Raw genomic sequence first — 57,671 nt, forward strand, 5'->3', positions numbered from 1 at the left:
CCCCCTTATTCACCCGAACTCAACTTAATTGAAATCTTATGGAAGTTTATGAAATATGAATGGATAGAGATAGAGGCTTATCGGGACTGGAAAAGTTTAGTAAAGTATGTCAAAAATGTGCTAAAAAAAGTCGGAACCGAATATGTAATTAATTTTGCTTAAGCACTTACTTAAAATTCCTCATAAATCCGGGATGATTGGGGGGTTAGGGGAAACCTCCAGCATCGTGTTAAAAAAGAGTATTGTTATGATTCAGCGATAGTGTACGGAAGGGCTGTTCGCATGAAACGGTATGCCACAATGATTCTGTTTTTGGTTATTCCAGTTTTCGACACAGCCAAATTCAGCGTCTGAGACGAGGCGGAAGTGACACTCATCACAAACCTGGACAAAAGTTGTCACATTTGGGCAACCCTTTCATCACAAATCTCCATTAATCAATCGCTAATATTGGAGACATCCGCGATTTTTCAGCCAGTTATAAGTGAGGGGAAAGCTATGAAAATTATCTTAACAATTCGGTGGTTAGTTCAAATAATTGTTTTGCAATTTATTACTTTGTGCGTGGCATCCATACTGCTGCTTTGGTTTGCCAGATCCGGCTGGTAATCTGTATCCTGCTATAACTCTGTCAGCGAGTCTAGAATGGGCTTAGTAACGATTTCCTTTTGCCAAATATGGGCACCACTCTAGGCACACTTTTAGTTTTCTTTTTCGTTCTAGCAGCTTCTGGACTTAAACTAGATCGAGAATACGAACGCGGCGTCATCTTTCGACTGGGTAGAACAAAGGGCGTTATGGGGCCAGGGATGTATTGGATTATTCCCTGGATCGATCAAAAAATGCAGATCGATGTCCGTACCAAAACGGTAAATATTGAACCCCAAGAAACTGTTACGGCGGACAGCGTGACGATTAAAGTAAATGCTGTTCTTTATTACCGAATTCTTGACCCGTCAAAGGCTATCAACCGGGTTGAAGATTACAATATGGCGGTTTACCAAATCGCATTGACGACTTTACGGAATGTAGTAGGTCAAAATATCCTGGATGATGTCTTACAAAGCCGGGATAAAATTAATACTAAAGTCCAAGAAATAGTCGATGAAATCACAGAACCTTGGGGGATTGTGATTGAACGGGTGGAAATGAAAGACGTAGAAATTCCCCTGGCGATGCAGCGGGCAATGGCGAAAGAAGCGGAAGCAATTCGAGAAAAACGAGCCAGGCTCATTAAAGCAGCGGCAGAACAGGAAGCTTCAATTAAGCTAGCAGAAGCTTCGCAAATGATTATGAAGAACCCCGCTGTATTGGAGCTGCGACGCCTACAAATGCTGACAGAAATTGGGGCGGAAAATAACACGACGACAGTAATTATGATGCCGTCCGATATCATGCAAGCGGCAAAGAATTTGACTGCCGGGATCTCGAATGGCAATCAATCCGAGGTACGTCCTTTTCAACCGGAGGTAATTTTTACCGAGAAGCCAGTTCAGGATGACGCCCTCTAAGCCCTGTCATTAGCTGCAAAGCAAAGGTCTTAACAGGACGAATTCGCCGCAGCATCCATAAACCCAAGCGGCGAATTGCTACCACTGGCAACCAATTATTAGAAAACATCCGATCTAAGAAATCGGTAAAGCCTAAAATTGTTAGGTTTTCTTGTTTACGCCAGCGTTCGTAACGTTTAAGTACCTGTATATCCCCGATATCTTCCCCTAAATTATGGGCAGATTTTAAAACTTGGGCGATCGCTGCTGCGTCCCGAATCCCCAAATTCATGCCTTGTCCCGCCACTGGATGGCAACAATGGGCAGCATCACCAATCAAGGCGAGTCGAGGAAGCGTGTAGCGATCGCTTTGCATCAATTGCACCGGGAAAACATAGCGATCGCCTTCTAGTTCTAGACGCCCCAACAGTCCAGCAGTGCGTCGTTCCAGTTCCGCCAAAAACTCTTTTTCGTCAATTTCCTTCAAAGCTTTCGCTTCTGTATGCGGGGCAGTCCAAACAACCTGACAGCGGTTCCCCGGTAGCGGTAGAACCCCCATCGGGCCACTAGGCCAAAAGCGTTCGTAGGCGATATTCTGGTGGGGTTTTTCTGGTTTAATCGTTGCCACCACACAGGATTGCCAGTAATGCCATCCTTGGGTGCGGATACCAGCGGCTTCGCGGATGGGCGATCGCGCCCCATCCGCCGCTACCAGCAAGCGCGTTCTGATTTTGGATGTTTGCTTCCCCTGATCGCCCCCGCTGTTTGAGGGGGGATTGGGGGGGATCTCCGAGGTTTGGGAAGGTTGAATTTTAGAGTGGGGAACTTCCCCTGTGACGACAATCTCTATCTCTACCGCGTCAGCTTGATAGTCTGCACTTACCACTTCCGCCGGACACAACCAAGACACATTCGGGCAATCTCTCAAGCTATCCTGCAAAGCCGTCAGCAGCACCCGATGTTCCGCCCCATACCCTAGCCTTTCTGTCCCTAAATCTTGGGGAGAAAATTGCACGATGCCGGGATAATCGGCGTCAGATAAGCGAATTTGTTGAAATGCATTGATTTGAGGCAGTATTTTATCCCAAACACCCATTCCCTCGAAGATGCGGCCTGACATTAGGGATATGGCATAAGCGCGTCCGATGGCAACAGCAGCAGACTGGGGCGATCGCTCAATCAATGCTACCCGCAGCCCAGAATCTTTTAAGGCACAAGCGAGAGTTGCCCCAATAATTCCACCGCCCACAATCGCTAAGTCGTAGTCAAAGCCTTGCTGGGCTGCCGATGTCTGCGGCGACGAAATTGTTTGAACGGTCTGTTCCAGCGCCATTGTTAACAAAATTAGTCAAAACAATAAGAATATTTACTATTGTGACGCGAACAGAGGGAGCAATCAAGTTGAGAAGCGCGATGTCTAGTAAACAACCGAATCCCCAGGCTCTTTCCTTGCCCTTGGTGGCTGGGAATTCGGTTTTTGGACGCCAACAAGTATTGGGTTAGGGAGAGGACAACACACCGATGCTCTGGATGCAGTTTGGTAGAATAAAAAATTACCCCACTAATTGCTTTGCACTTAGTGGGGGATGCATAACGAGGAAGCTTGCTAAAGGTTAGGCATCTGAAGTAGCTTCCTCTTTCTTATTAGCGGTCTCTAGAAGAGATGTTTTGAAAATCGGTGCAATGTTTAAGACTGATTTCATACTCTCAAAGGGCACAACTTCAGACTACTTAGCACCCATTTCGATTACAGCACTGCGGGTGAAATTAATCCGCTCTTCAAAGTCCAGTTGCTTGATTTGAGCAACAAAATCGTTGGTTTCTTCGGGCAGTTGATAGTCAGAAGGCACCGTAATGATTTCACCTTTGTCCATGCCTTGTGCTAACCGGAGCCACACATCCAGCTTAGAGCTAGAACTTACAGCTTTATAGGCACGGCTAATATCAGTATCGGCTCGTGAAGCGATGTCGCGTTGCGCCTGTAGCTGTTCTTCCTTGGGCATTGCCAGGATTGCATGGTATAAGGCGGCAGCTTCTTCTTGGGCAGAAGTGGCATTTGCTGGTGTCAGTTGGTCTTTGATGTCGAGGTAGCCGAACCACAGGATGGCAAGCTGAGTATCTACATCAAAGCCCTGAAACTTTTGTAAGGCTTGTTTGCTGGTGTCGTTGGTAGTAAATGTCATTTATGAATCTCCGATTGTTTTGCTTTAATGACAGCTCAGGGAACTGAGCCGCTGAAACAAGTTCGTTTTGCCTCAATATTAAGATTTAATAAGCTGGCGACCGGAGATTAACCTCGCTTAAGACAGAGATAGCGATCGCGCCTGAAGACGGATGTAGAGACACGCGATCGCTCTTAAGGCAGGGAAAACAGAATTCCCATCAATTAGCCATTCACTAAACTCAGAGACATCAGCTCATCCGCCATCTCGAAGTTAGCGGTAACGTTTTGCACATCATCGAGTCCTTCTAGGGTGTCAATCAATTTGAGGAGCGATCGCGCCTGCTGTGAATCGCCAACTTCCACCGTATTGTTAGGAATCCAGCGCAGTTCCACCTCGGTGACTTTAAAGCCTTTCTCCTTTAAGGTTCGCTCTAGGTTCTCCAAATTTGCCACAGAGGTAAACACGTCGGCTCCCTCCGTATCCTCCTCCTGTGTCAGTTCGTAGGACTCAGCACCCCCTTCCAGGGACGTCTCCAATAGCTCCTCTTCGTCAACCACTCCTTGCAGGATACAGACACCTTTCTGCTCAAACATCCACGAGACGCAGCCGGTTTCACCGAGATTACCGCCATTTTTGCTAAAAGCCGCTCTCAAATCAGCGGCAGTACGATTGCGATTATCGGTGAGCGCTTCCACCAAAATTGCCACGCCGCCGGAACCATAACCTTCGTAGCGAATTTCTTCTAGCTGAGCGCCATCCGCTCCCCAAGTCCCCGCACCTTTTGCGATCGCTCGTTCAATATTCTCATTCGGAATCCCAGCCGCCTTCGCCTTATCAATCGCCGTGCGGAGTTGAAAATTACCTGCTGGGTCTGGTATACCACTGCGAGCTGCCACAATAATCGCGCGAGCTAGCTGAGTGAAGGTTTTGCCCTTCACTGCATCCACTCTCGCCTTCTGACGCTTAATATTTGCCCACTTACTATGTCCAGCCATAGACTGAAATTATTTATACGATCGTCCAAACATAGGATAAACAAAAATCAACCGTACTTCATACCAAGCCTATCCGCTTAGGAGGATGCCTGAAAAGTCATAATCGAGACGCTTAAACGGTAGAGATCCCCCTAAATCTCCCGATAAATTGGGGGTCTTTGAGAAACTTATCCCTTCTTTTTAAGGGGGACTGGGAGGATAAAATCAACTTTTGACACTTCTCAGACATCCTCTTAATCTTGTTTCTATACCCTGCGTAGCCAATAGCTAAAGCTTTACTTTAAATCAATCAAGCAGATGTTTTAGTTTAAGCAAGAAAATTATAAGTGTAAAAAATATTTGCAAAAACCAATTGTTTTTAAGCAAAAAGATGGCTTTTAGTCGCTGATGATGAGTATTTTAAAGCTGTTTCGGTTCAAAATTGGGCATTCAATTATGTCAGTTGGATTTAACGGGTCTAGTAATTTTTTCCAAAACCTGTGGAGTTTTTTGAGCCGGGGGTTGCTATTAAGCATTGTTCTGTTAGGATTGGCAGGATGTCAGCTACAGTCGGGGCGTTCGGAAGCCGCGGATGTCATCCGACTGACGTTGTGGCAAGGGGTGAATCCGCCGCCGAATCGGGATGTGTTGCAGTCGCTGGTGGACAAGTTCAATCAGGCGCATCCGAAGATTCAGGTGGAATCCCTTTATGTGGGACAAGCGGATCAGCAGTTACCGAAGATTTTGGCAGCGGTAGTGGGAAATGCGCCGCCGGATCTGTTGTGGTTTAACGCAACGCTGACGGGTCAGTTAGTAGAATTGGATGCGATCGCGCCTATGGAAAATTGGCTGGCGCAATCCCCCGTCCGCGACGAAATTGACCCCGCCTTGTTTGAATCAATGCAGTACGCGGGTCATACTTGGTCGGTGCCGTTTGGGACGAATAATGTCGGAGTTTTTTATCGTCCCAGTTTGTTTAAGGCAGCGGGAATCACCGAGTTGCCCAAAACTTGGGACGAATTGCGGCAAGTTGCTCGTACTTTAACCCGCGATACAAATGGCGACAAGCGCATCGACCAACACGGGATGTTTTTGCCCTTAGGAAAGGGAGAATTTGCAGTATTCCTTTGGTTGCCATTTATGTGGAGTGGCGGCGGTGAGTTGGGAAATGCTCAAGGGCAAGAAGCTTCTGCGATCGCTTTAGCTAACAATCAAGGCGCGATCGCTGCCCTTCAATTTTGGCGCAATTTAATTGAAGACGGCTCAACCATTCTGTCTCTACCAGAACGAGGCTATGAAACCGATAACTTCCTTGCCGGAAAGGTCGCAATGCAACTGACTGGCCCTTGGACGCTGGGGCAACTGAAAGCCACTGGCGTTGATTTTGGCGTTTTCCCCATCCCAGCACAAAAAGAACAAGCTACGGCGACGGGGGGCGAGAATCTGTTTATTTTAAAAACAACCCCAGACCGAGAAAAAGCGGCATGGACGTTTGCTGAATATGTTGCGGGAGAGGAATTTCAGACCGAATGGGCACTCGGTACCGGCTACCTACCCGTAAATCTGAAGGCGCGGCAAAGTGCCAAATATCAAGCCTTTGTCGCCGAACAACCGGCAGTGAAAGTGTTTTTAGAGCAAGCAAAGTTTGGGCGATCGCGTCCTATCTTCACGGGTTATAATCGGGTTTCCGAAAATGTCGGCAGAGCGCTGGAATCTGTCTTACTCGGCAAAAGTTCGCCCCAGGAAGCACTCAAAAACGCCCAGCAGCGGCTAGATTTGATTTTTAAGTAATTTAAACGCTTTCGGTACAGCAAATTTGTCAAGACGCCAAAGTATCCCCTCTTAGCAATCCGAAAGCGTTTCCCATTATTGACACTGCCTACAATCTAGCAGCACAGACGGCGGCTCCAATGAGTCCCACTCGCGGATTTAGCACAATATGCACCGGCATTCTTTCGAGTAACGGACTCACGCGACCTTTGTTCAGAAAGGCATGGAGGAAACTGCCTTCTTGAATCAACGGCAGAATTTTGGCGGCGATGCCACCAGCAACGTAAAAACCGCCATAAGGTAATAGTTTGATAGCGAGATTCCCGGCTTCGGCACCGTAAGCTTCCACAAAGATTTGCATCGTTTGTTCGCACAAGCGATCGCTCTTTTCCAAAGCAGCTTTACCAATAATCGCCGCAGGATCGATCGTCTTGTCTTTCTGCCCGATCTCTTGTTCCCAGTTTCTAATCATCTGCCCAATTTCTGACGATTCCTCAGCAATTTTCCGATCTCTTAGGAACTGGTAAATTGAGACGATGCCTAGACCGGAAACCACTCGCTCGACTGAAATTCGCTGAATATTGTGCTTATCGAGCAGATATTTCAACAGCTGAAATTCTAACTCCGAGCGAGGTGCAAAGTCAGCGTGTCCGCCTTCCGAGGGGAACACTTTATGGGCGTTGGATGCTAAGCGGATTAAAAACCCTTGTCCTAAGCCGGTACCCGCACCAATCACGCCAATCGGGGCGTCTTCCTGATGCTTGCCAGCTTGCAAAGTGTACAAGTCTGATCCAGTTAAACCCAAGACACCATAGCCAACGGCAGCGAAATCGTTGATTAAACCAACCGCAGCGATTCCCAATTGTTGCTCCAGCCGTTTGCTATCAAGCGACCAAGATAGATTGGTCAGGATAGAGGTGTTGTTGACAACAGGACCCGCGATCGCAAAACAAGCTTTTTCCGGTTTCGGTGTCTCGCCGAGTTGTCCAGCCGCTGCCGTCAAAAACTGCCGCACCATTGGCACCAAATCGGGAAAATTGCCACTAGGGAAAATCTCCTCATACAGAGTTTGCAATAATTCCCCAGAATCAGACGCTTCTACCAAGCGCAGAATCGTCTTAGTACCCCCGATATCCCCTGCTAATAACAATCCCATGACCTTAATTAAACCGGATGACTTTTTCAGTTTGACTCAAGTGAGAAACATCTCCATTGAGTTCCATCACCCATTCTTCACCATCGCGCACCAGCTTAACCAAACAACACAGCGCGGCGTTTACTTCAGTTTCGGCTGTACCCCCCCGGATACCGAGAGTTGCACCCAGCACTGATGCACCGTGACCCACCAATAAGATATCTTCGGAAAACTCAGATGCAAGGCGTCTTGCGACTTCCCCAGAGCGTTCCATTACTTCTTCCCCAGTTTCGGGATAATTCGCGATTACGCGAGAAGTGTAACTGAGGTCAATTTGGGGAAATTGCTCGTGCAATGCTTCCATTGACAATCTTTCAGGCATCGCTGGTATCCAGTGAGGATTTAACCATTCGCTTAAGCCAGACTCAAGTTTGATGGGTAAATTCAGCACTTGTGCAACTTGGTGCGCCGTTTGTACCGTTCGCAGGAAGGGCGAGGCAAAAATATGGGCAATCTTTTCTCCCTTCAGGCGCTGCGCGAGTTGTTTGGCTTGTTCCACGCCGTCCTCAGACAGGGGTGGATCGTAGGGACGTTCGGCGGTTAAGAACCAGTCGGGGTTCACGAAGTCGAGGCGGTTGGCGTGTCTTGCAATCCAGACGGTTTGGGTCATGGGTTTAGGGGATAATGAGCAAAGAGCAAGCCGGATACGATTTCACCTAAAGGTCGCCGCCAATCAATTGTTGGAAGTGGCAGCTGGCTCCAGACGCGAACTGACAAGTCAGCGCTTCGCTATCGCTAGCTCGTCTTCTATAATCTAAAATCCAAAATGGTAGAAAGCGATGGCGATCGCAGCCTCTTGAGCAAGCTGCCAATTTAATATACTCTGCAAAATCAATCTCAGTCGTTTCTCCCAAGTTTTCCAAGCGGAATAGACAGACCGGATTCTCCTCAAACTGCGATTACCAGGTTTTCTGGCACTTTGCGCCCAGAAAGTCATCCTTTTGCTTAAGAAAATCCCTATTTTTCGGCTTTTCGCTCTCAGACCTGGTGCAATAATGTAATACCGCGATCGCGTCCCTCACTGATGAGAGCAATTGCTCAATTGGAGTTGCTAACGCTTCGTAATACTTTTTCCTGGAGACCAAGGTGCCGCGAGCATCGTCCTACCCCCACCTATCAATGTCGCTGAGTGTCAGTAAGCATCTGCAAGATTTTTCTCATTTTGTTTCTCAAGATGCAATTATCCGATGGATTCGTGGGTACCCTTTTACTAGCTGATGTTGAAGGAAACGGCACGGGAACCCCCCTCTTGGGATAGACACAGCTCCTTTCAGAAAGGTTACAATAGTTTACAATTGCGATCGCTTTAAATTATCGCTCTGATTCAAGACTCAGCGCTATGAAAACTGCTCAGACCTCTACAGATACCGTCCGTGCTTACTTGCGAGAAATTGGGCGCGTTCCCCTGCTCACTCACGAGCAGGAAATCCTTTATGGGAAACAAGTACAGCGCTTAGCCACCTTGCAGGAAGTAAAAAATTCACTCTTGTTGCAGTTAGGACACGAGCCAACCGATGAGGCGTGGGCTTCTTCAACTGGGTTGTCAGAGAAAGAATTACAGCAGGCGATCGCAGTGGGTGAAATCGCCAAGCGCAAGATGGTCGAAGCCAACTTGCGGCTCGTTGTCTCGGTTGCCAAAAAGTACATCAAACGTAATGTAGACCTCTTGGACTTAATCCAGGAAGGTACAATGGGAATGCAGCGGGGCGTCGAAAAATTTGACCCCACCAAAGGCTACCGATTTTCCACTTATGCGTATTGGTGGATTCGGCAGGCGATTACTCGCGCGATCGCAGAAAAAGGACGCACCATTCGCCTCCCCATTCACATCACCGAAAAACTCAACAAAATTAAGAAAGCTCAGCGCCAACTTGCTCAAAACTTGGGACGAGCTGCTACAGTCGGCGAACTCGCCGCCGAACTAGAATTGACCCCCAAGCAAGTTCGGGAGTACCTAGAGCGGGCGCGTCAGCCCCTTTCTTTGGATCTGCGTGTCGGAGATAATCAGGATACAGAACTGGTAGAACTACTGGAAGACACCGGCCCTTCCCCAGAAGACTTCGCAACTCAATCTTCCCTCCAAGTTGACTTAGAAAAACTAATGTCAGACTTAACTCCTCAACAACGCGAGGTATTAGCGCTGCGGTTTGGTTTAGCCGATGGACAAGCCATGACGCTGGCAAAAATTGGCGAACTTCTCAACATCAGTCGGGAACGAGTACGGCAAATCGAACGGGAAGCCCTCTCCAAGCTTCGCAAGCGCAAAGCCGATATGCGGGAATATATTGCGGCTAGCTAATTGAGGAGTCAGGACTGAGGAGTTAGGACTGAGGACTGAGGGCTGAGGACTGAGGAGTCAGGGATTAGGAGTCAGGGCTGAGGAGTTAGGGCTGAGGACTGAGGACTGAGTAGCCAGTTTTAAGTTTTGAGTATGAACTTTCTCAGCACTTAATAAAGGTAAAAGAATCCGCCGTTTAAAGTTCGGTTCTGCCCACTGTGACCCCGGAAGGAGCCTGCTAAATTAAGGGTATTAGAAGGATTTACAACTCTCGGAACCCGTTTCCGAGTCGATCGATAGAACAAGTATTGAGCAGCGATCTACCCTGGTACAAGGATTTGAGAGTAGCTGCCTCTAGAAAGTACGGAGAAACAAAGTGAACAACCCGTCAAATCGAGTCTCAGAGTTCTTTGAAGGTGAGTCGGAAGGCGGCAACTTGCTTTGGCAATACGTCCAATCCATGAGTCCAGAGACGATTACTCAGCTTTCCAAACCCGCGTCTCAGGAAGTATTTCAGGTGATGGAACGCAATATTGTTGGGCTGTTGGGGCACCTACCACCAGAACATTTTGGTGTAACGATCACCACCAATCGTGAAAACTTAGGGCGTATGCTGGCTTCGGCGATGATTAGCGGCTATTTCTTGCGGAACGCCGAACAAAGAATGACCTTTGAAAATGCCTTGACAGGTGCTACTGAAGTCAATGTATCTGATGCTGAATAGGCAAATTGAGCGGCATCAGCGCCAGTTCCGATGATTGTACTGCAATTGCAGCAACAAAGCGGCTCGGCAGACTGGGAAGTCAGTCTGCCGAGTTCTGCTATTTTGGAGTTTAGGCGATCGCTTCTAGCCTGGTACTCCCAAAACGGTCGAGACCTCCCCTGGCGTCACCACCCCGACCCCTACGCCATCTGGGTATCGGAAATCATGCTCCAGCAGACCCAGGTAAAAACAGTTATTCCTTACTACCAGCGGTGGTTAGCCCAATTTCCCACAATTGAAACCCTCGCCGCTGCTGACTTGCAGCAAGTCCTCAAAGCTTGGCAGGGACTCGGTTACTACGCCCGTGCCCGTAATCTGCACAAAGCCTCTCAGGAAATTATCCAAAGTCACAACGGAATTTTTCCTACCCACCTATCAGACGTTTTAGCTTTATCCGGGATTGGACGCACCACCGCCGGGGGCATCCTCAGCGCCGCCTTCAATCAACCCGTGGCGATTCTAGATGGCAACGTCAAGCGGGTTTTAGCGCGGCTGGTAGCATTGCCAATGCCACCAACAAAAGCAACAAAACCACTCTGGCAGCTCTCAGAGAGCCTCCTCGACCCCGAACAGCCCAGAGATTTTAATCAGGCGCTGATGGATTTGGGAGCCACTATCTGCACTCCCCACAACCCAGCCTGCAACAGATGTCCCTGGATGTCCCACTGTCGCGCATACAATTTGAATATTCAGTCAACTTTACCCATGCGCGAAACCTCTTCCCCCATCCCCCACAAAAACATCGGCGTTGCCGTTATCTGGAACGAGCAGAAAGAAATTCTCATCGATCGCAGACCCCAGAACGGTCTTCTGGGAGGTCTTTGGGAATTCCCTGGCGGCAAATTAGAGCCTGGTGAAACCGTCGAGGAATGCATTAAAAGAGAAATTCAGGAGGAATTGGGCATTGAAATTGAAGTGGGAAAACATCTCATCACCATTGACCACACCTATACCCACTTCCGCGTCACCCTCAACGTCCATCACTGTCGCCACCTCACAGGCATTCCCCAACCGATCGAATCCGATGAAATCCGCTGGGTGACACTGGACGAAATCGATCAGTTTCCCTTTCCCAAAGCGAACATCCAAATTATCGATGCCCTGCGGCAGGCTTAGAATTTTCTAATTCGATTTACGAACCGCAAAAACGCAAAGGACGCAAAGGACGCAAAGAAAAGAGGGAATAGGGAAGAGTGCGATCGCACTCAATCTTTTTTATAAAATTTTTAGTATCATTCTGACTTCCAGACGACTTTACGCTGGCGGTAAGATTAAAGCCAAGGCACAATTTAGAATCTCTTTTTTATTAATGAGTTGTTCTAATTCTTCTGGCTCATAACGTCCTTCTTCTACCTCTAGGGAAGCCTCATCAATAGCATTCAAGTAGGCTTCTTCTAGGGTTTCAACCAACTCTTCTGGCGCTAGGTAGTGACCTCCTGCTTTACGACGCTTATTTTCCCTCTGAATTTCTCGAACAGAATTGCGAATCGAGACTTCCCAAGAACGAGTTGTGCGACTTTCAGCTTGCTGTTTAATTAGATGCAGTAGCAGAATCACTGCATAACTACGAATCGTCTTAACTATATCGTTTCGGCTCATTTCTTCGAGTTCTTCTACAATCGCTAACGATCCTTGGATGTCACCCTTTAGTAGCAATTCTTTAAGGTCTAATAGTTCTTCCATAACGGCTGATTTAATCCTCAGTTGTTTCTATGGGATTTTGAAGCGATCGCTCATCTGCTTGGGCGTGGCAACGTTCCAGCTTTTCACTCACCTTAATAGTTCTTGGATGCTCTGTCCCTAAGCATCCCTCAAAAATCTCTAAGGATTGGTTGTAAAAGGTGTCAGCCTCATCATATCGCTCTTGAAATTCGCAGAGCTAAGCTAGGTGGTTGAGGGTTTTAGCTACATCAGGATGCTTCTCTCCATCCAGGCGTTTCCGCATTTCCAATGCTTGCTTGTATAACGGTTCGGCTTTCTCATCACCTTCAGAGGTAAATCAACCGAACTAAAGTCAAAGCGATCGCCCTCTTAACCCGCGACGGCGGGTTTCGTTTGTATAGCCGCGATTTATAATCGCCGGTGCTTCTGAGACCACCCAACCAACTTCGTACAATAAAGAAGCAACTCGCACTAGCCATTCTTGATTGTGAAGCAAGCCTCAAGCGGTTCCGCCCCTAACTTTCAGCCTTGTCAGATTGTTTGTTTAGACCATGAAAATACTCGTCTGTACGCTGACGTGATACAAGTTGTCGATTCACGGCAGATATGCTGGGTGCGTCCTTTGATGCTTACTATCGTTTCAGACGATAATGCCAACGTGTTACCAACGCTGTACGATTTGCGTCAGGGTGCCGATTTAGTATGGCCTGTAACGTTGTTTCGACCAGCACTGGATACCGAGGTGATTCCCCTGTTAATGCAACTGGACGCCCCAGATGCGACAGCGGACGCCTCTGAGGCCCATCGGCAACTCAGTTGGTTTGTCCGCCAAGTTTGGCAAGCCAATCAGAGTGATTTTCAGGCTTCGTAGCGAATTTCAGCTTTTCTGATGCGTTGAATCGCTTCGTGCATCCGTTCATCTGCCACGGTGAGGGCAATCCGAAAAAAGCCTTCCCTAGCAGCACCAGACCCGTTTCCAGGGGGCACGATCGGACCGCATTTCTCCAGTAACAGGGTGACAAATTCCGTTGAAGTATAACCTTTGGGAACAGGTACCCAAATAGAGAGGGTTGCTTTGGGAGACTCAATGGGCCATCCTAAAGATTGCAATCCGTCAACGATGATATTACGACGGTTTTGGTAAACTGACATCACCGCTTGGCGTTCTTCTTCTGAGGTTTCAACGAGCAGCGATCGCTGCTCGTTGAATTGCCTTAAAAATGCCAGAATCTACATTGGTTTTAACTTGTCCCAGTCCCTTAATTTCGGTAGGATTCCCCACAACAAAACCAACCCACCCGGCGGTCATCTTGTAAGACTTAGATAAACTTTGAAATTCTATATTTAAGCCAGCGACACCCAAGCGGCGTTCCATCCAATCCGCAGCAGCTTTGCGGTATTCTTTAGTTCTCCGATCGGGGGGATAGTTATGAGTCGAAAGCTCGTTAATCGCCTCATGCATCGCCTGGACAATATGCGCTGGCGTCGGACGGTCTGGATCGCCAACTCCAATGTTGATGATGTTCACCCCTTTGGTGACCGTTTCATGCTGCTTGCGATTAATCTTGGCAAATAGGTAGGACGGGGTCTTTTCTAAACGTTTGGCAAACTGCACGACGATTTAACAACTGAAAAAAGAGCAAGTAGAAACAATTAGACAGTTGACCGCCAGGTGAGTCAAACGGATGAGAAGATTGATTTAGAAAGATTCCAACGGCACAAATATTGTCTCGTGCCCTCGACTAAATCTACCTTAAATTTTTAATGTCTTTTATGCACTTGGTACCAGTTGAATTCGACCGGCATCCATCTCTGACATGAGTAATTCCAGTGCCTCATAATCAACGTCAGAAATGTGACCCATTCTGGTCAATTCATAGTTTATTTCGTTCTCTATATCTGGAGTTAATTTCTTAATATAGAGAGCTTTTTCTACCAGTTGACGAATCGCGTATGTAGTTCTCATAAAAACCGATAGAACTCCGCATTTAAAAATTATCGTTTGAATATATAGATGAACCAGTGATCTAAAGCTAGACTGTAAAGTGATCTAAATCACTGTGGGTTTCGCCGCAATTGCCGCTGATTTTTTAAATAATTTCCGACAACTCCATGAAGCTCCGGAGTTGATGCTTTATAGCAATAATATTATCGTTAATGAGTTTTAATCGTGTGAAGAATAGCAGCAGATGTCCGTTTGAAGACCTAAGCCCCTGCCTTGCAGAAATGCGCTTCGCATAGGATTATACAAAGAATACATCCGTCTTTGGTTAGATGCATCGATTGTAAAAGATGGATAGAAGGATTTTCTTAATATAGAACTTATAGAAAGTCCGTATTAGAGAACACGTTCTCAGGCAATCTTATTGAAAACTTTATATAAAAGGAGGTAACTAATGAAGATTTAGCAAATTACCTAAAAGGGGGTAGGCAATATCATATTTACCGTTTATTGTCGAAGCTATTACACAAATTTTTGTTTAGAGTTGAAACAGGATATTGTCATGCAAAATACGCTAGTTCGCCCCAACGTTGCAGTTATTCGCCCCCAAGGTCATATCAACGCATCGAATGCGGTTGAGTTCCAAGGTCAACTCACAGCAGCTGTTTCTTCACCCGATCAATCCATTGTGCTAGTTGATATGGCGCAAGTAGAGTTCCTCGATAGTGCTGGCTTGATGGCGTTTGTTTCGGCTCACCGTTTAGCACACAGTCTAGGACGGCGGTTTAGCCTCTCTTCAGTGTCGCCCTCCATTCGGATGATTTTTGAACTGGCTCAACTTGACGGAGTCTTTGAAATTTTAGAAAGTCCTGCCGCCTTGGAAGCAAACATTGGAGTATAGGAACAAGGAAATACTTCTAAAGGAAAAACTGAGAGGTTAAGCGCGGTTGCTGAGTGCTAATCCTGAATTGGTGCTAGGGTTGAATCTGAGGCACTGGAAGCAGGGAGCGTTTTGCAGTGGCGATCGCAGTCGAGAAACTACTTACAGCAGAGATACAGAAACCAGCTCGTTATTTGGGAAACGAGCTAGGAGCCGTCCACAAACCTTGGGAAGCGGCGGCAGTACGGTGGGTTCTGACCTACCCAGAAATCTATGAAGTGGGTGCATCGAATCTTGGGCATATTATTCTCTACAACATATTGAATGCTCAATTGGGGCAGCTGTGCGATCGCGCATATCTACCAGCCCCAGATTTAGCGGCGAAACTCCGAGAAACACAGACGCCCCTATTTGCCGTGGAATCGCGGCGAAGTCTTACAGATTTTGACATTTTGGGCTTTAGTCTCAGCTACGAGCTAGGAGCCACCAATATCCTGGAAATGCTTGATTTAGCCGGGATTCCTCTGACGTGGCGAGAAAGGCTCACCAGCACAGACGCAGGGGAAAGTGAAGAATTTCTCTGGAATTATCCCCTGATTTTTGCTGGGGGACAGACCGCAACCTCGAATCCCGAACCTTACGCAGACTTTTTCGATTTCTTGGCTCTGGGAGATGGCGAGGAAGTGCTGCCAGAAATTGGCTGGGTAGTGGAAAAAGCCAAAAAAGCTCAACTCAGTCGAGAACAACTATTGTTGAATTTGGCACAAGTACCCGGCGTATATGTGCCTCAGTTCTATGACATGGCAGAAGATGGCTCAGTCCATCCTAATCGCCCGGATGTACCCCAGCGGATTTTACGGCGAGTTGCTGCCCCCCTGCCAGCTTATTCCATCGGGCTAGTGCCTTATGTAGAGACAGTCCACGACCGACTGACCATTGAAGTGCGGCGCGGCTGTACTCGCGGTTGTCGCTTCTGCCAGCCTGGAATGCTGACTCGTCCGGCGCGGGATGTGGAACCGCAGGAAGTCGTAGAGGCAATTGAAAAGGGAATGCGGGCGACGGGATATAACGAGTTTTCCCTACTCTCCTTGAGTTGTTCGGATTATCTATCTCTACCGGCGGTGGGGATGGAAATCAAAAATCGCCTCAAAGATGAAAATATTTCTCTCTCTTTACCCAGTCAACGGGTAGACCGATTTGATGAAGATATCGCGAATATTCTGGGCGGGACGCGACAAAGTGGGCTGACTTTCGCGCCGGAAGCTGGAACCCAGCGGATGCGGGACATTATCAACAAGGGGTTGACGAACGCAGAATTGCTGCGAGGGGTGAAAACCGCCTACGAGCAGGGCTGGGAAAAAATTAAGCTGTATTTTATGATTGGTCTGCCTGGAGAGACGGATGTAGATGTGGTCGGCATTGCCGAAACTATCCGTTGGCTACACCAAGAATGTCGGACTGAAGGCAGAAAGCGTCTGCATTTCAACCTGACGATTTCTAACTTTACGCCGAAGCCTCACACGCCTTTCCAGTGGCACTCTGTGTCTACAACTGAGTTTCAACAGAAGCAGAAACTTCTCCGCGACGAGTTTCGCGGGATGAGGGGGGTGAAGGTAAACTTCACCGATGTGCGACTTTCGGCGATGGAAGATTTTATTGGACGGGGCGATAGGCGTCTGGCATCAGTGCTGCGTCGTGCTTGGGAACTGGGTGCGGGGATGGATGCCTGGTTTGATAGTGTGGAGCGGGCTTTTGCGGCTTGGGGAGACGCGATCGCAGAATCCGGCTTAACCTGGAAATACCGCCTTGTTGAAAATGGCGAATGGAACTGGGTGGAGAATCGGAATCAACCGCTACCCATTGACGATTCCCAATCCCCAATTCCCAATCCCCAATTCGATGCGCCGTTGCCTTGGGATCATATCGATACGGGAATTGATAAGAACTGGCTAATCGCTGACCTGAAACGGGCTTTAGAAGCTGCGATAGTGCCGGATTGCTCGTTTGAAGGCTGTTCTCACTGTGGCATTTGCGGGTCTGACTTTGGGCACAATATTGTTATCAAGCCGCTGCCGATTCCAGAATTTGCCGGACACTTCACGCCGAATACAGATAGGGTGCAGCGGTTGCGGGTTTGGTTGGGTAAGCTGGGCGATATGGCGCTGGTGAGTCATCTAGATTTGGTGCGCCTGTTTGACCGTGCTGTGCGTCGGGCGGCATTGCCAGTTGCTTTTACGGGCGGGTTTCATCCCAGTCCCCGCATTTCTCCAGCGAGTGCGCTGTCATTGGGATCAACCAGTGAAGGTGAAATTGTGGACTTTGAGCTAACCCAGGCGATGGATGTGGCGACATTCCAGGAGAAGTTAGCTGCCCAGTTGCCGTCTGATATCCCGGTTTATCGGGTGGCAGATGTTGATTTGAAGGCTCCTTCCGCGACTCAGTTGTTGGAAAAAGCCGAGTATTTGATTGCGGTGGCAGCGGTTGAGTCTGCGTCACCAGAGGAGTGGCAAAGCTGGGTAGAGGCGATTAAAGCCACTGAGAGCATTTTAATTGAGCAAACGACGAAGTCTGGGAAGAAGAAACAGATAAATCTGCGCGATCGCTTGTTTGAATTGGAGGTATATGAACCTCAAAGAAGCGCCAGCGAAGCGAAGGGCAATATCCCATTAGCTTGCCAAGAAAAAGCGGCAGAAGGCGTTGTTCTGCGCTATTTGGGCAGTTGTCAAAATGATGGAACTGTACTAAGACCGGAGCATATCGTCTTGATGTTGGAGCAAGTGACGGGGCGGGAGTTTCAGCTGTTGCACGCTCACCGACGTCAGCTGCTTCTGAAGGATTGATTGTCGAATCGGGATTCCTACCTTTGGCAACATTCGCCTACCGCTATCGGAACAACCTGAGTTTATGTTGTTCTGGGAACGGTTTAACAACCCAGCGCCCCACTTTTCCAGCAAAACACGATGGTTGCTAGCAGACACATCAGCTAAAGAAGTGGCGTGCCAGTCCATCTCGGTTATGCCATCTGTATTGATACTAGGGTTTAGTTAATGGAACTAGCAGGAAAGTCTGGCAGGCAAATCAAGCCTGTCAGCTTCGGATGACTGAAATTGGTGTTTCGCGATTATTGCGATCCAGAGTATCCAAATTCTGGTTCTCTGGCTAAGTTTGGGAACGAAGAACAAACCTTCAACTTTTAATTAAGCCCAATGAGTGTGCGATCGCTCTTGCACGACTCTTTGATAGACTGCTTCAGTTTGTTTCGCTATCTTCGACCAGCTGAACCGACGCTCTAAATCTTCATAAGCGTTGTCAACTAGCCACTGGGCGTAACCTGGATTTTTTAGCACTTCTAAAATGCCCCAGGCGAGAGAATCCCAGTTGTTCGTCTGGGTAACAACCCCAGTCTTCGTGTGTTGCACGACTTCCGGTAAACCCCCCGTGTCTGATACCACAACGGGCACGCGGGCGGCAAAGCTTTCTAGGGCAACAATGCCAAAAGGTTCGTAGAGGCTGGGAAATACGGCGCAGTCAGCAACGGTTTGGAATTTATCTAGGTCAGCATCTGACATAAAGCCGGTGAAATAGCAGTCGTCCCAAATGCCTAAATTCCAAGCTTGCTGCTTCAAGGGGTCAGTATTGCCGCCGCCAATAATCACAAATTTGACATTGCCCCCCATTTCCCAAAGGACTTTCGGGGCAGCATTCAACAACACGGAAACGCCCTTTTCGTGGGACATTCGACCCACATAGTAAACAATTTTCTCCCGATCGTCGGCAAACTGACGACGGAAGTTCAACGCATCAAACTCGTGCCAGCGTGGTTTTTTTTCCGGTCGGATGCCGTTGTATATGACATCCATTTTATCCCAAGGAGTTTCTAGCGCTCGTTCTCCTTCTTGGCGCATATAGTTGGTACAAACAATAATCCGCCAAGAGTTATAGGCGAGAAGTTTTTCTTTGCCGCTAATGTAGCGGTGGTCGTCGTTGTAGATGCCGTTGTAACGACCAAATTCTGTGGCGTGAATCGTAGTAATCAGCGGCACTTTAAAATTGTGCTTGAGAGCGATCGCGGCATCTCCCACTAACCAATCGTGGGCATGGATCAAATCGAACGGGCCATCTTCCATCATCAGCTTCCCGCCATGAATCCCCATGCTCTGGTTCAAATTCACGACCCAGTGAAAGAAATCATAACCGTAGCCCACTGGCACCCGATGCACGTGGACGCCATCTACCACCTCGTACAGCGGCGCGTGACCAAACTCCACTGTTAGCAAGTGGACTTCATGCCCTAGTTTTATCAGTTCTGGATATAACTCCCCTACATGGCGGGCAATTCCTCCGACAATGCGCGGCGGAAATTCCCAAGTCAGGACTAGAATCTTCATTTCCCCCAATCCCCTCAATTCAGTTACAAATCGCTACAGATCGACATAGTTCTAAAAATTATAGTCTCCTAGTTGGGACAATGAGGGTGCGATAGATTTAAATAATCTTTTAACCCTGAGCAAACATAAACACTCAATCTATTTCTATTGTTGCTTTTATTTGAGGGATAAACAGTTAATACAATAAGAAGTAAGAAAAGAATAAATTATGAAATGTAAAGCCAAGAATTTATTCCTTTTCTGGCTCTATACCTCAATCGCTTTCAGCCTACCGCTAGCTTTTGAGGTACTGCGAATAGACATTTCAAGAACAAAGTTTGTCCCTAAATAAACTCTAAAAGACACTTCAATTGCCTATCCGGTTTTTCCACAATAATTCTCAGATTAATTAAGCACCCCAGAACGATGCTCTTACCCATTGGTTTAATAGTGAAAAAGAAGGCATTATTTGCCATCTATATTGCCATTTGGGAACATCTCTGACTTCCGTGGGAATGCGGATGTTGCCGGGTTGATATGAAATTGCTCGGTACGTGCGATCGCATAGTCTGCCGCTAGATGGGACAAAAGACGAATTTAAGTTAGAGAAATCTGTTGGCGAAATGCCTGCCAAGCCGCGATCGCTTGCTCGTTCGAGGCAACTCCTTTTTGCATCAAAATAACGCCATCTTTGAAGCCAATGATGCCATACTCCCCACTACCAGACAGCCGATCGATCGCGGGAACACTCTGTTGCAATAATCCCCGTTCTTCGTTGAAAGCAGCTTGATACTGCTGTGCTTGCCACAAATCAGCAATAATGTAATCCACATTGACCACTTCACCAGCATCATTGCGGAGTTGCAAAGAAGGAAAGCGGATGATTTCGCGGCGACCCGAAAGATGGGGTACAAGATAGGTGGTAGTCGCTACACTAGCATCAGGCGGAATCTGAGCCAATAAAGGGCGAACTTGGCTGACGTGTTCCCACTGCCGCGTCACGGGAATATAAACCAAAGGCTGAATCGACTCTGGGATCAGGAAGTAAAAAGTCCGATTAGGGTTTGAAGTGAACGTAAAAAATATTGAAAGGCAGAGACAGACGATCCAAAAACGCCGAAACGACGGCGAAACCGATTTGGGATAATTATCTGCAACCTCAGCCTCATCCCTCTCAGCCTCATCCCTCTCTGATGTCTGAGCTTTTCGCCCCCCTTTAAAATCTCTTATCCAAATTCTAAAGTCGCTTTGCCCTGCCCACCAGAGAATCGCCCCGTAAAATAGCCCCGGCACGATTGTCATCGCATAGCGAATATTAATGGCGAGAACCGACTGTCCTTTACCTAATAAAAGTTTCAAGAGGGGAAATCCCGCTACCATCCAAGAAGCAGGAGAAATTGCTGGCACAAAAGCCAGGGGCAACCATTGACCTAATAAATACTTAATCGTGCCAAAGAAGGGTGAAAACAGCTCGACGATGAGCCGCCAGGGGTTACTTACCATTCCCCAGATAATTTCCAGGGTAGAAGCTTCTTCTCCATCCGCATATTGCCCAAACCGCTCCATCATAAACCGCTGAGAAATATCCTCGGAGAACAGCGGCATGATCAGATTGGTGAGGACAATCATGTAAGCAAAACTGAGAGTACAGACCGCAAGACCCGCCTTGGGATAGCGTTTGCTCAGGATCATGTAAAACCCGATACTAAACAGACTCACACCCGAATCTTCCCGAACCGCCAGAATCAAAACCGCCAGCACCCAAAATAGCCACCACCAGCGCTTTTCCATTGCCAGGAGCAATCCAAAGGTAAAGAGGGGAATTTGGCAAATATCGTGGAAATTAGCTAAGGTAGGGCCAAGAACAGCGTTAGCGCCGTAAAAGCTGATAGTAATTAGGGCAGAAATCCCCGGTTCCAGATGCTGTCGAGCAAGGACGTATAGAACCAAACCGGCAGCGGTTACGAGCGTAACTTGCAAAACAGTGAGCGTTGCGGGTGACGGAAACAGGGCATACAAGGGTAGCCACAGCAAAAGGGCTGGGGTGAAGTGTTGCCCTAAGCGATGATAAAAAACTTCTGGGACTTCGCCATTGTGGACGACGTTGGTAGAAAGCTGCGAAGAAAGAGAACTCTGAAAGAAGCGACCGTGAATGCCGTTCCAGAAGACTTGGTTAAAGATGCCTTGATCGTAGGAGGAATAAAAGGTGAAGTGCCGATGCAGGGTGAAAAAGAGAGCAAACAAAAAAAATGCGATCGCTGCACCCATCACCATCCGTAACGCTGGCTGCTTGTGTAATTTCAACAACATCACTCACAATCGTTTATAAATGTTAAATAGATATTAAATTGAAAGCGGATCTTCGCTTCTCGTCCACTCTCAGTCAATACCCCTAAGAATTAAAGTGTCATCGGTTGGTTCCCAGTGCTGAAACCAGATTACATAAAGGCAGCTCTTGAAAAACCTACCCATTCTGAAGCGTCGCTACAGCTACTGCTGTTTGTCGATGAGCGTCCGAGTTCGCGTAAACAGATCCAGCAAATCCAAACGTATCTGGAGAGCTTAAAGACCGAGGTTCCTTTTGAACTTCAGATGGTCGAGGTCGGAGAGCAGCCGTATTTAGCCGAACACTTTAAACTGGTGGCAACCCCAGCTTTGATCAAGATTCATCCGGAACCCCGACAGACGCTAGCTGGGAGTAATTTGATCGCTCAATTGAAGAATTGTTGGCCTCGCTGGCAGCTGTGTGCCGAAGAATATCAGGAGACTTTAGCACAGGACCGGGAGACAGATTCACCGACCACCGCAGAAACCTCAGCGATTCGGTCTGTTGCTCATTCCGCAGAACTGATTCAACTGTCTGACGAAATTTTTCGCCTCAAGAAAGAAAAAGAAGAACTGCTAGAGCAGCTACAGTTCAAAGACCGGGTACTCGCTATGTTAGCTCACGACCTGCGGAGTCCCCTCACAGCCGCCTCTCTAGCAATGGAAACCTTGGAATTAAGCTTAAATTCAAACAATAGCAACAGACACGCCAAGCTAACACCAGCACTGACCGAGCAGTTAAGCAAGCAGGCTCGTACCCAAATCCGCGTGATGGATCGGATGATCGCAGATATTCTGCAAGCCGCCAGGGGTACGAGTGCCCAATTGCATATTCAACCGCATAAGTTGGACTTGGGGGCACTTTGTCATGAGGTCATTAATTCACTGAAAGCTCGGTGTCAGGGGAAATCTCAATGTTTGGAAACCGATATTCCCCAGGATTTGCCCTATGTCTATGCGGATGAAGAACGGGTGCGCCAAGTGATAGTCAACCTTCTGGATAACGCGATTAAGTACACGCCGGAAGGTGGCAGGATTCAAGTTGCAATGCTGCACCGCACGACTCAGAAAATTCAGGTGAGCGTTGGCGACACGGGTTTTGGTATCCCTGCGGAGAATCAAGAGCGCATCTTTGAAGATCGCTATCGCCTAGAGCGAGATCAAGAAAGAGACGGGTATGGGATTGGTCTTGGCTTATGCCAGCGGATTATTCGGGCGCATTATGGGCAGATTTGGGTAGACTCAAATCTCGATAAGGGGAGTATTTTTCACTTCACGCTGCCAGTTTACAGATAATTAAAAATTAACTCTTTAGCTTAATTTGACGTTCAACTGCAAAACTAATCGCAATGAATAAAACGGTTAAACCCTGGATGGCGTAAACGACGGTGACTGGGACGTTGGCGCTGCGTTGCATGACGTTTGCGCCGCTGCGGAGGATACCGAAGAATACGGAAGTGAGGACGATACCGGCGAGATTACCACGACTGAGGAGAGCGATCGCGATCGCGTCAAATCCATAGCCGGGTGAAAAACGGTCGAATAGTCGATATTTCAAGCCCATGACTTCGCCTGCACCCGCTAATCCCGCTAATCCTCCAGCGAATGCCATCACAGCGATGATGGTGCGTTCTACCGACATCCCCGCGTAACGAGCGGCTGTGGGATTTTGTCCGACGGCTTCAATTTGGTATCCTAAAGGCGATCGCGTCAGTACCACCCACAATATTCCTGTAGCGAGTAATCCGATAAAAATCCCCGCATGAGCTTGAGTTTGCGGCAAAATAATCGGTAATCGGGCGGATTCTGCGATTAAAGGAGAAAAGGCACTCGGCGCACCTGGTGCCTTCAAAGGATTATTCACCAGATATCCGACAAAGTTCAGCGCCACATAATTGAGTAGCAGCGTGGTAATCACTTCATTTACACCGCGCACTGCTTTCAGATAACCCGGAATTAATCCCCAAATTCCCCCCAATAAAAATCCCCCCAGCAGCGCCAGCGGTACGTGAATTAATGCGGGTAATCCATGCAGAGACAGCCCCACCAAGGCGCTACCGAGTCCCCCCATGTATATTTGCCCTTCAGCGCCAATATTAAATAAACCCGCCTTCAACGGCACCAGCACCCCCAAACTCGCTAACAGCAACGGTGCGGTTTTTGCAATGGTATTGGCAAAGCCGTAGTAGTCTGCGAGAGATTCTTTAAAGAGAATGCCGTAGGCGGTGATGGGGTTCGCCTTTGCCAGCAAGATGAGGATAGCGCCGACGATGAGGGCGGATGCGATCGCGACAAGCGGCGATAATAGTGGCAGAAGTACAGGTTGAATCCGATTTGTTGTCATAACTGTGGGACTTCGCCAAGACTCCCACAGACTGAAGTCTGGGGCTATACAAACTAAGCCTGCCTACGCAGGCTGAGAATAATTTTTGTATTTTAGATCGCGCAGGCGGTCTTTATTTGTGTAGCTACGATTTCAGCCGTCAGGCAACAGTTGAACTTAGCAGCGATCGCTACCCTTCAAAACCCGCCGAAATACCACCAGTCATTAAATAACCAACTTGTTCCACTGTGGCAGTGGCAGCATCTAAGATATCCACGAATTGTCCTTCATACATGACGGCAATGCGATCGCTCATTGCCATAATCTCTTCTAATTCGGTAGAAATATACAAAATTGCCGCACCTCGTTCTCGTTCAGCTAATAAGCGTTGCTGCACGTATTCAGTCGCACCGACATCTAAACCGCGTGTCGGTTGCATTGCCACAATCAAAGCTGGGTTGCCAGAAAGTTCTCGTGCTAACACTACTTTTTGTTGATTACCGCCAGACAATTGGCTAACTTTAACCGATGGATTTTCAGCGCGAATATCAAAGTTTTCCATCGTCTCAGTCGCATGATGATTAATTACCTCATACTGGAGGAACCAACGGCGGCAAAATGGCAGAAACATAAAAGCTTTGAGAATGAGATTTCTGGCAATACTAAACCCCATCACCAAACCCATTTTCTGCCTATCCTCTGGAATATAAGCTGTAATTCTTCCTGTCCTCTCCCTTAAAAAGGGGGAGTTAGAGGGGGATCTCCGGATGGTTCCCGAATTAATAGCACGAAAACCCGCAATCGCATCTGCTAAATCTCGCTGTCCATTGCCATCAACCCCCGCAACTCCTAGTATTTCGCCTGCGTGGAGTTGAAAGGATATATCTTTCACAACCGGCAAATTCCGCTCATCCTGAACCTGCAACTTTTGTACTTCTAACACTACTTCACCAGAAGAACGAGCAGATTTATTTAGATGAAATAAGATTTCTCTCCCTACCATCAACCGTGCTAATTCTTGAGTGTTCGTATCTGCGGTTTTAGTTGTCGTCACTACCGCACCCCGGCGTAATACGGTGACAGTATCGCAAAGATTCATCACCTCTTCTAGCTTGTGACTGATAAAAATAATCGTATGTCCATCTTTAGCAAGTTGGCGCAAGATAGCCGCTAAAATCTTCACCTCTGGCGGCGTCAGCACCGCTGTCGGTTCATCCAATATCAGCAACTTGGCGTTGCGGTAAAGTGCCTTGAGAATCTCTACCCGTTGCTGAACTCCTACAGGTAAATCTCCTACTTTTGCGAATGGATTTAATTCTAAACCATAAGACTGAGCTAGTTGCGCGATCGCCTGCGATTTCTCTTTTATATTTAGCCGCAAATCGAAGCTGGTTCCAAGAATAATATTCTCGGTTACTGACAGTTGCGGTACCAACATAAAATGCTGGTGAATCATGCCAATTCTATGCGCGATAGCGGCACTTGCTGAAGCAATTTGCACAGGATTGCCTTGCAAGTAGATTTGACCGGAATCTGGCTGATAAAGTCCGCAAAGGATATTCATCAAAGTAGTTTTACCAGCTCCGTTCTCGCCTAGCAGAGCATGAATCGAGCCGCAACTAACGCCCAGGTTTATGTTGTTATTAGCGATAAAGGTGCCAAAGCGTTTGGTAATACCTTCAAGACGTAAATAAGTCATTTTTAATATTTTTTGCTAATTGGCTTAGCCAATATACCGTCGGGGAATTAATTCCCCAACGGGTGATAAGCGAAGAGATATCAACTGAATTAAGCTTGCTTCACACACCGAGTATCTTTTCCTCCCTCTTTACACGACTCAAATGTAACTTTCTTAGCTAATATTGCCTGCTTCGTATTAAGTGCTTTTTCTTCTACATTTTTTGGCACCATTGCCCCGAATTTACCAAGATAGAGAATCTCAGGATTTTCCAAACCAATTGTATAAATCTCACCTTTCAGATTGCCTTCCACAGCAAGATCGGCTAAGTATGCGATCGCTAAATCAATTCGCTTCACCGCACTGGTTAATACCGCCTTTGGCGCAACATCCATCTGATCTGTTGTATTGCCGAAAGCAAAAGCTCCCTTCTCAGCGGCAGTTTGCAGCACCGCAGGAGAAGCATTATCCAGCCACTGATAAACCACATCAACGCCAGAAGAAATCAGCGCTTGCGTCGCTTCCTTTGCCTTAGCTGCATCATTCCAATCGCCTGTGTAACTGGCAGCTATTTTAATATCTGGCTTAACAGACTTTGCACCTAACTCTAATCCCCGCAATTCTTCATCAGTTGCTTGAAAAGATTGAGCCGCTAGATAAGCCATTTTATTTGATTTTGTCATCAAGGCACCTATGATGCCGCACAGATAACTGGTTTGCAAATGATCGATTCGCAAAGACGCCATGTTATCGCCTTTCACCGTACCATTGACACCGACAAAGAACGTCTTCGGAAATTGCGCTGCTACCTGCTCAATTGCTGCATCAAATTGTCCCCCGTGGGCATACACTAAGTTGTAGCCACGACGCGCAAAATCTGACAAAGCTTCTGCCTGATCTGCTTGTTCCACCTTCTCAACGTGAGCAATTTCAACTCCCAGCTTTTCTTTGGCAGTTGTCACGCCTTCATAGCCAGCTTGGTTCCAAGCTTTATCTGTGATAATCCCTGGCAAAACGATGGCAACTTTTAAATCCTTACCCGTTTTAGCAGAAGTATCCCCACTAGCTGCTGTTTCTGTCGGGGTAGGACTGCTATTGCAAGCCTTCAGCAATAGACTGGTACCCAAGGTAGCTGAACCATACAGGAGAAATTTGCGCCGACTATATTCCATCATGCGATCGCCCTCAGATAGATAGTCTTAATTTTGCGCGATTCCGGGATGCGATCGCTATGCTAACGCCAGTCTATTTTTCCAACTGTTGGCTGAAAACAAAGTAACATCAAACTGAATAAACTGAAGAAGCGACAAAATTTGTCAGCAAATTCTAATCGTTAGTCTGTATAGGGTGAGATGGAATACATCAAAAAGAACAAAGAACTGTTGCGAGTGATTCTGTGTGTGTGTATCATCGGCGTCGGCATAGCGCACTTTGCCATCCCAGCACCATTTGTTAAACTCGTGCCGTCGCAACTTCCTTACCCTCTGGAACTGGTATATATCAGCGGCTTTTTTGAAATCCTGGGTGGGATTGGATTATTAGTCCCTCCCGTAAGTCATGCGGCTGCTTGGGGACTGCTGACTCTTTTTATCTTTGTTTTCCCTGCAAATATCAATATGGCAGTGAATAGTATCGACCTCAATCCTATTCCAAACTCACCTTGGTTCCAAGCAATAAGACTTCCCTTCCAAGCAGTCTTAATTGCTTGGGCTTGGTGGTATACAAGACCAAGCGATGGGGAGAAGCAAGCTTCAATTATTCCATACAAACCCAAAACTGAGTAAGCAAAATACCTGGCAATTGAAATCGCGGCTACACAAACAAAGCTACACAAACAAAGCCTGCCTCCGCAGGCTAAATTAAGTCTGCGTAGGCGGAATTGGTTTGTATAGCCCCAAACTTCCAGTTTGTGGGTAATTTGCTTTCCTAGGTTTTTTCGGATGAAAATGACCATTAAAATGATGAAAATACAAACAAGTTTGATATGAATACATCAAAAACGGTGCAACAATTACACGCCGAATTGATAACACCAGAAACTTTTCGGCGTTATGGTCAAGTAATCTCTGCAAGTGTTGACGGCAAACTTTATGATTCCGAAGAAGCGCAGTTAAACCTGCAAAATGGAATTCCCCGATTTTACATTATGCGGCTGCACCACAAAGGTCGCAAGTTTCACAAAATCACGCGCCATATCCAATGCACTCAATGTCTAGGTTCGCTGGAAGGGAAAGACTGGCTAATTGCGGTTGCGCCTCCAAATCATAATACTGACCAACCGACATTAGAAGATATTAAAGCTTTCCACATTCCAGGGAATTGCTTTATCAAGTTAGAAGTTGGAACTTGGCACGCTGGACCATATTTTGATGAGGAATTTGTAGATTTTTACAATCTTGAACTCAGCGATACAAATTTAGTCGATCATTTCACCCATTCCTTTCAGGAAAGTCATCAGCTAGAGTTTGAGATTGTCACTAATTAGGGAATTTGTCCCTTTTATCCTTCATCTAATGAACTAATACAACGCGCTATTTATTCCCCACGTTTCGCAATCCAACCACCGACGAGTAAGGCACTATAAAAGCGTTCCACCATCCCAAAACCAGCCTCTTCAAGCAGCGCAACGATCCGCTCTTCCGGCACTAAGTGGATATTTTTGGGAAGATTTTCGAGCCTCTGCTGTACCTGCTCTGGAGGAATACCTTTTTTGAGAACGAAATTCTTCAGGATTTCAAGCTTTCGTTCAACTTGACCCGAATTCCACTCCCCGTAGGAATCGACTAGCAGAAAAGTAGCACCTGGCTTGAGCCGTTGAGCGATACTGCGAAGCATTGCTAGCTTGGTTCCGTCATCTGGAAAAAAATGCATGACTAGAATCAACGTGGCGGCGTCATACAAAATATCTTCAGGTAAGTCAGACACAATGCCTTGATGCAGGCTGACGCGATCCTGGAGTCCGGCTTTCTGGATGCGATCGCTAGCAATGCTCATCATCTCCGGAGACGGATCTACTCCCAGCAGCCGCCATGAAGAATTTGCCTTACCCAGAATCTCAAGTTCTTTACCCGAACCCGAACCAGCAATTAACAGTGAGGACTCTTCCGGGAGGCGCACTTGAAGCACCGCCTGCAACAAATCGTGTATCAGCTCATATCCAGGCACCCAGAAAGGAATGTCTTTATCATAATTCCCGGCGCGTTCTCCCTCGAAAATAAATACTTGCTGATTTGTCATGTCTGCAAATTTATAAAAAACTGATAATTGCTAATTTCGGGTCATTGATAGCTGTTACTAGGAAGTAAATGGTAGATGCACTTTTCCTATCCCCAATTTTACTCCCATTCTCTATTATCATTTAGCCCCCAACTTCTCCAATCAATTTTTTTAGATAAGCGGCTGCTTCTTTGGGTGGTAGCATGACCACCTCATTTTTGCGAAGGATTTCGTACTGGTTACTTCGATAACCGTGACCCAAAATTAGCCCTAAACTGACTGCCCTATTGCCAAGTTCATTTAACTCGTTGAAGCTCATCGCTTCAACTTCCATATTCAGTTGTTTAATAATTTCCTCATCCATGTCCTCAGGTCTCCGGGTTACTATATTGATTGAACATCTCAGATTTTTCACCCATCGCTAATCCCAATTTAAGGTGCTGATGCGATACATCTGTTTTTCCTTGCTTCTCTTGGGGGTCAGGCGGAGCTTGATATAGCTTATCAAAATGGAAATAGGATAACCAAATCGCTGACGCAAGCGATCGCATCTGGGTGAAGCTAGTATTTTGTAGCCTCCTTACTCCCCCACACATCTCAGCTTTCATCCATTCTAGCTTTTGTCTAGTTCTACTTTTTCTTTTTCACATCTTTCTAAAGGAATAGTTTTTACGAGACATTTTAAGCTTCTTTTTAGAAAAATCTAACATTTTTTTAATAAAATCATTATCAATTCTCAGCTAAAAATCATTTGTCAGCCAAATTTTATTATAAAAATTAGCTTAATCTTTAAGAGTCAGCTTCCATATCTGTGTTATTGAGGTAGGTTATGGAGAATGAATCAGTACAAAGCCCCTCCAGTTCAAAGATAAAACGGATTTTTGGTTTTTTTCTAGTTGCTGCTATGATCGCTGCCCTCATCTTTGCAGCTAAATATTTTAATGTCCAGGAACAGTTGAAGAGCGCTTTGGCGTGGATTGACAGCCTGGGATTTTGGGCACCAGTGACTTTTATGGTCATCTACATCCTAGCCACCGTACTCTTCATTCCCGGCTCCATCCTCACCTTGGGAGCGGGTGTGGTTTTCGGCATATTTTTAGGTTCAATTTACGTCTTCATCGGAGCTACTTTAGGAGCCGCTGCTGCATTCCTTGTGGGGCGTTATTTGGCTCGCGGCTGGGTTTCCAAGCAAATAGAAAAAAATCCCAAATTTAAAGCCATCGACCAAGCTGTTGCCAAGGAAGGATTCAAAATTGTTCTTTTAACTCGACTTTCACCTATCTTTCCCTTCAACCTTTTAAACTACTCTTTTGGAATCACCCAAGTTTCCCTGAAAGATTATTTTTTAGCCTCTATCGGCATGATTCCCGGAACGATTATGTATGTTTATATCGGTTCTTTAGCTGGTAGTATTGCCACCCTTGGAGCAGTACAGCCCAAAAATCCTGAAACTGAAATAGCCCAATGGGTAATTCGTGTGCTTGGATTTATTGCCACTGTTGCTGTGACGATTTATGTTACGCGCATCGCTCGAAAAGCATTAGAAGAAAGCGTTAATCAGGAGGAATTATAATGCCACAGCTAGGAGTTGATCGGGTGATTGTGTCGCCAATGGATGTCTATAACCAAACTTTGATAGCTCACGTACATCCTCCCGATTGGGTGAATCCCGAACCTGCACCTCGTTACAATTTGGTTGTAATTGGAGCCGGTACTGCGGGGCTGGTGACAGCGGCAGGTGCAGCCGGGTTAGGCGCTAAAGTCGCGTTAGTTGAAAAGCATTTGATGGGTGGAGATTGCCTCAATGTGGGTTGCGTTCCCTCGAAATGCATGATTCGCTCTTCTCGTGTTGTTGCAGATATTCGGGATGCAGAGAGATTTGGTGTTCGCATTCCTGAAGGTACTGAAGTTGATTTTTCTGCCGTAATGGAGCGACTGCGGCGAATTCGTGCCGGGATTAGTCATCACGATTCTGCCGAAAGATTTCAAAAGTTGGGTATCGATGTATTTTTGGGAGATGCTCGGTTTTCTAGTTCTGACACTATCGAAGTCGCGGGAAAGAAGTTACGTTTTAAAAAAGCAGTTATTGCTACAGGTGCGCGTGCAGCTAATCTCCCGATTGAAGGGTTACAAGAGGCAGGTTATCTCACTTACGAAACCGTATTTTCCCTCACAGAACGACCAAACCGACTAGCAGTAATTGGCGGTGGCCCTATCGGCTGCGAACTGGCTCAGGCGTTCCAGCGGCTTGGTTCAGAAGTGGTGCTGTTACATAAAAATGCCCATATTCTTGACAAAGAGGATGCTGATGCAGCCGAAATTGTGCAACAGGCGTTTATTCAGGAGGGGATTAAGTTAATATTGCAGTCCAAAATTAAGCGAGTTGAAACAAGCAGCGCAGGAAAAGTTATTTATTACGAAGCGAATGGAAAAGAAGCTTCAGTAACAGTTGATGAAATCCTAGCCGGAGTTGGGAGAGCGCCTAATGTTGAAGGCTTAAATCTTGAGACGGTAGGCGTACAATATGACACCAAAAAAGGGGTAATTGTCAATGACAAGCTTCAGACAACAAACCCTCGCATTTATGCTGCTGGTGATATCTGTATGGAATGGAGATTCACCCATGCTGCTGATGCCGCTGCCCGGATTGTTATTCAGAATAGTTTGTTTTTTGGGCGCAAAAAACTTAGTACGCTGACAATGCCTTGGTGTACCTACACTGCTCCAGAAATTGCCCATGTGGGGATGTACGAGAAAGAGGCGTTGGAAAAAGGAATTGAGGTGGATTCTTACTTCATTCCATTGAGTGAGGTGGATCGCGCGATCGCAGACGGCGAAGAAGAAGGATTTGCTAAAATTCACGTCAAGAAAGGCACCGATAAAATTTTAGGTGCAACCATTGTGGCGAGACACGCAGGTGACATGATTAGCGAAGTCACCTTGGCGATGGTAGGAAATGTTGGCTTGAAAACACTTGCCACGGTTATTCACCCCTATCCCACGCAAGCCGAAGCGATTCGCAAGGCAGCAGATGCTTATAACCGTACTCGGCTAACGCCGTTTGTGAAGAAGTTATTTTCTAATTGGTTGGCTTGGACGAGATAGCTGTTAATTTCACGTTCAAGTGCAAATTTCCCATGTAGGAGTCGATTTAGGTTTCGACGGCAAATGCTTCTGGGTCAACGTCCCAGTTTACCCAGCGAATCGCTTCTCTGGCAAAGGTAAGGGTGGGTGGAACGCGCAGGACGTGAAGGTGGTTCGTGCTGGGACAGGTCATTTTCAGCAGATGGATGGGTTCGACATCAATATCTGCATTAATTTTGAGCAGGGTGTATTCGCGCCAGGTATCGATTGTTTGCGTTGCCAACTCCTGACAAATGCGATCGCAACCAATCTGCTGAATCAACACTCGCCGGACTTCCGCATTGGGTTCTGTCAGCAGCCATTCGGCTTGCCACTGGTTCAGGTGTGTCCAGTAGCGACGAGGAAGCTTAACATGAAAACAATAAACCGTCAGTTCTGGATTGGGATGGTTGGCTAACAGCGATAAATCTTGAATGGAATTGTCACTCAGATTGAGATATGTCAAGGAATGTAGTTGCCCGATCTCTGGTGGCAGGGATGCGAACTGGTTGGAACTCAGATAGAGTTTTGTCAAAGAATGTAGTTGCCCAATTTCTGCTGGCAGGGATGCCAGTTGGTTGAAGCTCAGATTGAGATATGTCAAGGAATGCAGTTGCCCGATCTCTGGTGGCAGGGATGCGAACTGGTTGTCACCCAAATCTAGCTCTCTCAAGGAATGCAGTTGCCCAATTTTTTCTGGTAGGGATGCAAGCTGGTTGCCTTCCAGATAGAGATATGTCAAGGAATGCAATTGCCCAATTTCTGCTGGCAAGGATGCCAGTTGGTTGTACTTCAAATCGAGATATGTCAAAGAATGCAGTTGCCCAATTTTTGCTGGTAGGGATGCAAGCTGGTTTAAGCTCAGATTGAGATATGTCAAAGAATGCAGTTGCCCAATTTCTGCTGGCAAGGATGCAAGCTGGTTTAAGCTCAGATTGAGATATGTCAAAGAATGTAGTTGCCCAATCTCTGCTGGCAAGGATGCAAGCTGGTTTAAGCTCAGATTGAGATATGTCAAAGAATGTAGTTGCCCAATCTCTGCTGGCAAGGATGCCAGTTGGTTGCCACTCAGATTGAGTTTTGTCAAAGAATGCAATTGCCCAATTTCTGCTGGTAGAGATGCGAGCTGTTTGCCTCCCAGAGAGAGTTCTGTTTCATCTAAAGAATTTAGAATTAGCTGTCGAACTTCTTCCATCTGCGACATCATTTCATCCTTTACCTAAGCGGCGTTGGATAGGCTCAATTGGGTCGCCTATAACTGAAGCTGCGCCAATACTTCAGCAATTCGTGTCTCTATACACCTATCACCGGCTTAATTCCAACTAAGTCTCCACAGCAGACGCTTCCTGAAAAATCTAATTACTACTTGCCGGTGTCTCACCCGCAATTCGCTTCGCTTCTTCCAAGAGATAATCAAAAAACGTGCGAGCGACAACGGAGAGTTGTTTGCCAGCCGGATAAGCGATATACCAATGACGGCTAATGGGAAAACCCTCCACATCAAGGATAGTGAGTTCGCTGCTGACACCATCCAGCCCTAGCGTGTGGCGAGATAAGACAGAGATCCCTAAGCCACCTGCGATCGCTTGCTTGATCGCTTCATTACTCCCCAACTCCAACCGGACTTTCACCGCAACCTCATGCCGCTCGAATAAATTTTGCACCGATGAGCGCGTCCCCGATCCTGCCTCGCGCATAATAAACGGCTCACCCGTCAGACTAGAGAGAGGGATATTTTTTTGCTGAGCCAGTGGATGATTGATAGGTGCCAACACCACCAACGGGTTTTCTAGAAACGGGTGGCAGCGGATATCCAGATGATCTGGTATTTGGCTCAGAATATACAAATCGTCTAGATTCTCGCTCATACGGCTCAGAATCCGCTCGTGATTCGTCACCTGGAGGGCGATATCAATTCCCGGATAACGCTGGCAAAATGGCCCTAATAAACGCGGGATAAAATACTTCGTGGTTGTAATCACACTCAGCCGCAAATTTCCCTGTTTCAGCCCTTTCATTTCAGCCAGAGTCATCTCAAATTGAGCTAATCGCTCGAAGACTTCCCGGCACGTTACCATCAGTTCGCGTCCGGCGTCTGTAAGATAAAGGCGCTTGCCCACCTGCTCAAACAGCGGTGTCCCAACCGCCTTGGTGAGTTGCTTCACCTGCATAGAGACAGTAGGCTGGGTGAGAAATAGTTCTTCTGCCGCACGGGTAAAGCTCCCGTGGCGAGCAACCACCTCAAACACCTTCAACTGGTGTAGCGTTGCCTGCTTCAAACGCCCTTCTCCTGCCAGTTATAGATAAAACTCTATTGTACCTATCGCAAATAATACCTTTTATCCATGAAGATTCAAGGTTATGATTGAATCACTGAACAAAGTAACAGTCTTCCTTCCTAAAGGCGTTGTACATTTACTTGATGCTTGGTTTGGGAAGTTATCATTCATTTTCATCCTGTGTTTTGCAGGCTGATTTCCCCCAAACATCAGAGTCATAAATGTGCAACGCTTTCCCTATGGCTGAAATTTTCAGCCTCTCTATTGAGTGCTACATTCACAATCTAAGATTTAAATTATTCTTGAACCTGAATCGGTAACTTGGCTAAATCTGGCAATTCCACCAGCTGTTTTTCCTGTTCCTTGATAGCGACTGGCAATTTCAGGGGTTGGGGTTTCTCCTCTATCCAACAAGCCGCCGCAGGCAGGCATTGCTCCAGGTCGTCCAACGGTCGAGGAATCACCATTAAAGAATTAAATTCCCCAATCCTCTCGGCTTCTTGCATCCCCGCTTCGACAGCCACGGCGACATCTGCCACGGAACCCCGAATAATCGCGGTACATAAACCACCGCCAATCGTTTCGTAGGAAGACAGATACACTTCTGCTGCTTTGAGCATGGCGTCACAAGCTCCAACCATCGCCGGAAAGCCCCGCGTTTCTAATAAACCAACTGCTTGATTGCTGAGACGGCTGTAACCGTTGTTATCGGTAAGTTGGGATAAGTGTTTACCAAGCGGAAAAATGACTTCCAAATTTGGCAGGGGGCGAGGAATCACCGAAGAGGAAATATACTGACCAAACTGTTCGGCAGTCTGGGCACCCGCTTCGACGGCTAAACGGACATCGGCAATGCCACCTCGGACAATCGCAGTACAGTAACCACTACCAATTTTCTCAAACCCGATGAGCGTTACCCCAGCGGACTTTAGCATCATATCGGCACAGCCGATGATCGCAGGGAAACTCTGAGTCGAAACCATGCCCAAAGCAGTGTCTTTAAAGCTTTTGGATTGACTTTGCCGCTCAAATCGAGCCAGTCCTGGCTGTTGTACCTCCACCGATGACCTCCCAGAGAAACTATTCTTGCGCCTAACTTTAGTATGCCCACAGTCACAGATTAGTTGATAATTGCTAGTGCTGATAACTGCCAAAAGTCAAAACTATGAACTTTGAGTGTCTTTGGGGGGGTGGTTGGCGGATTTATAGTGAGGAAACAAAGTCGTCAGCAGCCGATTGAGGTTCGCTTGTCCATAGACTGGAGTCCCAGCGGTTGGAGATGACGGCGTTAGCTCATTCGGGGTGTCTTCGCTGCTGGATGTGGAGAGAGTAGAAGCGATCGCTTGCCCATTTTGAGTTTCCTCGCCAGTGGATGCTGCGGGGACGTCCTCTTGGTTGACTTGCGGATCTAAAACAGCCTCGCTGGAAGCGGCAGTTGGGGTGTCAGCAGTTGGAGTATCGGCAATTTGACGAGTGTTATCTCCGAACAGAGAACCCGGTGGCACGACTTGCCAAGACTCCACGTTACTGTTAAAAACCGTCGTCGTGGAACCGATGCAGGCATTCGCACCAATCTTGCTTTTGCCGACGACAAGGACGCCAGCTCCCAATACTGCCCCTGTTTCCACTTCTATGGTGCCTTCGTAGGCATGAAGAATAGTTCCCATGCCGATGCAGACACCCGCAGCAATGATAATTTTACTGTCTGGAGCTGCTTGCAGGATCGCTCCCGGAGCGATCGCAGCACCGTCATCAATGCTTACATCCCCTTTCACATAAACTTGAGAGTTGCCAAGTGGCGGCAGTAGCGGCAAGTGCATGGGGCTAGAAAGTAAGGAGTGGCGAAATAACTTTTGGCTGAAGGAACAAGAATTGAATTTTTCTTTTTTACCCTTCATCCCTGCTAAAGGATGAAGAATGAAAAATTTCATTCTTCATCCTTACATTCTTCATCCTTGTTCTAGCGGCTACCGCTCTTCGCTGGCTGTTGAATCAGCAACGGTTTGTTGACGCGACGCTTGGCTTTGGGGTCAATTCCAAAGAAGCGCACGTACTCTCCGGCGTGGCTAGCCATGCAAGCTTCCAAAGCAGCGATCGCTTCTACTTCCCGATTTGTTTCAATCGGAGAGCAAGTGTGCCAAGAACTGGTGCGGAAGCGGCGCTCATCGGCGTGTTCCGTGCCAATCTTGTAGCCTTGAGCCAATATATTTCGCACCTGCTCAATCGCTTCTGAATTTAACAGAGAACTGTTTTCAATCTGCGGAGCGCTGGCTGTTGAACTATAGGCTGTTGAACTATTGGCTGGGGCAGTTTTGGCACCCTTCGCCGTAGGTGCGCCGTCGGGACGTTGGATAATTTGCTCTAGCACCCGTCGCTTGGCTTTGGAGTCGATGCCAATCAAGCGCACGTATTCCCCTGGGTGTTCGGCTACGATTGCTTCTAAAGCTGCGATCGCTTCCGAGGCTGACCGAGCTTCGATTGCTTTCCCACTCGTCCAGGAACTGGTGCGGAAGCGGCGTTCGTTCGCATATTCGGTACTAATCTTGTAGCCTTGATTCAGCAGGCTTTGCACTTGTTGTGCCAAGTCACCGCTAAAAGAGGCACTCGTCGAAGCTGGTGTAGCTGCACGGCGATCGCGCCCACCTTGGTTGGGTTGACTCATCTCATCCCGAATAGGTGTAATACACGCAGTATCTCCAGCACACAGATAGCCAGCTCTTAGTGCCTCATTAATCCCAACTACATGACGGCTAAAGTCGGTATCTTGTGCTTGCACATCCGATAGGCGGTCAGCTTGCTGCTGATTGGTAATCACCGCTCCCGAAGGGACATACTTTCCTGGAGGAATCTCTACATCCTGAATCAAGGCGTGCATCATCACAATGCAGCCTTTGCCCACCCTAGCGTTAAATACCGTAGAGCGGAAGCCAATAAAGCAATTATCCCCGACATAAGCGGGGCCGTGAATCAAAGACATATGGGTTAAGGAAGCATTCTTCCCGACCCACACCGAGTATTCCTGATTGTCATCCCCAACGACTCGACCTTGTTCCAAACCGTGAACCACGACACCATCTTGGATATTCGTGCCTTCGCCGATGTAGAATGGCGCTCCTTCATCGGCTCGGATCGAAGTTCCCGGTGCAATTAACACCTGAGGGCCAATCCGCACATCTCCAATAATGTTGGAAAAAGAATGCACGTAAGCGCTTGCGTCAATCTTCGGTTCCGCCAAACTTTTTGACCAAGGGGTCGGGGGAGCCGCAAAGCTGCGGGCTGCCATATCTCTAAACCTCACTAACTGAACAAAGTAACTAACGATATTGTTCTTTCTTGCTGTACAGGAGGCGATTGTCTACACTGACCGTGTCAATAATCGCCACCACCATCGCATCGAGAGGACGCTTTTCGCTGCCATCTACAATCCGGGCAGCACTCCCACGGCTAACCAGAACCCACTCATCTATACCAGCGCCTACCTGATCGCCAGCTACCTCGTATTGGGGTAGGATCTGCCCCTCTTCATCAATAAATTGCAACAGCAATAGCTTGACGCCTCGAAGGCCAGGCTCTTTATGGGTGCTAACAACCGTGCCACGAACTTTGGCAATTTGCATGATCGGTAATTGGGGAAAAAAGGAAACAAGGTAATTGGTAATTGGGAAAAAGGTCTTTTCCCATTACCGATGACCCATTACCCCTTACCCATGACCTAATCTTACGGCCTATTGAAAGGACGAATGCCACTAACACTTTCCCGGAATTGTTCAACAGCTTCCGTGTAACGAATGGGCAGAACGTACTCCAGGTTCTCGTGGGGACGCGCAATAATGTGAGTGGACAGTACTTGACCGCCATTCACTCGCTTTACGGAATCAACGCCCGCCGATACAGAAGCCTGTACTTCCGAGACATCTCCCCGAACGATCACGGTGACGCGACCGCTGCCAATTTTTTCATAACCCACTAGCGTGACGCGGGCAGCTTTTACCATCGCATCCGCAGCTTCCACAACGGCAGGAAAGCCTAGTGTTTCAATCATTCCAACTGCAATTGCCATCAGTTCTTCCTTCGCTTAATTTAAGTGTTTTGACTTGAAAATTTGGACTTTTCGGGGTTTCGAGTTGAGACGCGACCTAAAAATATCTAAGGGAACACCGCCACCGGAGCGCTGCTGGCGTCTTCACCCTCCTTACGTCCGGAACTGTTCGACAACTTCCGTGTATCGAATCGGTAGCACATACTCCAGGTTCTCATGAGGACGCGCAATGATGTGAGTGGACAGAACTTCTCCGCCATTCACGCGCTTGGCTGCATCCACTCCGGCGGATACTGACGCCTGCACCTCAGACACATCCCCCCGAACAATTACCGTTACCCGGGCACTGCCAATTTTTTCATAGCCTACCAGTGTAACTCGAGCCGCTTTAACCATCGCATCCGCAGCTTCTACAATCGCTGGAAAGCCCTTGGTCTCAATCATTCCAACCGCAATTGGCATTTATTATCTCCTACCTAGTGGGACCTACACTCGCCTTAATTTGTACTTCTTGTAAAATTTGGACGAGGACACCCATTCTTTCATCTCAAGAACTATCGCTTAGCCTCGCATCATTAAGCATAGAGAAGCGAGGCTTACTTGACAATATAAACTATTATGATATTTTTATATTAAAGAGTTTAAGAAAACTTAACGGTCGTCAAAATGGCGTTTCTGTTCAATAAAAGCTTATCCGTTTCTGGAATGCTTCCTTATGTTTTATAATTTCTTTATTACTTTTGAATAGTCTACAGGATTATCTCCTGTAAACCGCACTGGGGGGGATTTTCAAAAAAAAATAAAGACTTTCCTAGGGCTTAGTCCGTGTCAAAATTAGACACTAATAAGCTAAAGCTTTTCAAGGTATAAATTTTTCAAATTTGCTTTATAAACACAGGTATAGTAGGTAAACATACCGATGTTTTTAATAGCTATGAGGAGAGTTCAAGATGAGTATAAATAATTTTTGGAGTTCTCAAGTGTTAATTTACAGCAAAAAAACGTCATACTGAAAAAAAAATAAACCTATTAATCTGACGTTTACAAGCTCGCCATAGTTTGCCTGGGAACTACTTCCGAGTGCCTCTTGGTGAGCAAGTCGATTGATGAAGAAAATAGCAAGGGCTTTCCTAATATGACAGAGTTTCTCACCCAGACAAGTTGGTGGGTGCCTTTCTATGGATTACTGGGGGCAGTTCTTACCCTGCCGTGGTCAACTGGATTTATTCGTCGGACAGGCCCACGCCCAGCAGCTTACTTTAACCTGTTGATGACTATCTTGGCGTTTGTACACGGCACGATTGTCTTCAGAAGTACCTGGAACCAAGAGCCGATAAAGCTTGTATTCCATTGGCTACAGGTGGCAGATTTAGATCTGACCGTTGCTTTGGATATCTCAGCCGTGAGTGTTGGGGCAATGGAGCTAGTGACGGGCTTAAGCCTCCTAGCGCAACTGTTTGCCTTGGGGTATATGGAGAAAGACTGGGCATTAGCTCGCTTCTTTGCCTTGATGGGATTTTTTGAAGGGGCGATGAGTGGCTTAGCCATTAGCGACTCTTTGTTTCTCACCTATGCCTTGTTGGAAGTGCTGACCCTTTCCACTTATTTACTGGTAGGGTTCTGGTATGCTCAGCCGCTAGTGGTGACAGCCGCGCGAGATGCCTTCCTAACCAAGCGGGTGGGAGACATCTTGCTATTGATGGGGGTGGTAGCGCTATCAACTGTAGCAGGAACCTTGGATTTTCCCGATTTATATGAGTGGGCGGAAACGGCTACCTTATCGCCATTAACATCCACGTTATTAGGATTGGCATTGATTGCTGGGCCGGTGGGAAAATGTGCCCAATTCCCGCTGCATCTTTGGCTAGATGAGGCGATGGAAGGGCCTAACCCGGCTTCAATCTTGCGAAACTCGGTCGTGGTGGCTTGTGGTGCTTATGTGCTGATTAAACTCCAGCCAATCTTAATCCTTTCCCCGGTGGCTTCGGCGACCTTGGTGGCGATTGGCACAATGACGGCGATTGGTGCTTCGTTGGTGGCGATCGCGCAAATTGATATTAAACGAGCTTTATCCCATTCCACCAGCGCTTACTTGGGTTTGGTGTTTATCGCCGTCGGGTTGCAATGGACGGGTTTCGCCCTGATGTTGCTGTTTGCCCACGCGATCGCCAAAGCGTTATTGTTCATGAGTATCGGTTCCATCATCATCACCACCAACAACCAAAACCTTACGGAAATGGGCGGTCTCTGGTCGCGGATGCCAGCGACCACCACTGCCTTTTTGGTCGGCAGCGCTGGATTAGTCGGACTCTTACCATTGGGAGGCTTTTGGGCACTGCGCCTGGGGATTGATGACTTTTTCACAAACCAACCCTGGCTGGTAGCAGTCTTGCTCTTAGTTAACTGCCTGACCGCCGTAAATTTAACTCGCGTGTTTCGTCTGGTTTTCTTAGGCGAACCCCAGGCAAAAACTCGCAGGGCACCAGAGGTTCCTTGGCCGATGGCTGTGCCGATGGTGTCTTTGATCGTAGTCACACTGCTCGTCCCTGTGATGATGCAGCGCTTGTCACTGCTGCCTGATTGGGAATATCTCAACCAACAAGCGTTGCTGCTACTGGTGATTTCCGGCTTAATTGGCACAGTTCTAGGAAGCGTGATTTATCTACCCAGAACTTGGTCTAGATCCGTTCGGATTCCCTTCAGATTTCTGCAAGACTTGTTCGCCTACGACTTTTATATTGACCGACTTTACCGCGTGAGTGTGGTTTTTGCAGTTGACCGACTTTCGCGGTTAAATGCTTGGATCGATCGCTATGTAGTAGATGGATTCGTTAACTTGGTTGGCGTTGCCACAATTTTCAGCGGGCAAAGCTTAAAGTACAACGCTACAGGTCAGTCCCAGTTTTATTTACTCACCATCCTCGTAGGATTAAGCGTTTTAAGCATTCTCATACTCTGGCCCATTTTAAGTGTTTTGAGTTCCGAGTTGTCCTTAGGTAATTGGTAAGAGGGAATGGGTAATGGAATCCCCAATCCATTCCCTCTTACCCTTACGACCAACTACCAACTACCCATTAAAAATTACCCGTTCCCTAGTATGCTCAGTGCTTTGATTTGGTTGCCGGTAATAGGCGCTGCGATAATCGGGTTTCTGCCCGGAACCATGAACCCGCAAGTCCCCCGGAAAGTGGCTCTGGCTGTTATTAGTGGTGTCTTTATCTGGTCTATTTTCCTAGTGAGCCAGTTTCAATATACAGAGGGACTGTTACAGTTTTCTGAGTTTATCCCTTGGATTGACACCTTAGGATTGACCTACCATCTCGGTGTGGATGGCTTGTCTTTGCCTTTGCTCGTTTTAAATAGTCTTTTAACAGGAATAGCGCTTTACAGCACGAATGACTCTATTCAGAGACCTCGGTTCTATTACGCTCTAATTTTATTGTTGAATGGGGCTGTCTCTGGTGCCTTTTTAGCGCAGGATTTGCTGTTGTTTTTCCTCTTTTATGAGGTAGAACTGATTCCGCTGTATCTGTTGATTGCTATCTGGGGAGGACAACGGCGAGGCTACGCAGCCACAAAGTTTCTTATTTATACGGCAGTCTCTGGAATTCTAATTTTGGCATCTTTCTTTGGGTTAGTGCTACTCAGTGGTGCCTCGACGTTTGAATTTGAAAAATTGTATGCCCTGTCCCTACCCTTGGGAACACAATTTCTGCTGTTGGCAGGAATTTTGGTAGGCTTTGGCATCAAAATTCCTTTAGTTCCCTTCCACACCTGGTTGCCGGATGCTCACGTAGAAGCCTCAACGCCCGTTTCCGTCCTGTTGGCTGGTGTGTTGTTGAAGTTAGGAACCTATGGGTTACTGCGGTTTGGATTGGGTTTGTTCCCTGAAGCGTGGGCGGTTGTGGCACCTTGGTTGGCGACTTGGGCGGTCGTGAGCGCGTTGTATGGTGCATTCAATGCGATCGCTCAAAAAGATATGAAAAAAATGGTGGCTTATAGCTCCATTGCTCACATGAGTTACATCCTATTAGCCGCCGCCGCCGCCACCCCCCTAAGCCTGATGGGAGCCGTCTTCCAAATGATTGCCCACGGCTTAATTTCATCGCTCCTGTTTCTGGTGGTAGGTGTCGTTTACAACAAGACAGGCACCCGCGATATAGAAACTCTCAAGGGTTTGCTCAATCCAGAGCGCGGCTTGCCCCTAATTGGTAGCTTGATGATAGTCGGGGTCATGGCAAGTTCCGGGATTCCCGGCATGGTAGGTTTTATTTCAGAATTTTTGGTATTCCGGGGCAGTTTCCCCGTGTTTCCGGTTCAAACCCTCCTGTGTCTGGTGGGAACAGGTTTAACCGCCGTGTACTTTTTGCTTTTGGTTAACCGCGCCTTTTTCGGACGCCTGTCTGAAAAAGCTATGAATTTGCCACCCGTCCAGTGGAGCGATCGCTACCCGGCGATGCTTTTAGCAGTTCTGATTGTCATCCTGGGAATACAGCCTAACTGGATGGTGCGTTGGAGTGAATCCACGATGACAGCCATGCTCAACCGATCGAGTATGGTCGCGGAAGTTTCTCCGATTGCTAAATCGGTGGATATCAAAACCGAATAGACCGAATACCCCAACCTTCTTCCCGACCAGGGAAGCGGGAAAATGACTCCTCTCCCCTCTTAGGGAAGGAGTCGGGGGAGTCAATCAGCAGGCAGTTCTGAAAATATTTCCTCTTTTAATTTTTTCATACACATTTTACGGTTACGAATAAGTCTCATGCCAAGCACCGCTTTAAAATTCTCAAATCACCCTCTAGCCGCGTATATTAACCGGCTGCAATCTGGAAAAGCTTTACTTGAGGATACGCCAGAGAATGTATTAGAAGTTGTCGGCATTCTCAAAAGCTATGGAATCGTCCTGGATGCTTATTATAAAAATCTCCTCTACATTGCCGATCATCAATTCTTAGTGCTGTTTCCCTTCTTTAAATACTTCAATGGCGAGATTACTTTTAAGAAGTTGCTGCGCCATTGGTGGCACGACCGGATTAATTATGAGTACGCCGAGTACGTGATGAAGGTGATGCTATGGCACGGTGGCGGTAGTATGGATGCTTACTTAGATTCACCGGAGTTCTACCAGCACGCGAGAACCGCAATCGAAGCCAAAATTAAAACAAACTTGCCCATTAGAGGTCTGGACAAACTGTTTCCAGAGTTTTTGCTCGAACAAGTCCGTCAGCAAGTTTATTACAGCGCTCTCGGTCAATTCTGGGAGGTGATGAGCGAAATGTTTCTCACCTTATCTGACCGCTATGACCGAGGAGAAATCAAATCAATCCCTGATGTGGTAGAACATATCCTGGCGGGTTTGGTCGCGGCGGCGGCTTCGCCAATTACTTACTCAGTAAAAATTCAAGACAAGGTTTATGACATCATTCCCAAATCAGCCGGGTTAACCTTTTTACCTGATGTCGCTGTGCCCTATGTGGAAACGATTTTCTTTAGAGGGACGCCTTTCTTAGGAACGGTTTCCTATAATGCCCAGGCTCAGCAAATTTCTCCCGATCAAAGTAGATTTGAATACGGCGCTCTCTATGCCGATCCACTGCCGGTTGGCGGTGCTGGAATTCCACCGACGCAACTGATGCAAGATATGCGTCATTTTATACCCGAATATTTATACGAGTTATACCGTCGCAGCCTTCGGGGAGAAGATGATTTGCGGGTGCAAATTTGCATCAGTTTCCAAAAGTCGATGTTTTGCGTGACGACTGCCGCAATTTTGGGACTGGCACCCCACCCCATTGACACCACCGATCCCTCTGAGCAAGCAGCGAATCAAGCTTATTTAGCGAAATGGATGGATCGGTTTATCACCTCGCGCTTAAATGACGTGAATGGTTAAAGAGTCGATTACTGGTTAATGTTGATTTGAGAAGTAGGGGCATGGTAGTTTCATGCCCTTACAGATCGTTAAAACACAATCGACGCAGCACTCAATTCACTCTTCATTTTTGAAAACTTGTGTCGCGAGCAAAGCTAAGGCAACGGTACTAGCAATTGCACCCAACTGGAGAGCCGGATTCTTAGCCAGCCAGTCAGTAACGCTCGGTATCACCAGATTGCTAAAATCTCCATCCACTCTAGTATCGTCGGGGACAGGCTCATAAAGGTTGTTGCGATCATCAGGGGACTTCGGCTCGTTGGTGCGTTGAGCTTGGAAGCCAACGAGCAGCAACAAAGAATCCACCAGTTCCGGCGATAGCCGCTGTAGCGCATCTAGCGCTCTAGCAGCATCCCCAACCAAGAAGTCACGAGTTGGATGTTCAGCGACGTAGAGGATCGCGTCAGCGACCAGCCTGGGGTCATAGTAGGGCGGTATCCCTGACGGCTTCACGCCTAGCTTGGTGAGACCATTGTTCCAGAAGGGTGTATTGATCACCGCTGGTTTCACACTCGTCACGCTGATGGGAATACCCTCATGTTGCAGCTCAACGCGCATCGCTTCGAGGAATCCTTCGATCCCATGCTTTGCTGCGGAGTATGCACTTTGGTAAGGGAGACTTCGCAAGCCCTCCATTGAAGAGATGTGGATTAGCGCCCCCTGTCTCTCTCGCTTGAGATGGGGTAGCGCCGCCATTGCACCATATACCTGCCCCATCAAGCTAACATCAATGACGCGCTTAAACTCTTCTGGTGTGGTGTTGTCGAAGGTGGCAAAGATGCCGACAGCAGGGAGGTGTACCCAGGTATCGAGCCGCCCGTAGACTTCGACGGTACGGTCTGCGATCGCTTTGACCTGCTCAAATACAGACACATCAGCTACCACAGGCGTTGCTTCACCACCAGAGAGACGAATTTCGTCCACCAAGGACGCTAGCTTTGACTCACTACGAGCCGAGACAACTAACTTTGCCCCACGACGAGCAAACTCAAGGGCTGTCTCGCGCCCGATGCCGCTACTCGCCCCAACGACGGCAACAACCTGCTGATTGATTGGTTTTAGTTGCATTAATGCTACTCCTTAAAGTTTTTATGCAAAAAAATTCACCTTAAAGGTAAAGCTTTTCTAGAACGTTTGGTTTAATTGGAATCTACAAAATCAACTTTTCAATAATTACATCATACTAAGCAATAGAGAAACAAACATTGTACTTAAGCAGAGTTAAAAGCGCTCTGGATATTGTAAAAATCAAAAATTAGGATCTTGCCTGATTCCTCATCAGTTAAAAGGGGCATATTGTAAGCCGCGAGCGCTTGCTCAATCTACTGATAACTATTCAGACAAATTTATGTGCTTCTAAGCAGAATAATTACTATGCCTTCACTCAACTTCTACCCAAAGCATGGTTTAGCATTAAGCTACGAAGTGCCCGTAGATACATAGAGCTTTAAATTCACGATGAATAAAGTTTTTTATTTGCAGGAATAATAAATTTTCATCCTATTTGTGGATTTTGCTAGTCTCATCTTTAGATATGTTGCATTTATAGGTATTCGCAGGATTCACATAAAGCATTATGGCTGATAAAACTAGGAAAGCAGACAACGAAGGCAATACACGCAAACAAGGAAATCTTTCAGATATACCCATTGAAGATACTGACCTAGTTTCAGATATACCCGTAGAAGATACTGGCGAACCAATTATTTCAGATTTACCCCAGGCAATTACTGAATCCTTGGGAACGGGTGTTGCCCAAGAGCCAGGACTAGAAATTGGTGGGCGAACCATGCGCGATCGCATGGAGCAGTACACATCGGCTGGCCCAGAACTAACCGGAGGAGATATTGATGCTCGTTGGGATCAGGCGGAAGCGGTTGGTGACGAAGCAGTAGGGGGAACTGTTGCGACTCCCGATCAGAATGTTGTTGACGAACTCGGAGTTGCTGTAGGGCTTGATTATGACGACGGGGTATCTCTTCAGACAAACGAGATTTTGGAGTCACGCGACGCTGGTCGATGGGAGTTAGACCCCATGTCTGCGGAAGATTATCCGGAGCATTGAGTATTGTGTGGAGCGCGATCGCATTTTCAGTGAGATTCCAGTAAACCCTTGCAATCAGGGAACTCCCAGAAAAAAATTATCAATCTAGATTAATCCTAACTAAGAGCAGTTTATGGCAACCCCAGATCCCGACACCAGACCAATAGAAGACCTAGAAATCACTGGAAACATTGATACACCAGATACACCATCGATGCCAGCTCCAGATGCCTATGTTAATTTAGGCGATTCGGCAAGCAACCCGCTAATTATTTCGCCACTGTCGGAAGAAGCAGAAGCAACGGACTACCAGGAAGAGACTGAAGATGCCGAACGCTCAACAGCAGCTAGTGAGGGAGAGTGACTTCTGTTGGCAGGGTTCGCAGGGCGATCGCTCCGAGTACAACAACACTTGCGATCGCACCCCACTTGAGAGCGGGATTTTTATCCAGCCAATCGGTAACGCTCGGTATCGCTAAGTTGCTAAAATCTCCCTTAACCCTGTTATTGGCTGGGATAGATTCATAAAGATTGTTTGGCGCATCGTCTGACTTAGGCTCGTCGGTGCGCTGGAGTTTGAAGGCAACCCGCTCCAATATGGCATCTACCAGTCCAGGCGAAATCCGTTGAAGGAAATCTAGGGTTCTAGCCGCATCCCCAACCAGGAAGTCACGAGTTGGATGTTCAGCAACGTAGAGAACCGCGTCAGCGACCAAGCTGGGTTCGTAGAAAGGCGGTAGGCTGGCTGGCTTCACACCTAGCCTGGTGAGCGCATTGTTGTACAGAGGTGTGTTGACGGCGGCGGGTTTGACACTCGTGACGCTGATGGGGATTTTCTCATGTTGCAGTTCGACGCGCAGGGCTTCGATGAATCCCTCCATACCGTGCTTTGCGGTGCAGTAGGAACTCTGAAGCGGGAGACTTCGCCTGCCCAAGACGGAAGAGAGATGGATCAGCGCCCCTCGCCCCTCACGCTTGAGATGGGGAAGCGCCGCCATCGCACCGTATGCCTGCCCGACCAATCCGACATCAATAACGCGCTTAAACTCTTCGGGTGTTGTCTTATCGAAGGCGGCATAGACGGCAATCGCGGGGCAATGTACCCAGGTATCGAGTCGTCCGTACACCTCTACAGTACGGTCTGCGATCGCTTTCACCTGCTCGAATACCGTCACATCGGCGACGATAGCAGTTGCCTCACCGCCGAAGCTTTTAATCTCGTCCACCAAGGACGCTAGCTTTGACTCACTGCGAGCAGAAACGACCACCTTTGCCCCTTTCTTGGCAAATTGGAGGGCTGTTTCCCGCCCGATGCCGCTGCTCGCTCCCACGACTGCAACGACCTGCTGATTGATTGGCTTCAGTTGCATCAATGCTACTCCTTAAAGTCCTCATTAAAAATTCTTCACCCCTGGAGGTGAAGTCAATCTACAAACGTTTGATTTAATTGAAATCTACGAATTCAACTTTTACCCAATAAATAAGCCAGAGCCAGCGTGCCTACATCAGCCGCAGGGTTGACAGTTTTCTAAGCACCAACTCCAGCGAGAAACTGGCTCAACTCAGCACTGAAAATTTCCGGGCGTTCGACATGGGGTAAGTGACCGCAATCGGGGATTAAGGCGAGGTGTCCTTGCTTGAGGCGGCTAACCGCGTCGTGAGCTTGCTCTTTTGGAAGAACCAAATCCTCCGTCCCCCACACGACTAGAGTCGGCATCGGTAACTCTCCTAGAGAGTCGAGAAACACTTGATGCTGTCCAAATACATTCAGCTGGGCGCGCAGCGAGGTCAGAGTAGCTTGAAGAAAACCGGGCATCTGAGACATTCGCTCTTGCTCTGCTATCCACACCGCGGGAGCCTGCGCGGGGTGGGCGAAGAACAGTGTCGCCCGTAACCAAGACCGCATTTTAGCGCCAGGAGGCGTTTGGCACCCAACGATCGCTACATCCCCGTACCCAGGTAAAGTTAACTGGGACAGTAACGGGGTGACAGCGTAACCAAGCCCGGAACTATCTACCAGCACCAAAGCTGCGACTTGTTCGGGACGGGATAGGGCAAAGCGTAACGCAACTTGACCGCCTAGGGAGTTGCCCACTAGCACCGCCCGCTCAATTCCCAGCGCGTCCAGAAAATCGACCAAGAACTGCTTAAGAAACTCTGGCGTGTACTCAAGGGATGGTTTGGCACTATCACCAAAACCGGGAAAGTCCGGCGCATAGACGCGATAGGTAGCTCCCAGGTTGGGAAGCACCCAAGACCAATCAAGAGCGCTGGCACTATCTCCATGTAGCAGCACTAACGGTAGACCATCATCGCCTGCTTTAAAGTACCGAATGCTTAAACCGCTCACATTGATTCGCCGCTCTTCAACCTCTGTTTTCACGCTTGGCTCCAATCCCATCTAAATAATGAAGTTTAATTATTAGTGTTGAATGTTCATTCAACCCAATGCGATCGCTATCGCCCTTAAGTGTGATGAGCGCCGTTGACTCTCACAACTTCGCCAGTGACGTAGCTGCTTGCGCTCGGTGAAAGCAGGAATGCAACTGCCCAAGCAACTTCCTCCGGTTTACCGAAGCGACGAAGCGGAATCTCGGACACAATGCGCTCTTTCACCTTATCTGGCACCGACTTAACCATATCAGTCTCAATAAATCCCGGTGATACAGCGTTGACTCGTACCCCATAACGAGCCGCCTCTAAAGCGAGGGACTTGGTTAAACCAATCACAGCCGCCTTGGTTGCGGCATAGTTAGTTTGACCGATGTTTCCCCGTTCACCCGAAATCGAGCTGATGCAAACCACAGAGCCTTCTTTCCGCTCGTACATTTTGGGGATAACGGGCATCAAGGTGTTGTAAACGCCTTTCAAGTTAGTGTTAATTACGGCATCCCAGTCTTCGGTTGTCAATTTGGGAAAAAAGTTGTCTTGGGTAATCCCAGCATTCGCCACAATCCCGTAAATTGACCCTAGTTTCTGTTCAACCTGTTCTGCTACTGCCGTCATCGCTGCTTTGTCGGTTACATCAGCTTGAATTGCGATCGCTCCATGCTGACCATTGGTAGCGCTGCGCTGGGTGTAAGCTACCTTAGCTCCCAGCTCCTCCAAGAGACTGACGATAGCGGCTCCTATCCCTCGATTACCACCCGTTACCAAGACGACTTTATCTTCCAGTCCCAAAGACACCATGAGCCACTTTCACCCCTATTTCTATTACTGATTCCAGTGTCTTCGCCGCTTAGCGCCAATATTTGCAGTTGTAGGTTGGGAGGATGGATTTATTAACGCCCAATTTCCTACGTAGGGGCATGGCAATGCCATGCCCCTACAAATCGCGAATTGTGTATGTAATCAGTACAGCAAGATGCTGACTTTTATTGCAATTAGGCTGACATTTCTTGCTGAATCTTGCTCTTGGCAGCTTTGAATTCAGTAGCCATTTGCTCTTTCTGTTCAGTGCTACAATTTTTGTCAATTGCCGTGAACATCGTAAATTCTTCTTGGCGAATGTGGTCGCCAACCACTTCCATTAGGTCTTTAATTTTTGATCTGAAATGGTCGGCATTAGCAGGGTCAATCGCCTTAATTTCATCGAGCATCTGCTTCATTTGCGCTTGCTCGTCGTAAAGCTCTTGAGTGTTGTCATCGCCGTAGAAAGAGCGTACTTTCGGGTACACTACTTCTTCTTCTGCTTGAGCGTGTGCTAATAAATCTTTGTAGATTTGCCCGAAATACTCTTGGAGCTTTTGAGGATCTTTCGTCGCCCCAACTTCAGTGAAAAGTGTATTCACTTTCTCATGATCCAGCCGGATAAGGGTTTGGATATTCATATCTTGCTTGTCAGTGTTTTGCGTAACCACACTGCCAGCTACACCCGATAGGGCAGCAACTGCATCTTGCACCCTTGCCCAGAGTCCCTGATGCGCGTCTTGACCAGTCATTTCGCGGACTCCCACCTGTTCGAGCATCCCCTTGAGCTGTTCTTGGTGAGCGCGACCCTCGAAGTTAACAGTATTGAGAGGCCCAATTGCCAGTTCAATATCAGCCCCTACAACTTGAGCGGCTTTGTGGATCATGATTCCACTCATGGCTTGACCATGCTTTATCAGTTCGTGGTGAATGAGTTTTTGATAATAGGTAAACTCATCACCTGACATCATCTGCTCAAACTGCGGAATAAATATCTTGGTTGCAGCACTCGGTTCAGATTGAATGCCGTATTGAACGATTACAGTGTCTATGATGCCCAGGTGTTTCTGGTCATCAGAAAGCATATTTTGCAGACGCTCGCGGACATCTTCATAAGGGCAAGAATCTATGAGTTTTTGCTCGTTAGAGATGATTAAATTTAGAAAGGCTTTCAAGTCTGCCAATCTTTCAGCGATCGCCATCCGCTTTGTATCGTCTATTGTTGTAACCATGCTTTGTTATCCTGTAAGAAAATAGTTTGATTGATACCCGTTTCACGGCAAAGGTAATGTAGCTCAATACGAGTTACCCAAATATTACTCACAGAGCTTTTAGAGGCGTTGTTCACCCCTTGCTTTGAGAACCCGAACGAACACCATTACCTTAGTTCTGGAAATGGGTTATTTCAAGCGAAAAAAACCTTGAATATCTTGATTTTGTCGTTGATCCAGTTCTCTTCCACCTAGCCCAGGTTAGATGTTTTGGTTTAGTCCACGAAAAGCTGAGTTGAGTTACTGAACCAAGAATTCTACGGCTATACGTTGTAAAAACCTTGGAAGTGTCAATTATCAAAGCCGCTCAATTGCGATCGCAGTTCCGCCACCAGTTCCATGACACACCGATGCCAGTCCCATCTGTCCATTTCGCTCCTGTAAGGCGTTGAGCAGCGTGACGATAATTCGCGCCCCCGACGCACCGATGGGATGCCCCAGCGCGATCGCTCCTCCATAGACATTCAGCTTCTCGTAAGGAATGCCCAGCTTCCGGTTGAACAGCACGCTACTCAGAGCAAAAGCCTCGTTGTTCTCGAACAAGTCAAAATCGTAGATTCTCATCTTGAGCTTGTCTAAAAGCTTGTTGACTGCCAGAATCGGAACTTCCGGGAAGCGCCAAGTTTCTCCACCTATCGACGCTCCCCCAAGGATGCGAGCTAAAGGTTTGAGTTTAAAGCGTTCCACCGCCGTTTTGCTTGCCAAAACTAAACCTGCGGCTCCATCGGATATCTGACTGCTGTTTCCAGCCGTGAACACCCCATCTTCTCTAAAAGCAGGTTTTAGCTTGGCAAGGCTCTGCAAGGTGGTTTCGGGGCGAATTCCCTCATCCTTGTCCACGAGTTGCAAACCTTTTTTCCCCTCTATTCTTATTGGTGCAATCTCCTTGTTGAACCAGCCGTTCTCGGTTGCGATCGCTGCCCTAGCTTGTGAATATAGCGCTACTTCGTCTAAATCCTTCCGCGTCACTTGGTAAGCTGCTGCCAGCCGCTCAGCTTGCTCTCCCATCGTTTCGCCGGTCGTGGAATCGGTAAGACCGTCGTAAAGTAAAATATCGCTGAGTTGCTCTGGCGCACCCAGTAGCATTTTATACCCCCATCTGCCTCGATGCGATAGGAAAAACCCTGCCTGGGACATGGATTCCATGCCGCCAGCAAGTATGATTTCCGCTTCGCCAGAGCGGATAGCGGTGGCGGCGTTCATCACGCTCATCATTCCCGACGAACACACCATATCCACTGCATACCCATTCACCGTCTGGGGAATCCCGGTTTTGAAAGCTGCCTGACGGGGCAAAGACTGCCCGTGTCCCGCCCTGAGTACATTACCAAAGATATATAGGTCTAAAGCTTCCCCCGAAACTTCCGCCCGATCCAACGCTGCTTGCATGACGTGGGCACCTAATTCTACTGGGGAAAAACCCGCTAACGCACCTCCGAACCGACCGAGCGGTGTCCGTACTGCCGAGACAATATAGGCTTCTTGCATACATCCTCATTATTTTTTACAATGTCAGGTCTTGTAACTTTACTAACTTAAGGCGGGATATTCCTTGAGGCTACTTTCATTAGTTTCAGGAAGGTTTCACCATTTACAATAAAGTCGAACTAAAGCCAGCCATTGTGATAGCTTCCCGCAAATAAATTAACCCCTATTCTGCAACAAAGGGATTTTTCCCAAGACCGTAACGCCGAAATTCAAAAGACGCTTTTTTGTAAATTATATTTACAATTAACTTAAAAAATTTAGTTTATTTATAAATCATCCATTAGAGCTAATCACCAATTATTATTTGATTAAGATAGTGGACAAACCATCTGTATTACATAAGAAAGTAACAGGAGTAACACTAATGGATTGGGCAAATAATTTTGAGCAGTTTACCAGACAGTTAAGCGAGTTGCAGAGTGGTATTCTCAAGAGCTGGACTTCTACCATGCCGGCTATGCAAGGTTTCAATACACCCAGTTACCGCGAGAATTTCGAGAAAACTTTGAAATTTCAGGAAGAAGTGCTGGCAAGTTCTCTGCAATTTCAGGCTTTGCTGGCTCGTCTGTCAATCGAAACTCAGAAGCAATTGTGGGAGGGATATTTTAATACGATCCGGAGTACACAGAGCCAAAAATCTGAGTGACTATTAGAGTTGTTTTTGAGATACGAGTGTTTTCAGTTTTTTTAGAGTTTGTTTGTAAAACAATTTACTTTGCAAACATCCTCTAAGGATTAATAAAGCTCGCCAAGGTATTTCTTGGGAGCTTTTTTTACTATAAAACAGTTTTGGAAAAAAGTTTTATATTCGCTTCTTATCATCAAAGCTTTCAATCTAGTAAACAAGCCACAAACCAAAATAAACCTGCTAATTTATTTAATCCTCTACCTACAGAAAGGACATAATGTTAAGCAAGCTTGTACTTTTGAATACAAAGGCCGAAGCTGAACTTTGGAAAGATTTCCTAAAGTCCAGTTACCCGACAAGTAAACTGCGCGATCGCTCAATGTAGAATGATGCCAAGAAGGTTTTGACCGATTCCTCCTCACGCCTCTTGCCATCATGGATTTTAGCCAATTGCTTGTTGGAAAAATAGACGCGATCGCCAAAAACTGGGTTGAAGCAGTCCGCTTGGATAGGCAGATTTCCAGCACTGACGATTTACCCAGATCGGCGATCCGGAATCATATTCCTGATGTGCTAAAAGCGATGGCAACTGTACTTTCCCGCTCCCAAGAAAACGATATTCAGTCCATCGTCCAGAACAGTTTGCATCATGGTGTTCTGCGGGCTGAACAAGGTTTCGCTACCACTGAAATTGCGCGAGAGTATCGTCTACTGCGCCAGACGATCTTTTCCACTTTAGAGGCAGATTTACTAGAGGGTACGGTTCCGGAAGTGATGCGAACCTACAATGCAATTGACGCGACCATCGACGAAGCGATCGCCCAATGCTTCAAAAGTTATGTAGAGGAGCGATTGCAAGAACTACAGCAGGTGCAAAGTCAGGTAGAGTTAACCAATCAAGAACTCACTCGCTTGGTAAAAGCGAATCAGGATAATCTCTCTCAACTAGCCCACGAACTGAAAAATCCTCTGAATTCAATTATTGGCTATTCGGAGCTGATGTTACGCTCTTCACGAAAGAATGTTGAAGTTCAAGACAATTTCCCGAATCTGGAACACATTGAGCGCGTGCTACGCAATAGCAGGCACTTACTGCGCCTGATCAACGATACCCTGGAAATTTCCCGGTATTCAGCAGGGAAGATAGAACTGCACCCAGAACTAATAGATGTACGCTCTTTAATCAACAATGTAGTTGAAATGTTGGAGCCTTTGGCAGCAGCCAAAGAGCTACAAATGGTGGTTGATTGTGATTCGGCTAGTGCCGATAGTTCTGCTGCACGCGCTCCTGAAAAAGTGCTGACAGACGCCTTGCGATTGCAGCAAATTGTCACGAATCTTTTAAGCAACGCAATTCGCTACACAGAGACAGGAAGTGTCCAATTAACGTGTCAGATGTTATCTGATGACCGCTGGTCTATTGCAGTGAGCGACACTGGTATTGGCATTGCTCCTGAAGACCAGGCGCGGGTTTTTGACCCCTTCTTTCAAGCTGGAACTCGCGATCGCATGCCCGATAGCACTGGCTTAGGTTTGGCAATTGTCGCCCAACTGGTAAACCTAATGCAAGGCAAAATCGAGCTGGTATCCCAGGTTGGCGTTGGCTCCACCTTCACCGTCATCTTGCCCCTAGAAGTGAAAACCCTGGAATCAATTTCTTGAATTTTGGTTTTATCTGGTTTTTGTTTTAACTGTATAATTCTTGAAATTATTGAGAAGGATTAACGATACTTTTCAATCGCAAAGATGCTTTAATTCTTGCCATTAACTCCTCAAAATCAATCGGCTTCCGAATGAAGTCATTCGCTCCTAACTCTAATCCTTGAGGGATATTAGCACTCTCACTTGCCGTAATCATCAGAATCGGAATAAAAGGGAGTTGCGGATTTTCCCGAATCCGCCGAGTTACTTCATAACCATCCATTCCTGGCATCATGGCATCCATCAGCACTAAATCCGGTGGCGATGCTTCTATCTTGGCTAACGCTGACTTACCATTTCTAGCGCTATCAATCTCATACCCTTCTTCCGCCAAAATCTCCTCTAGGAGGGATACATTATCCTCTAGATCATCTACCAATAAAATGCGTTTAGCTTGAGATTGAGACGATACCATAAAATCGACCCTCCATTTGGGGAAAGATGCTTATAAAAGCTTTTAAATTTTCCAATCTTTTAAATAATAGTTATTTGCTTACTAGCTAACCTCTTACCTAAGGGGAGTTTCACTTAAACCAACGGAAAATCGTGAGAAGAAAAAAGAATCTAAATATTAAGCCAATTTGTAATTTTGAATACAAAAAAAGATGAATTGTAACATTTTATAACTACCTCCAGCGTCAGAGGTAGGCATCAAACCGATTCGTGAAAATGGTAAGCAATTTATTCGAGTATCAGCATCGGCAGCATTGGGCGCGATTGCTGCCGAATTGGATGCAGACTGCGTATTCTATTCGTCGGTTGAAAGCTTCGTGCAAGCCGATGCGACCGTCAACGCATACGTTATTGAGGATTGCGCTTCATGGAGCCACAACAACTAAGTCAGGAACTGCGGAAAGGACAAAACCCTCACATGAGCCGTCGCCGAGCGATTATCGGCTTGTCTATGCTAGGGGGTTCGATGGGACAGCTTGTTACCCTATATCAGACCGGGATTATTAGCCATCTACCCGATCCTCCCGGACAAACGCTTTTCGATGCAGACCGCGTTGACGCATCTAACTATGCTTACAGCCGATTTAACTCACCCGATGGCCCGATAATGGTGCTTACTTACGCCATCACCGCTTGGCTGGCGGCTGCGGGTGGTCTCGATCGCGCTAGACGCAACCCGCTCTTACCCATTGCAATGGGTATCAAGATCCTGATTGACGTGGTGACTAATCTTGAGCTAGCTCGTGAAGAGTGGAGCGAGAACAAAGCCTTTTGCGAGTACTGCCAGGTGGCGACGGTTTGCTCGTTAACGTCTCTAGTGCTGGCAGCGCCTGAAGTGATTGCCGCTACTCGCGCCTTGCTGGGACAGGGCGACAAGAACACCGCAGACGACGCACAGTAAACGATACCAGGAAAGCGCGAAGCACCCTCAATTCCTTGCTTAGGGGCATGGCAGTATGCCCCTACATGAATGATCGGTAAGGGATAAATAAGTTGGTTGTTGCGATTGGTGAGCGAGAAGTGCGCGATTCTCTTTCGGAGACGCTACGCGATCGCTTAGACAATCCCGAAGATTTCGAGCAGATTCAGCAGACGGTGCAAATGTTCAAGGATGTTTTGCCAGAATTAATTGTACAGGATGCCCTATTTCATAGGGGTCTGGCAAATCTTAAACCTGTCACTAAACTTTGACCGGAATTGAGGAGATTTCATCAGATGGTGGTTGAGCGATCGCTGATTTAAGGCGTTAAATGAGCAGTGGATACGATTGGTTAAGCCTGTAATGCTTATAGAAAGAGCATTACAGGCTTAGTTTTGTCTTCTCCTCCTGAGAAGAGAATTTTGCCTAGATTGACCAACAATCAGACAGTTGCTCTTAGCGACCATTTTTCCCCTGCTAGACAAAGGCGAGTTTCGATAAGCTGGAAGAAACGAACAAGCGCAAGCAGCCTATAAGTTTTTGCTGTTAGCAGTCACAAGAGGATACCACTTACTATTTTTACCATTCATAAACGACTGGACTTGAGTGAGTAGATGCGTTCTACTCTCGCTAAAAATCATGAATTCCGCAAGGTAATCGCCTTTAGTCAAGGAAGATAAGTGATAAAGCCTGAGATCGTCGTCATTGGAGCATCGGCGGGAGGGATGGAAGCCCTGAAAAAGCTTCTTGCTCAACTCCCCTCCAATTTTCCCGGTGCTATTTTTATTGTTTGGCATATTGCCCCAGCGTATCCAAGTGTTTTGCCCCAAATTCTGGATCGGGTTTGCTCGCTGCCAGTCGCCCATGCAATTGACAAAGAGGCAATCAAACCGGGACGGGTTTATGTTGCTCCCCCCGATCACCATCTGCTTGTCGAATCGGGGTATGTCCGAGTCACGAAGGGACCGAAAGAAAATCGCTTTCGTCCCTCGATTGACGTCTTATTCCGCTCTGCCGCCCGGAGCTATGGAAATCAAGCGATCGGGGTGGTTCTTACTGGAATGCTTGATGATGGGGCATCTGGGCTATACGCAGTGAAGGAGCAAGGCGGGAAAGCGATTGTCCAAGACCCTTTTGATGCACTTCACGCCTCCATGCCTATCCAAGCAATGAAAGCGGTAGAGGTTGATTGGTGCGTCCCCGTCGCAGAAATGGGCGCTTTATTGATTGAGATGACAAACGAAGCCGTCGAGAAGAAAGGAGGACATCTGGTGTCTGAGCAGATGGACATTGAAGTCAAAGTAGCGCGGGAAGACAATGCTTTTGAGAGCGGCATCATGAAGCTTGGGAAGCTCTCTCCCTATACCTGTCCAGAGTGCCACGGGATGCTTCTGCAACTGAAAGAAGGCAACATTATCCGGTTCCGTTGCCATACAGGACATGCCTATTCCCTAAATTCTCTGCTTGTAGAAGTAACGGAGTCTATTGAAGCCTCACTATGGAAAACACTTCGCGGGATCGAGGAGAGCGAAATGTTAATGAGCCACATGGCTAAACATCTGGGCGAAACGAAC

At 47.3% G+C, this 57,671-nt stretch carries 54 protein-coding genes and 3 pseudogenes (1 of these 57 running past the window's edge); 24 read left to right on the forward strand and 33 right to left on the reverse strand.

Features of this window, described 5'->3' with window-relative positions; translation table 11 throughout:
* Positions 1-162, forward strand: a 162-nt coding sequence (locus NDA06_RS12855; protein ID WP_190985828.1) for a transposase, incomplete at its 5' end; no start/stop codon positions are given.
* Between the two features lie 515 nt (positions 163-677).
* Entirely contained in the window at positions 678-1,511 is an 834-nt protein-coding gene (locus tag NDA06_RS12860; RefSeq protein ID WP_190412174.1) for a slipin family protein, read from the forward strand.
* On the opposite strand, the gene NDA06_RS12865 is transcribed toward NDA06_RS12860, so the two are convergent.
* The 3 genes from NDA06_RS12865 to NDA06_RS12875 all read right to left on the reverse strand — a co-directional run bounded on the left by NDA06_RS12865 (position 1,477) and on the right by NDA06_RS12875 (position 4,650).
* A complete protein-coding gene (locus NDA06_RS12865; RefSeq protein WP_190985829.1) occupies positions 1,477-2,823 on the reverse strand; it encodes an FAD-dependent hydroxylase in 1,347 nt (448 codons plus the stop codon). The genes NDA06_RS12860 and NDA06_RS12865 overlap by 35 nt on opposite strands.
* A 394-nt stretch (positions 2,824-3,217) precedes the next feature.
* Entirely contained in the window at positions 3,218-3,673 is a 456-nt protein-coding gene (locus NDA06_RS12870) for an orange carotenoid protein N-terminal domain-containing protein (protein WP_190412172.1), read from the reverse strand.
* Positions 3,674-3,876: 203 nt separating this feature from the next.
* The gene (locus tag NDA06_RS12875; RefSeq protein ID WP_190524909.1) at positions 3,877-4,650 is read right to left on the reverse strand and encodes a YebC/PmpR family DNA-binding transcriptional regulator; all 774 of its coding nucleotides are present in this window, start codon (positions 4,648-4,650) and stop codon (positions 3,877-3,879) included.
* Positions 4,651-5,085: 435 nt separating this feature from the next.
* Here NDA06_RS12875 and NDA06_RS12880 point away from each other — a divergent pair, with 435 nt between their 5' ends.
* Entirely contained in the window at positions 5,086-6,420 is a 1,335-nt protein-coding gene (locus tag NDA06_RS12880; RefSeq protein ID WP_190524911.1) for an ABC transporter substrate-binding protein, read from the forward strand.
* Between the two features lie 88 nt (positions 6,421-6,508).
* On the opposite strand, the gene NDA06_RS12885 is transcribed toward NDA06_RS12880, so the two are convergent.
* On the reverse strand, positions 6,509-7,555 hold the full coding sequence (locus NDA06_RS12885) for a glucokinase (protein WP_190985830.1): 1,047 nt from the start codon (positions 7,553-7,555) through the stop codon (positions 6,509-6,511).
* Positions 7,556-7,559: 4 nt separating this feature from the next.
* Entirely contained in the window at positions 7,560-8,204 is a 645-nt protein-coding gene (locus NDA06_RS12890; protein ID WP_190985831.1) for a histidine phosphatase family protein, read from the reverse strand.
* A 729-nt stretch (positions 8,205-8,933) separates the two neighbouring features.
* Between NDA06_RS12890 and NDA06_RS12895 the strand changes: the two genes are divergently transcribed.
* From NDA06_RS12895 to mutY, 3 genes are all read left to right on the forward strand, one after another.
* Positions 8,934-9,893, forward strand: coding sequence for an RNA polymerase sigma factor, RpoD/SigA family (locus NDA06_RS12895; protein ID WP_190412167.1), 960 nt, complete (start codon positions 8,934-8,936; stop codon positions 9,891-9,893).
* A gap of 355 nt (positions 9,894-10,248) precedes the next feature.
* Positions 10,249-10,596: a DUF760 domain-containing protein gene (locus NDA06_RS12900; protein WP_190412166.1), complete on the forward strand. Its 348-nt coding sequence runs from the start codon at positions 10,249-10,251 to the stop codon at positions 10,594-10,596.
* Positions 10,597-10,626: 30 nt separating this feature from the next.
* Positions 10,627-11,751, forward strand: a complete 1,125-nt coding sequence (gene mutY, locus NDA06_RS12905; RefSeq protein WP_190985832.1) for an A/G-specific adenine glycosylase — start codon at positions 10,627-10,629, stop codon at positions 11,749-11,751.
* 138 nt (positions 11,752-11,889) lie between these two features.
* On the opposite strand, the gene NDA06_RS12910 is transcribed toward mutY, so the two are convergent.
* The 3 genes and pseudogenes from NDA06_RS12910 to NDA06_RS12920 all read right to left on the reverse strand — a co-directional run bounded on the left by NDA06_RS12910 (position 11,890) and on the right by NDA06_RS12920 (position 12,793).
* Positions 11,890-12,318 (reverse strand): DUF29 family protein, encoded by a 429-nt coding sequence (locus tag NDA06_RS12910; protein WP_190682853.1) that lies wholly within the window; start codon positions 12,316-12,318, stop codon positions 11,890-11,892.
* A 10-nt stretch (positions 12,319-12,328) separates the two neighbouring features.
* Positions 12,329-12,496, reverse strand: a pseudogene (locus NDA06_RS12915) (tetratricopeptide repeat protein); the annotation flags it as partial.
* Positions 12,497-12,649: 153 nt separating this feature from the next.
* Positions 12,650-12,793 carry a hypothetical protein gene (locus NDA06_RS12920; RefSeq protein ID WP_190412163.1) on the reverse strand — a complete coding sequence of 48 codons (144 nt, stop codon included), beginning with the start codon at positions 12,791-12,793 and terminating at the stop codon, positions 12,650-12,652.
* Here NDA06_RS12920 and NDA06_RS12925 point away from each other — a divergent pair.
* A complete protein-coding gene (locus tag NDA06_RS12925) occupies positions 12,785-13,168 on the forward strand; it encodes a hypothetical protein (RefSeq protein WP_190412162.1) in 384 nt (127 codons plus the stop codon). The two genes, NDA06_RS12920 and NDA06_RS12925, sit on opposite strands and share 9 nt — an antisense overlap.
* On the opposite strand, the pseudogene NDA06_RS12930 reads toward NDA06_RS12925, so the two are convergent.
* Positions 13,156-13,912 (reverse strand): annotated as a pseudogene (locus NDA06_RS12930) (aminotransferase class I/II-fold pyridoxal phosphate-dependent enzyme). The gene NDA06_RS12925 and the pseudogene NDA06_RS12930 sit on opposite strands and share 13 nt — an antisense overlap.
* 156 nt (positions 13,913-14,068) lie before the next feature.
* Positions 14,069-14,263, reverse strand: a complete 195-nt coding sequence (locus tag NDA06_RS12935) for a hypothetical protein (protein ID WP_190412161.1) — start codon at positions 14,261-14,263, stop codon at positions 14,069-14,071.
* A gap of 538 nt (positions 14,264-14,801) precedes the next feature.
* On the opposite strand from NDA06_RS12935, the gene NDA06_RS12940 reads away from it, so the two are divergent.
* Complete coding sequence (locus tag NDA06_RS12940) at positions 14,802-15,140, forward strand: STAS domain-containing protein (RefSeq protein WP_190429570.1); 339 nt, start codon at positions 14,802-14,804, stop codon at positions 15,138-15,140.
* A 116-nt stretch (positions 15,141-15,256) separates the two neighbouring features.
* On the forward strand, positions 15,257-17,959 hold the full coding sequence (locus NDA06_RS12945) for a TIGR03960 family B12-binding radical SAM protein (RefSeq protein WP_190985833.1): 2,703 nt from the start codon (positions 15,257-15,259) through the stop codon (positions 17,957-17,959).
* 357 nt (positions 17,960-18,316) lie between these two features.
* Here the strand turns inward: NDA06_RS12945 and NDA06_RS12950 are convergent, their stop codons facing one another.
* The 3 genes from NDA06_RS12950 to NDA06_RS12960 form a co-directional block, all read right to left on the reverse strand.
* Positions 18,317-19,507 carry a glycosyltransferase family 4 protein gene (locus NDA06_RS12950; protein WP_190412157.1) on the reverse strand — a complete coding sequence of 397 codons (1,191 nt, stop codon included), beginning with the start codon at positions 19,505-19,507 and terminating at the stop codon, positions 18,317-18,319.
* 444 nt (positions 19,508-19,951) lie between these two features.
* Positions 19,952-20,074: a hypothetical protein gene (locus NDA06_RS12955; protein ID WP_277877544.1), complete on the reverse strand. Its 123-nt coding sequence runs from the start codon at positions 20,072-20,074 to the stop codon at positions 19,952-19,954.
* Positions 20,075-20,083: 9 nt separating this feature from the next.
* Complete coding sequence (locus tag NDA06_RS12960; protein ID WP_190985834.1) at positions 20,084-21,796, reverse strand: DUF2079 domain-containing protein; 1,713 nt, start codon at positions 21,794-21,796, stop codon at positions 20,084-20,086.
* Between the two features lie 114 nt (positions 21,797-21,910).
* On the opposite strand from NDA06_RS12960, the gene NDA06_RS12965 reads away from it, so the two are divergent.
* Positions 21,911-23,107 carry a histidine kinase gene (locus tag NDA06_RS12965; protein WP_190436131.1) on the forward strand — a complete coding sequence of 399 codons (1,197 nt, stop codon included), beginning with the start codon at positions 21,911-21,913 and terminating at the stop codon, positions 23,105-23,107.
* A 7-nt stretch (positions 23,108-23,114) separates the two neighbouring features.
* Here NDA06_RS12965 and NDA06_RS12970 read toward each other — a convergent pair whose 3' ends face one another.
* From NDA06_RS12970 to NDA06_RS12980, 3 genes are all read right to left on the reverse strand, one after another.
* Positions 23,115-24,155 carry an ABC transporter permease gene (locus NDA06_RS12970; RefSeq protein WP_190985835.1) on the reverse strand — a complete coding sequence of 347 codons (1,041 nt, stop codon included), beginning with the start codon at positions 24,153-24,155 and terminating at the stop codon, positions 23,115-23,117.
* Positions 24,156-24,324: 169 nt separating this feature from the next.
* Complete coding sequence (locus NDA06_RS12975; protein WP_190985836.1) at positions 24,325-25,833, reverse strand: ABC transporter ATP-binding protein; 1,509 nt, start codon at positions 25,831-25,833, stop codon at positions 24,325-24,327.
* Between the two features lie 89 nt (positions 25,834-25,922).
* On the reverse strand, positions 25,923-26,987 hold the full coding sequence (locus tag NDA06_RS12980) for a BMP family protein (RefSeq protein WP_190985837.1): 1,065 nt from the start codon (positions 26,985-26,987) through the stop codon (positions 25,923-25,925).
* Between the two features lie 186 nt (positions 26,988-27,173).
* Between NDA06_RS12980 and NDA06_RS12985 the strand changes: the two genes are divergently transcribed.
* Positions 27,174-27,596 (forward strand): DoxX family protein, encoded by a 423-nt coding sequence (locus NDA06_RS12985; RefSeq protein WP_190412286.1) that lies wholly within the window; start codon positions 27,174-27,176, stop codon positions 27,594-27,596.
* A gap of 200 nt (positions 27,597-27,796) precedes the next feature.
* A complete protein-coding gene (locus NDA06_RS12990) occupies positions 27,797-28,297 on the forward strand; it encodes an ureidoglycolate lyase (RefSeq protein ID WP_190985838.1) in 501 nt (166 codons plus the stop codon).
* Between the two features lie 50 nt (positions 28,298-28,347).
* Here the strand turns inward: NDA06_RS12990 and NDA06_RS12995 are convergent, their stop codons facing one another.
* On the reverse strand, positions 28,348-29,049 hold the full coding sequence (locus tag NDA06_RS12995) for a class I SAM-dependent methyltransferase (protein ID WP_190985839.1): 702 nt from the start codon (positions 29,047-29,049) through the stop codon (positions 28,348-28,350).
* A 121-nt stretch (positions 29,050-29,170) separates the two neighbouring features.
* The gene (locus tag NDA06_RS13000) at positions 29,171-29,392 is read right to left on the reverse strand and encodes a hypothetical protein (RefSeq protein WP_190436149.1); all 222 of its coding nucleotides are present in this window, start codon (positions 29,390-29,392) and stop codon (positions 29,171-29,173) included.
* Positions 29,393-29,932: 540 nt separating this feature from the next.
* Here NDA06_RS13000 and NDA06_RS13005 point away from each other — a divergent pair.
* On the forward strand, positions 29,933-30,601 hold the full coding sequence (locus NDA06_RS13005; protein WP_347277029.1) for a TVP38/TMEM64 family protein: 669 nt from the start codon (positions 29,933-29,935) through the stop codon (positions 30,599-30,601).
* The gene (locus NDA06_RS13010) at positions 30,601-32,133 is read left to right on the forward strand and encodes a mercuric reductase (protein ID WP_190682879.1); all 1,533 of its coding nucleotides are present in this window, start codon (positions 30,601-30,603) and stop codon (positions 32,131-32,133) included. Before NDA06_RS13005 ends, NDA06_RS13010 begins: the two co-directional genes overlap by 1 nt.
* 46 nt (positions 32,134-32,179) lie before the next feature.
* On the opposite strand, the gene NDA06_RS13015 is transcribed toward NDA06_RS13010, so the two are convergent.
* From NDA06_RS13015 to NDA06_RS13050, 8 genes and pseudogenes are all read right to left on the reverse strand, one after another.
* Positions 32,180-33,358 carry a leucine-rich repeat domain-containing protein gene (locus NDA06_RS13015; protein WP_190985840.1) on the reverse strand — a complete coding sequence of 393 codons (1,179 nt, stop codon included), beginning with the start codon at positions 33,356-33,358 and terminating at the stop codon, positions 32,180-32,182.
* A gap of 148 nt (positions 33,359-33,506) precedes the next feature.
* Positions 33,507-34,430 (reverse strand): LysR family transcriptional regulator, encoded by a 924-nt coding sequence (locus tag NDA06_RS13020; RefSeq protein WP_190412145.1) that lies wholly within the window; start codon positions 34,428-34,430, stop codon positions 33,507-33,509.
* A gap of 296 nt (positions 34,431-34,726) precedes the next feature.
* Positions 34,727-35,491 carry a BMC domain-containing protein gene (locus NDA06_RS13025; protein WP_347275941.1) on the reverse strand — a complete coding sequence of 255 codons (765 nt, stop codon included), beginning with the start codon at positions 35,489-35,491 and terminating at the stop codon, positions 34,727-34,729.
* Between the two features lie 102 nt (positions 35,492-35,593).
* A complete protein-coding gene (locus tag NDA06_RS13030; RefSeq protein WP_242047456.1) occupies positions 35,594-36,361 on the reverse strand; it encodes a carbon dioxide concentrating mechanism protein in 768 nt (255 codons plus the stop codon).
* Between the two features lie 50 nt (positions 36,362-36,411).
* A pseudogene (locus NDA06_RS13035) lies at positions 36,412-37,713 on the reverse strand (ribulose bisphosphate carboxylase small subunit); the annotation flags it as partial.
* Positions 37,714-37,744: 31 nt separating this feature from the next.
* Positions 37,745-38,047: a EutN/CcmL family microcompartment protein gene (locus NDA06_RS13040; RefSeq protein ID WP_190412143.1), complete on the reverse strand. Its 303-nt coding sequence runs from the start codon at positions 38,045-38,047 to the stop codon at positions 37,745-37,747.
* A 101-nt stretch (positions 38,048-38,148) separates the two neighbouring features.
* Positions 38,149-38,490 carry a BMC domain-containing protein gene (locus NDA06_RS13045; protein ID WP_190412142.1) on the reverse strand — a complete coding sequence of 114 codons (342 nt, stop codon included), beginning with the start codon at positions 38,488-38,490 and terminating at the stop codon, positions 38,149-38,151.
* Between the two features lie 132 nt (positions 38,491-38,622).
* On the reverse strand, positions 38,623-38,931 hold the full coding sequence (locus NDA06_RS13050; RefSeq protein WP_190412141.1) for a carbon dioxide-concentrating mechanism protein CcmK: 309 nt from the start codon (positions 38,929-38,931) through the stop codon (positions 38,623-38,625).
* Between the two features lie 673 nt (positions 38,932-39,604).
* On the opposite strand from NDA06_RS13050, the gene NDA06_RS13055 reads away from it, so the two are divergent.
* The 3 genes from NDA06_RS13055 (at position 39,605) to NDA06_RS13065 (ending at position 44,365) form a co-directional block, all read left to right on the forward strand.
* The gene (locus NDA06_RS13055) at positions 39,605-41,476 is read left to right on the forward strand and encodes an NAD(P)H-quinone oxidoreductase subunit F (protein ID WP_190436600.1); all 1,872 of its coding nucleotides are present in this window, start codon (positions 39,605-39,607) and stop codon (positions 41,474-41,476) included.
* 90 nt (positions 41,477-41,566) lie between these two features.
* Complete coding sequence (locus NDA06_RS13060) at positions 41,567-43,078, forward strand: NADH-quinone oxidoreductase subunit M (RefSeq protein ID WP_190412282.1); 1,512 nt, start codon at positions 41,567-41,569, stop codon at positions 43,076-43,078.
* Positions 43,079-43,234: 156 nt separating this feature from the next.
* The gene (locus tag NDA06_RS13065; protein WP_190528613.1) at positions 43,235-44,365 is read left to right on the forward strand and encodes a CO2 hydration protein; all 1,131 of its coding nucleotides are present in this window, start codon (positions 43,235-43,237) and stop codon (positions 44,363-44,365) included.
* A gap of 96 nt (positions 44,366-44,461) precedes the next feature.
* On the opposite strand, the gene NDA06_RS13070 is transcribed toward NDA06_RS13065, so the two are convergent.
* Positions 44,462-45,472, reverse strand: coding sequence for an SDR family oxidoreductase (locus tag NDA06_RS13070; RefSeq protein WP_190985842.1), 1,011 nt, complete (start codon positions 45,470-45,472; stop codon positions 44,462-44,464).
* Between the two features lie 508 nt (positions 45,473-45,980).
* On the opposite strand from NDA06_RS13070, the gene NDA06_RS13075 reads away from it, so the two are divergent.
* Both NDA06_RS13075 and NDA06_RS13080 read left to right on the forward strand, forming a co-directional pair.
* Entirely contained in the window at positions 45,981-46,469 is a 489-nt protein-coding gene (locus tag NDA06_RS13075) for a DUF6335 family protein (protein WP_190426083.1), read from the forward strand.
* A 112-nt stretch (positions 46,470-46,581) separates the two neighbouring features.
* Positions 46,582-46,812, forward strand: a complete 231-nt coding sequence (locus tag NDA06_RS13080; protein WP_190985843.1) for a hypothetical protein — start codon at positions 46,582-46,584, stop codon at positions 46,810-46,812.
* Here the strand turns inward: NDA06_RS13080 and NDA06_RS13085 are convergent.
* From NDA06_RS13085 to phaA, 5 genes are all read right to left on the reverse strand, one after another.
* On the reverse strand, positions 46,796-47,818 hold the full coding sequence (locus NDA06_RS13085; protein ID WP_190985844.1) for an SDR family oxidoreductase: 1,023 nt from the start codon (positions 47,816-47,818) through the stop codon (positions 46,796-46,798). The genes NDA06_RS13080 and NDA06_RS13085 overlap by 17 nt on opposite strands.
* 158 nt (positions 47,819-47,976) lie before the next feature.
* Positions 47,977-48,831, reverse strand: a complete 855-nt coding sequence (locus NDA06_RS13090; RefSeq protein WP_347277028.1) for an alpha/beta fold hydrolase — start codon at positions 48,829-48,831, stop codon at positions 47,977-47,979.
* 83 nt (positions 48,832-48,914) lie between these two features.
* Complete coding sequence (gene phaB, locus NDA06_RS13095) at positions 48,915-49,637, reverse strand: acetoacetyl-CoA reductase PhaB (RefSeq protein ID WP_190985846.1); 723 nt, start codon at positions 49,635-49,637, stop codon at positions 48,915-48,917.
* Positions 49,638-49,831: 194 nt separating this feature from the next.
* Entirely contained in the window at positions 49,832-50,869 is a 1,038-nt protein-coding gene (locus tag NDA06_RS13100) for a hemerythrin domain-containing protein (protein ID WP_190412133.1), read from the reverse strand.
* A gap of 336 nt (positions 50,870-51,205) precedes the next feature.
* The gene (gene phaA / locus NDA06_RS13105) at positions 51,206-52,396 is read right to left on the reverse strand and encodes an acetyl-CoA acetyltransferase PhaA (protein ID WP_190678155.1); all 1,191 of its coding nucleotides are present in this window, start codon (positions 52,394-52,396) and stop codon (positions 51,206-51,208) included.
* 364 nt (positions 52,397-52,760) lie between these two features.
* On the opposite strand from phaA, the gene NDA06_RS13110 reads away from it, so the two are divergent.
* Both NDA06_RS13110 and NDA06_RS13115 read left to right on the forward strand, forming a co-directional pair.
* On the forward strand, positions 52,761-53,042 hold the full coding sequence (locus NDA06_RS13110) for a hypothetical protein (RefSeq protein ID WP_190678158.1): 282 nt from the start codon (positions 52,761-52,763) through the stop codon (positions 53,040-53,042).
* A 417-nt stretch (positions 53,043-53,459) separates the two neighbouring features.
* On the forward strand, positions 53,460-54,686 hold the full coding sequence (locus NDA06_RS13115; protein WP_190985847.1) for a sensor histidine kinase: 1,227 nt from the start codon (positions 53,460-53,462) through the stop codon (positions 54,684-54,686).
* A 46-nt stretch (positions 54,687-54,732) separates the two neighbouring features.
* Here NDA06_RS13115 and NDA06_RS13120 read toward each other — a convergent pair whose 3' ends face one another.
* Positions 54,733-55,140 carry a response regulator gene (locus tag NDA06_RS13120; RefSeq protein ID WP_190436182.1) on the reverse strand — a complete coding sequence of 136 codons (408 nt, stop codon included), beginning with the start codon at positions 55,138-55,140 and terminating at the stop codon, positions 54,733-54,735.
* A gap of 405 nt (positions 55,141-55,545) precedes the next feature.
* Here NDA06_RS13120 and NDA06_RS13125 point away from each other — a divergent pair, with 405 nt between their 5' ends.
* From NDA06_RS13125 to NDA06_RS13135, 3 genes are all read left to right on the forward strand, one after another.
* Positions 55,546-56,079 carry a vitamin K epoxide reductase family protein gene (locus tag NDA06_RS13125; protein WP_190430598.1) on the forward strand — a complete coding sequence of 178 codons (534 nt, stop codon included), beginning with the start codon at positions 55,546-55,548 and terminating at the stop codon, positions 56,077-56,079.
* 92 nt (positions 56,080-56,171) lie between these two features.
* Positions 56,172-56,369 carry a hypothetical protein gene (locus NDA06_RS13130; RefSeq protein WP_190985848.1) on the forward strand — a complete coding sequence of 66 codons (198 nt, stop codon included), beginning with the start codon at positions 56,172-56,174 and terminating at the stop codon, positions 56,367-56,369.
* Positions 56,370-56,777: 408 nt separating this feature from the next.
* Positions 56,778-57,671, forward strand: the 5' portion of a protein-coding gene (locus NDA06_RS13135) for a chemotaxis protein CheB (RefSeq protein WP_339380190.1). The gene runs 135 nt beyond the window's last position; the window shows 894 of its 1,029 coding nt (coding positions 1-894); the start codon lies at positions 56,778-56,780; its stop codon lies off the right edge, out of view.

This window comes from Trichocoleus sp. ST-U1, assembly GCF_039961835.1.
Classification (GTDB): Bacteria; Cyanobacteriota; Cyanobacteriia; order Cyanobacteriales; family FACHB-T130; genus FACHB-T130.

Bases quoted from the DNA above. Each gene is read 5' to 3' on its own strand.
- NDA06_RS12860 (WP_190412174.1), top strand. From the start codon at position 678: ATGGGCACCACTCTAGGCACACTTTTAGTTTTCTTTTTCGTTCTAGCA.
- NDA06_RS12865 (WP_190985829.1), bottom strand. From the start codon at position 2,823: ATGGCGCTGGAACAGACCGTTCAAACAATTTCGTCGCCGCAGACATCG.
- NDA06_RS12870 (WP_190412172.1), bottom strand. From the start codon at position 3,673: ATGACATTTACTACCAACGACACCAGCAAACAAGCCTTACAAAAGTTT.
- NDA06_RS12875 (WP_190524909.1), bottom strand. From the start codon at position 4,650: ATGGCTGGACATAGTAAGTGGGCAAATATTAAGCGTCAGAAGGCGAGA.
- NDA06_RS12880 (WP_190524911.1), top strand. From the start codon at position 5,086: ATGTCAGTTGGATTTAACGGGTCTAGTAATTTTTTCCAAAACCTGTGG.
- NDA06_RS12885 (WP_190985830.1), bottom strand. From the start codon at position 7,555: ATGGGATTGTTATTAGCAGGGGATATCGGGGGTACTAAGACGATTCTG.
- NDA06_RS12890 (WP_190985831.1), bottom strand. From the start codon at position 8,204: ATGACCCAAACCGTCTGGATTGCAAGACACGCCAACCGCCTCGACTTC.
- NDA06_RS12895 (WP_190412167.1), top strand. From the start codon at position 8,934: ATGAAAACTGCTCAGACCTCTACAGATACCGTCCGTGCTTACTTGCGA.
- mutY (WP_190985832.1), top strand. From the start codon at position 10,627: ATGATTGTACTGCAATTGCAGCAACAAAGCGGCTCGGCAGACTGGGAA.
- NDA06_RS12910 (WP_190682853.1), bottom strand. From the start codon at position 12,318: ATGGAAGAACTATTAGACCTTAAAGAATTGCTACTAAAGGGTGACATC.
- NDA06_RS12935 (WP_190412161.1), bottom strand. From the start codon at position 14,263: ATGAGAACTACATACGCGATTCGTCAACTGGTAGAAAAAGCTCTCTAT.
- NDA06_RS12940 (WP_190429570.1), top strand. From the start codon at position 14,802: ATGCAAAATACGCTAGTTCGCCCCAACGTTGCAGTTATTCGCCCCCAA.
- NDA06_RS12950 (WP_190412157.1), bottom strand. From the start codon at position 19,507: ATGAAGATTCTAGTCCTGACTTGGGAATTTCCGCCGCGCATTGTCGGA.
- NDA06_RS12960 (WP_190985834.1), bottom strand. From the start codon at position 21,796: ATGTTGTTGAAATTACACAAGCAGCCAGCGTTACGGATGGTGATGGGT.
- NDA06_RS12970 (WP_190985835.1), bottom strand. From the start codon at position 24,155: ATGACAACAAATCGGATTCAACCTGTACTTCTGCCACTATTATCGCCG.
- NDA06_RS12975 (WP_190985836.1), bottom strand. From the start codon at position 25,833: ATGACTTATTTACGTCTTGAAGGTATTACCAAACGCTTTGGCACCTTT.
- NDA06_RS12980 (WP_190985837.1), bottom strand. From the start codon at position 26,987: ATGATGGAATATAGTCGGCGCAAATTTCTCCTGTATGGTTCAGCTACC.
- NDA06_RS12990 (WP_190985838.1), top strand. From the start codon at position 27,797: ATGAATACATCAAAAACGGTGCAACAATTACACGCCGAATTGATAACA.
- NDA06_RS12995 (WP_190985839.1), bottom strand. From the start codon at position 29,049: ATGACAAATCAGCAAGTATTTATTTTCGAGGGAGAACGCGCCGGGAAT.
- NDA06_RS13000 (WP_190436149.1), bottom strand. From the start codon at position 29,392: ATGGATGAGGAAATTATTAAACAACTGAATATGGAAGTTGAAGCGATG.
- NDA06_RS13005 (WP_347277029.1), top strand. From the start codon at position 29,933: ATGATCGCTGCCCTCATCTTTGCAGCTAAATATTTTAATGTCCAGGAA.
- NDA06_RS13010 (WP_190682879.1), top strand. From the start codon at position 30,601: ATGCCACAGCTAGGAGTTGATCGGGTGATTGTGTCGCCAATGGATGTC.
- NDA06_RS13015 (WP_190985840.1), bottom strand. From the start codon at position 33,358: ATGATGTCGCAGATGGAAGAAGTTCGACAGCTAATTCTAAATTCTTTA.
- NDA06_RS13030 (WP_242047456.1), bottom strand. From the start codon at position 36,361: ATGAAATTTTTCATTCTTCATCCTTTAGCAGGGATGAAGGGTAAAAAA.
- NDA06_RS13040 (WP_190412143.1), bottom strand. From the start codon at position 38,047: ATGCAAATTGCCAAAGTTCGTGGCACGGTTGTTAGCACCCATAAAGAG.
- NDA06_RS13045 (WP_190412142.1), bottom strand. From the start codon at position 38,490: ATGGCAATTGCAGTTGGAATGATTGAAACACTAGGCTTTCCTGCCGTT.
- NDA06_RS13050 (WP_190412141.1), bottom strand. From the start codon at position 38,931: ATGCCAATTGCGGTTGGAATGATTGAGACCAAGGGCTTTCCAGCGATT.
- NDA06_RS13055 (WP_190436600.1), top strand. From the start codon at position 39,605: ATGACAGAGTTTCTCACCCAGACAAGTTGGTGGGTGCCTTTCTATGGA.
- NDA06_RS13060 (WP_190412282.1), top strand. From the start codon at position 41,567: ATGCTCAGTGCTTTGATTTGGTTGCCGGTAATAGGCGCTGCGATAATC.
- NDA06_RS13065 (WP_190528613.1), top strand. From the start codon at position 43,235: ATGCCAAGCACCGCTTTAAAATTCTCAAATCACCCTCTAGCCGCGTAT.
- NDA06_RS13070 (WP_190985842.1), bottom strand. From the start codon at position 45,472: ATGCAACTAAAACCAATCAATCAGCAGGTTGTTGCCGTCGTTGGGGCG.
- NDA06_RS13075 (WP_190426083.1), top strand. From the start codon at position 45,981: ATGGCTGATAAAACTAGGAAAGCAGACAACGAAGGCAATACACGCAAA.
- NDA06_RS13080 (WP_190985843.1), top strand. From the start codon at position 46,582: ATGGCAACCCCAGATCCCGACACCAGACCAATAGAAGACCTAGAAATC.
- NDA06_RS13085 (WP_190985844.1), bottom strand. From the start codon at position 47,818: ATGCAACTGAAGCCAATCAATCAGCAGGTCGTTGCAGTCGTGGGAGCG.
- phaB (WP_190985846.1), bottom strand. From the start codon at position 49,637: ATGGTGTCTTTGGGACTGGAAGATAAAGTCGTCTTGGTAACGGGTGGT.
- NDA06_RS13100 (WP_190412133.1), bottom strand. From the start codon at position 50,869: ATGGTTACAACAATAGACGATACAAAGCGGATGGCGATCGCTGAAAGA.
- phaA (WP_190678155.1), bottom strand. From the start codon at position 52,396: ATGCAAGAAGCCTATATTGTCTCGGCAGTACGGACACCGCTCGGTCGG.
- NDA06_RS13110 (WP_190678158.1), top strand. From the start codon at position 52,761: ATGGATTGGGCAAATAATTTTGAGCAGTTTACCAGACAGTTAAGCGAG.
- NDA06_RS13115 (WP_190985847.1), top strand. From the start codon at position 53,460: ATGGATTTTAGCCAATTGCTTGTTGGAAAAATAGACGCGATCGCCAAA.
- NDA06_RS13120 (WP_190436182.1), bottom strand. From the start codon at position 55,140: ATGGTATCGTCTCAATCTCAAGCTAAACGCATTTTATTGGTAGATGAT.
- NDA06_RS13125 (WP_190430598.1), top strand. From the start codon at position 55,546: ATGGAGCCACAACAACTAAGTCAGGAACTGCGGAAAGGACAAAACCCT.